This is a genomic window from Klebsiella sp. SWET4 (assembly GCF_024296565.1).
Taxonomy (GTDB): Bacteria; Pseudomonadota; Gammaproteobacteria; order Enterobacterales; family Enterobacteriaceae; genus Klebsiella; species Klebsiella variicola.
In genome coordinates this window covers 1-57,356 of record NZ_JANCOB010000015.1, presented here as the reverse complement: position 1 = coordinate 57,356, position 57,356 = coordinate 1, and the positions used below count along the sequence as shown (strand labels likewise).

55 protein-coding genes (1 of these 55 running past the window's edge) are annotated in these 57,356 nt (G+C 55.5%); 24 read left to right on the top strand and 31 right to left on the bottom strand.

Annotated features, from left to right (window positions below; translation table 11 throughout):
• Positions 1–789 carry the 5' portion of an HTH-type transcriptional activator RhaR gene (gene rhaR / locus NKJ21_RS24550; protein WP_008807878.1) on the bottom strand. The gene continues 57 nt to the left of window position 1, outside the view, so 789 of the gene's 846 nt are visible here — the first part of the coding sequence; it begins with the start codon at positions 787–789; the stop codon falls past the left edge of the window.
• 73 nt (positions 790–862) lie between these two features.
• Entirely contained in the window at positions 863–1,699 is an 837-nt protein-coding gene (gene rhaS, locus NKJ21_RS24545) for an HTH-type transcriptional activator RhaS (protein ID WP_008807880.1), read from the bottom strand.
• A 310-nt stretch (positions 1,700–2,009) separates the two neighbouring features.
• Here rhaS (NKJ21_RS24545) and rhaB point away from each other — a divergent pair, with 310 nt between their 5' ends.
• The 9 genes from rhaB to rhaM all read left to right on the top strand — a co-directional run bounded on the left by rhaB (position 2,010) and on the right by rhaM (position 12,062).
• Positions 2,010–3,476, top strand: coding sequence for a rhamnulokinase (gene rhaB, locus NKJ21_RS24540; protein WP_023323429.1), 1,467 nt, complete (start codon positions 2,010–2,012; stop codon positions 3,474–3,476).
• On the top strand, positions 3,473–4,732 hold the full coding sequence (gene rhaA, locus NKJ21_RS24535; protein WP_012543272.1) for an L-rhamnose isomerase: 1,260 nt from the start codon (positions 3,473–3,475) through the stop codon (positions 4,730–4,732). The genes rhaB and rhaA overlap by 4 nt, the downstream gene beginning before the upstream one ends.
• Before the next feature lie 151 nt (positions 4,733–4,883).
• The gene (gene rhaD / locus NKJ21_RS24530) at positions 4,884–5,714 is read left to right on the top strand and encodes a rhamnulose-1-phosphate aldolase (RefSeq protein ID WP_008807883.1); all 831 of its coding nucleotides are present in this window, start codon (positions 4,884–4,886) and stop codon (positions 5,712–5,714) included.
• Between the two features lie 81 nt (positions 5,715–5,795).
• Positions 5,796–6,782, top strand: a complete 987-nt coding sequence (rhaS, locus tag NKJ21_RS24525) for a rhamnose ABC transporter substrate-binding protein (protein WP_008807884.1) — start codon at positions 5,796–5,798, stop codon at positions 6,780–6,782.
• Positions 6,783–6,928: 146 nt separating this feature from the next.
• On the top strand, positions 6,929–8,440 hold the full coding sequence (locus tag NKJ21_RS24520) for a sugar ABC transporter ATP-binding protein (RefSeq protein WP_012543274.1): 1,512 nt from the start codon (positions 6,929–6,931) through the stop codon (positions 8,438–8,440).
• Positions 8,437–9,444: an ABC transporter permease gene (locus NKJ21_RS24515; RefSeq protein ID WP_023323427.1), complete on the top strand. Its 1,008-nt coding sequence runs from the start codon at positions 8,437–8,439 to the stop codon at positions 9,442–9,444. The genes NKJ21_RS24520 and NKJ21_RS24515 overlap by 4 nt, the downstream gene beginning before the upstream one ends.
• Entirely contained in the window at positions 9,441–10,445 is a 1,005-nt protein-coding gene (locus NKJ21_RS24510; protein WP_022064611.1) for an ABC transporter permease, read from the top strand. Before NKJ21_RS24515 ends, NKJ21_RS24510 begins: the two co-directional genes overlap by 4 nt.
• A 157-nt stretch (positions 10,446–10,602) precedes the next feature.
• Positions 10,603–11,751, top strand: coding sequence for a lactaldehyde reductase (gene fucO / locus NKJ21_RS24505; protein ID WP_239270726.1), 1,149 nt, complete (start codon positions 10,603–10,605; stop codon positions 11,749–11,751).
• Positions 11,748–12,062 carry an L-rhamnose mutarotase gene (rhaM, locus tag NKJ21_RS24500; RefSeq protein ID WP_004181618.1) on the top strand — a complete coding sequence of 105 codons (315 nt, stop codon included), beginning with the start codon at positions 11,748–11,750 and terminating at the stop codon, positions 12,060–12,062. The genes fucO and rhaM overlap by 4 nt, the downstream gene beginning before the upstream one ends.
• A gap of 90 nt (positions 12,063–12,152) precedes the next feature.
• Here the strand turns inward: rhaM and NKJ21_RS24495 are convergent, their stop codons facing one another.
• The 7 genes from NKJ21_RS24495 to NKJ21_RS24465 all read right to left on the bottom strand — a co-directional run bounded on the left by NKJ21_RS24495 (position 12,153) and on the right by NKJ21_RS24465 (position 21,657).
• The gene (locus tag NKJ21_RS24495) at positions 12,153–13,526 is read right to left on the bottom strand and encodes a NosD domain-containing protein (protein WP_004187898.1); all 1,374 of its coding nucleotides are present in this window, start codon (positions 13,524–13,526) and stop codon (positions 12,153–12,155) included.
• 104 nt (positions 13,527–13,630) lie between these two features.
• Positions 13,631–15,019 (bottom strand): glycoside-pentoside-hexuronide (GPH):cation symporter, encoded by a 1,389-nt coding sequence (locus tag NKJ21_RS24490; RefSeq protein ID WP_004187899.1) that lies wholly within the window; start codon positions 15,017–15,019, stop codon positions 13,631–13,633.
• Positions 15,020–15,089: 70 nt separating this feature from the next.
• Positions 15,090–16,100 carry a LacI family DNA-binding transcriptional regulator gene (locus NKJ21_RS24485; RefSeq protein ID WP_004187910.1) on the bottom strand — a complete coding sequence of 337 codons (1,011 nt, stop codon included), beginning with the start codon at positions 16,098–16,100 and terminating at the stop codon, positions 15,090–15,092.
• A gap of 379 nt (positions 16,101–16,479) precedes the next feature.
• Complete coding sequence (locus NKJ21_RS24480) at positions 16,480–17,745, bottom strand: MFS transporter (protein WP_023296852.1); 1,266 nt, start codon at positions 17,743–17,745, stop codon at positions 16,480–16,482.
• A 41-nt stretch (positions 17,746–17,786) separates the two neighbouring features.
• Positions 17,787–19,910: an alpha-galactosidase gene (locus NKJ21_RS24475; RefSeq protein WP_016162040.1), complete on the bottom strand. Its 2,124-nt coding sequence runs from the start codon at positions 19,908–19,910 to the stop codon at positions 17,787–17,789.
• A gap of 115 nt (positions 19,911–20,025) precedes the next feature.
• Positions 20,026–21,021 carry a substrate-binding domain-containing protein gene (locus NKJ21_RS24470; RefSeq protein ID WP_239270727.1) on the bottom strand — a complete coding sequence of 332 codons (996 nt, stop codon included), beginning with the start codon at positions 21,019–21,021 and terminating at the stop codon, positions 20,026–20,028.
• Between the two features lie 87 nt (positions 21,022–21,108).
• Entirely contained in the window at positions 21,109–21,657 is a 549-nt protein-coding gene (locus NKJ21_RS24465) for a helix-turn-helix domain-containing protein (RefSeq protein WP_002882865.1), read from the bottom strand.
• 100 nt (positions 21,658–21,757) lie between these two features.
• Here NKJ21_RS24465 and NKJ21_RS24460 point away from each other — a divergent pair, with 100 nt between their 5' ends.
• Together NKJ21_RS24460 and NKJ21_RS24455 are read left to right on the top strand one after the other, a co-directional pair.
• Positions 21,758–22,417 carry an AzlC family ABC transporter permease gene (locus tag NKJ21_RS24460; RefSeq protein ID WP_008807892.1) on the top strand — a complete coding sequence of 220 codons (660 nt, stop codon included), beginning with the start codon at positions 21,758–21,760 and terminating at the stop codon, positions 22,415–22,417.
• Positions 22,417–22,740, top strand: coding sequence for an AzlD domain-containing protein (locus NKJ21_RS24455; protein ID WP_008807893.1), 324 nt, complete (start codon positions 22,417–22,419; stop codon positions 22,738–22,740). Before NKJ21_RS24460 ends, NKJ21_RS24455 begins: the two co-directional genes overlap by 1 nt.
• On the opposite strand, the gene NKJ21_RS24450 is transcribed toward NKJ21_RS24455, so the two are convergent.
• The 9 genes from NKJ21_RS24450 to fdhD form a co-directional block, all read right to left on the bottom strand.
• Positions 22,737–23,330, bottom strand: coding sequence for an ATPase AAA (locus tag NKJ21_RS24450; protein WP_008807894.1), 594 nt, complete (start codon positions 23,328–23,330; stop codon positions 22,737–22,739). The genes NKJ21_RS24455 and NKJ21_RS24450 overlap by 4 nt on opposite strands.
• Positions 23,327–23,764: a PTS sugar transporter subunit IIA gene (locus tag NKJ21_RS24445; RefSeq protein WP_008807895.1), complete on the bottom strand. Its 438-nt coding sequence runs from the start codon at positions 23,762–23,764 to the stop codon at positions 23,327–23,329. Before NKJ21_RS24445 ends, NKJ21_RS24450 begins: the two co-directional genes overlap by 4 nt.
• A 9-nt stretch (positions 23,765–23,773) precedes the next feature.
• A complete protein-coding gene (locus tag NKJ21_RS24440) occupies positions 23,774–24,043 on the bottom strand; it encodes a hypothetical protein (RefSeq protein WP_002882858.1) in 270 nt (89 codons plus the stop codon).
• 58 nt (positions 24,044–24,101) lie between these two features.
• Positions 24,102–24,944 (bottom strand): class II fructose-bisphosphate aldolase, encoded by an 843-nt coding sequence (locus tag NKJ21_RS24435; protein ID WP_008807896.1) that lies wholly within the window; start codon positions 24,942–24,944, stop codon positions 24,102–24,104.
• Complete coding sequence (locus tag NKJ21_RS24430; RefSeq protein WP_004203642.1) at positions 24,931–26,298, bottom strand: PTS sugar transporter subunit IIC; 1,368 nt, start codon at positions 26,296–26,298, stop codon at positions 24,931–24,933. The genes NKJ21_RS24435 and NKJ21_RS24430 overlap by 14 nt, the downstream gene beginning before the upstream one ends.
• Positions 26,291–26,605: a PTS sugar transporter subunit IIB gene (locus NKJ21_RS24425; protein ID WP_004151864.1), complete on the bottom strand. Its 315-nt coding sequence runs from the start codon at positions 26,603–26,605 to the stop codon at positions 26,291–26,293. Before NKJ21_RS24425 ends, NKJ21_RS24430 begins: the two co-directional genes overlap by 8 nt.
• Positions 26,606–26,616: 11 nt before the next feature.
• Positions 26,617–27,597 (bottom strand): 6-phosphofructokinase, encoded by a 981-nt coding sequence (locus NKJ21_RS24420; RefSeq protein ID WP_008807898.1) that lies wholly within the window; start codon positions 27,595–27,597, stop codon positions 26,617–26,619.
• A gap of 394 nt (positions 27,598–27,991) precedes the next feature.
• Positions 27,992–28,204, bottom strand: coding sequence for a YdgH/BhsA/McbA-like domain containing protein (locus NKJ21_RS24415; RefSeq protein WP_004127125.1), 213 nt, complete (start codon positions 28,202–28,204; stop codon positions 27,992–27,994).
• A 128-nt stretch (positions 28,205–28,332) separates the two neighbouring features.
• Complete coding sequence (gene fdhD / locus NKJ21_RS24410; protein ID WP_012969233.1) at positions 28,333–29,169, bottom strand: formate dehydrogenase accessory sulfurtransferase FdhD; 837 nt, start codon at positions 29,167–29,169, stop codon at positions 28,333–28,335.
• A gap of 156 nt (positions 29,170–29,325) precedes the next feature.
• On the opposite strand from fdhD, the gene fdnG reads away from it, so the two are divergent.
• From fdnG to fdhE, 4 genes are read left to right on the top strand one after another with little or no spacing between them, the layout of a single operon-like run.
• Positions 29,326–32,376, top strand: a complete 3,051-nt coding sequence (fdnG, locus tag NKJ21_RS24405) for a formate dehydrogenase-N subunit alpha (protein WP_254733263.1) — start codon at positions 29,326–29,328, stop codon at positions 32,374–32,376.
• Positions 32,377–32,388: 12 nt separating this feature from the next.
• On the top strand, positions 32,389–33,291 hold the full coding sequence (gene fdxH / locus NKJ21_RS24400) for a formate dehydrogenase subunit beta (protein WP_002882822.1): 903 nt from the start codon (positions 32,389–32,391) through the stop codon (positions 33,289–33,291).
• Positions 33,288–33,923 (top strand): formate dehydrogenase cytochrome b556 subunit, encoded by a 636-nt coding sequence (gene fdoI / locus NKJ21_RS24395; protein WP_008807902.1) that lies wholly within the window; start codon positions 33,288–33,290, stop codon positions 33,921–33,923. The genes fdxH and fdoI overlap by 4 nt, the downstream gene beginning before the upstream one ends.
• Positions 33,920–34,849, top strand: coding sequence for a formate dehydrogenase accessory protein FdhE (gene fdhE, locus NKJ21_RS24390; protein WP_080783273.1), 930 nt, complete (start codon positions 33,920–33,922; stop codon positions 34,847–34,849). Before fdoI ends, fdhE begins: the two co-directional genes overlap by 4 nt.
• A gap of 173 nt (positions 34,850–35,022) precedes the next feature.
• Here the strand turns inward: fdhE and NKJ21_RS24385 are convergent, their stop codons facing one another.
• Together NKJ21_RS24385 and NKJ21_RS24380 are read right to left on the bottom strand one after the other, a co-directional pair.
• On the bottom strand, positions 35,023–35,406 hold the full coding sequence (locus NKJ21_RS24385; protein ID WP_008807903.1) for a type II toxin-antitoxin system VapC family toxin: 384 nt from the start codon (positions 35,404–35,406) through the stop codon (positions 35,023–35,025).
• On the bottom strand, positions 35,406–35,648 hold the full coding sequence (locus tag NKJ21_RS24380; RefSeq protein WP_004150355.1) for a CopG family transcriptional regulator: 243 nt from the start codon (positions 35,646–35,648) through the stop codon (positions 35,406–35,408). Before NKJ21_RS24380 ends, NKJ21_RS24385 begins: the two co-directional genes overlap by 1 nt.
• Positions 35,649–35,852: 204 nt before the next feature.
• On the opposite strand from NKJ21_RS24380, the gene NKJ21_RS24375 reads away from it, so the two are divergent.
• Positions 35,853–36,770: an alpha/beta hydrolase gene (locus NKJ21_RS24375; protein ID WP_117108959.1), complete on the top strand. Its 918-nt coding sequence runs from the start codon at positions 35,853–35,855 to the stop codon at positions 36,768–36,770.
• Between the two features lie 14 nt (positions 36,771–36,784).
• Here the strand turns inward: NKJ21_RS24375 and fabY are convergent, their stop codons facing one another.
• From fabY to typA, 5 genes are all read right to left on the bottom strand, one after another.
• On the bottom strand, positions 36,785–37,726 hold the full coding sequence (gene fabY / locus NKJ21_RS24370) for a fatty acid biosynthesis protein FabY (protein ID WP_012543287.1): 942 nt from the start codon (positions 37,724–37,726) through the stop codon (positions 36,785–36,787).
• A 44-nt stretch (positions 37,727–37,770) separates the two neighbouring features.
• Positions 37,771–38,208, bottom strand: a complete 438-nt coding sequence (gene dtd / locus NKJ21_RS24365; RefSeq protein WP_012543288.1) for a D-aminoacyl-tRNA deacylase — start codon at positions 38,206–38,208, stop codon at positions 37,771–37,773.
• The gene (locus NKJ21_RS24360; protein WP_008807907.1) at positions 38,205–39,065 is read right to left on the bottom strand and encodes a virulence factor BrkB family protein; all 861 of its coding nucleotides are present in this window, start codon (positions 39,063–39,065) and stop codon (positions 38,205–38,207) included. Before NKJ21_RS24360 ends, dtd begins: the two co-directional genes overlap by 4 nt.
• Positions 39,059–39,658: a glucose-1-phosphatase gene (yihX, locus tag NKJ21_RS24355; protein ID WP_008807908.1), complete on the bottom strand. Its 600-nt coding sequence runs from the start codon at positions 39,656–39,658 to the stop codon at positions 39,059–39,061. The genes NKJ21_RS24360 and yihX overlap by 7 nt, the downstream gene beginning before the upstream one ends.
• A gap of 134 nt (positions 39,659–39,792) precedes the next feature.
• Positions 39,793–41,616, bottom strand: coding sequence for a ribosome-dependent GTPase TypA (typA, locus tag NKJ21_RS24350; RefSeq protein ID WP_008807909.1), 1,824 nt, complete (start codon positions 41,614–41,616; stop codon positions 39,793–39,795).
• A gap of 378 nt (positions 41,617–41,994) precedes the next feature.
• On the opposite strand from typA, the gene glnA reads away from it, so the two are divergent.
• The 4 genes from glnA to NKJ21_RS24330 all read left to right on the top strand — a co-directional run bounded on the left by glnA (position 41,995) and on the right by NKJ21_RS24330 (position 46,281).
• On the top strand, positions 41,995–43,404 hold the full coding sequence (gene glnA / locus NKJ21_RS24345) for a glutamate--ammonia ligase (RefSeq protein WP_004203622.1): 1,410 nt from the start codon (positions 41,995–41,997) through the stop codon (positions 43,402–43,404).
• 188 nt (positions 43,405–43,592) lie between these two features.
• Positions 43,593–44,642, top strand: a complete 1,050-nt coding sequence (gene glnL / locus NKJ21_RS24340; protein WP_008807910.1) for a nitrogen regulation protein NR(II) — start codon at positions 43,593–43,595, stop codon at positions 44,640–44,642.
• 8 nt (positions 44,643–44,650) lie between these two features.
• Positions 44,651–46,060: a nitrogen regulation protein NR(I) gene (glnG, locus tag NKJ21_RS24335; protein ID WP_008807911.1), complete on the top strand. Its 1,410-nt coding sequence runs from the start codon at positions 44,651–44,653 to the stop codon at positions 46,058–46,060.
• A gap of 110 nt (positions 46,061–46,170) precedes the next feature.
• A complete protein-coding gene (locus tag NKJ21_RS24330; protein WP_004152951.1) occupies positions 46,171–46,281 on the top strand; it encodes a YshB family small membrane protein in 111 nt (36 codons plus the stop codon).
• 39 nt (positions 46,282–46,320) lie between these two features.
• Here the strand turns inward: NKJ21_RS24330 and hemN are convergent, their stop codons facing one another.
• Positions 46,321–47,694 carry an oxygen-independent coproporphyrinogen III oxidase gene (hemN, locus tag NKJ21_RS24325; RefSeq protein WP_022064970.1) on the bottom strand — a complete coding sequence of 458 codons (1,374 nt, stop codon included), beginning with the start codon at positions 47,692–47,694 and terminating at the stop codon, positions 46,321–46,323.
• 188 nt (positions 47,695–47,882) lie between these two features.
• Complete coding sequence (yihI, locus tag NKJ21_RS24320; protein ID WP_008807913.1) at positions 47,883–48,389, bottom strand: Der GTPase-activating protein YihI; 507 nt, start codon at positions 48,387–48,389, stop codon at positions 47,883–47,885.
• Positions 48,390–48,973: 584 nt separating this feature from the next.
• Between yihI and yihA the strand changes: the two genes are divergently transcribed.
• A complete protein-coding gene (gene yihA / locus NKJ21_RS24315) occupies positions 48,974–49,606 on the top strand; it encodes a ribosome biogenesis GTP-binding protein YihA/YsxC (RefSeq protein WP_008807914.1) in 633 nt (210 codons plus the stop codon).
• 347 nt (positions 49,607–49,953) lie between these two features.
• On the opposite strand, the gene polA is transcribed toward yihA, so the two are convergent.
• On the bottom strand, positions 49,954–52,746 hold the full coding sequence (polA, locus tag NKJ21_RS24310; protein ID WP_012543290.1) for a DNA polymerase I: 2,793 nt from the start codon (positions 52,744–52,746) through the stop codon (positions 49,954–49,956).
• A 396-nt stretch (positions 52,747–53,142) separates the two neighbouring features.
• Between polA and NKJ21_RS24305 the strand changes: the two genes are divergently transcribed.
• Positions 53,143–54,042, top strand: coding sequence for an acyltransferase (locus tag NKJ21_RS24305; RefSeq protein ID WP_008807916.1), 900 nt, complete (start codon positions 53,143–53,145; stop codon positions 54,040–54,042).
• A gap of 49 nt (positions 54,043–54,091) precedes the next feature.
• Here NKJ21_RS24305 and dsbA read toward each other — a convergent pair whose 3' ends face one another.
• The 3 genes from dsbA to NKJ21_RS24290 all read right to left on the bottom strand — a co-directional run bounded on the left by dsbA (position 54,092) and on the right by NKJ21_RS24290 (position 56,074).
• Positions 54,092–54,715: a thiol:disulfide interchange protein DsbA gene (dsbA, locus tag NKJ21_RS24300; RefSeq protein WP_008807917.1), complete on the bottom strand. Its 624-nt coding sequence runs from the start codon at positions 54,713–54,715 to the stop codon at positions 54,092–54,094.
• A 27-nt stretch (positions 54,716–54,742) separates the two neighbouring features.
• Complete coding sequence (locus NKJ21_RS24295; protein ID WP_008807918.1) at positions 54,743–55,729, bottom strand: serine/threonine protein kinase; 987 nt, start codon at positions 55,727–55,729, stop codon at positions 54,743–54,745.
• 75 nt (positions 55,730–55,804) lie between these two features.
• The gene (locus NKJ21_RS24290) at positions 55,805–56,074 is read right to left on the bottom strand and encodes a YihD family protein (RefSeq protein WP_002882612.1); all 270 of its coding nucleotides are present in this window, start codon (positions 56,072–56,074) and stop codon (positions 55,805–55,807) included.
• 71 nt (positions 56,075–56,145) lie between these two features.
• Between NKJ21_RS24290 and mobA the strand changes: the two genes are divergently transcribed.
• Both mobA and mobB read left to right on the top strand, forming a co-directional pair.
• Complete coding sequence (gene mobA / locus NKJ21_RS24285) at positions 56,146–56,727, top strand: molybdenum cofactor guanylyltransferase MobA (protein WP_254733261.1); 582 nt, start codon at positions 56,146–56,148, stop codon at positions 56,725–56,727.
• On the top strand, positions 56,724–57,230 hold the full coding sequence (mobB, locus tag NKJ21_RS24280; protein ID WP_016162031.1) for a molybdopterin-guanine dinucleotide biosynthesis protein MobB: 507 nt from the start codon (positions 56,724–56,726) through the stop codon (positions 57,228–57,230). Before mobA ends, mobB begins: the two co-directional genes overlap by 4 nt.
• Positions 57,231–57,356: the final 126 nt, after the last annotated feature.

Sequence of the window (57,356 nt, the reverse complement as noted above, 5' to 3'; positions counted from 1 at the left end):
GCTAAAAACCACCGAAAAGTAGTTACTGTCCTCAAAGCCGCACTGCATGGCGATATCGCCGATTAAGCGCTCGGTATGCTGCAGCAGATACTGCGCATGGCAGATCCGCAGCTGGCGTAAATAGTGATTGATGGTCATCCCGGTTTGCTGGCGAAACTGCTGGCGAAGCGCCCGCTCGCTGCCGCCCTCCTGCTCGCAGAAACGCTCCAGAACAAAGGGGCGGCTGAGGCTGGCCGCCAGCGCGGCCAGCAGTTTGTCCAGCAGCGCTTCGCGCTGCGTCGCCGCGGGATCATCCGTCGCGTAGCGATGGCGCTGCAACGTCAGCGCCAGCTGGGCAAAAAGCAGTTCGGCCATCGCATTTCCCTGCGCGTCGCGCCGGGCGCACTCATGCTCAAGCTGGCTAATCACCTGGCGCGCCTGCGCCATACCTGTGCTGCCCATGCGCCAGTGGGGCTTCCACGGCGTGCCAAAGAGGCCAGGGATCGTCCCCGCCCAGTCAAAATTGAGCTGCAGCCGCTCCGGGCAATAGATGATGTTCTGCAGGACTAAATCATTAACCGAAGCATAGGAGTGTTTATCTTCGGCGCGAATATAGAACAGATCGCCGCGGGTAATGCGCCAGGGGCGATCGTTAAGGACGTGCAGCCCGTTGCCGCGCCACACCAGCACCAGCTCGCAGAACTCGTGGGTATGCTCGGCAAAAACGTTTTGCGGGTAGCGGTCAGCCACCGCCACTGCCTGCGTGGCGGAAGGGAAAAACTCCTCTTTACGTAGAATCAGACCGGCCACGGCTCACACTCCAAACGCGGATAAGGGCGCATTATTCGCGTTTTTAGCCCGCAATACGTTGACTCTTCTCGCGTTACTGAAGAATGGCGTCGCGGCCCTGGCGGATATCGCGCGGCGACCAGTCAAATTCGCGGCGAAAAAGCGTCGAAAAGTGGTTACTGTCGCCGAAGCCGCAGCGAAAAGCGATATCAGTCACGCTTTCATCGCTGTGGCGCAACAGATGCCGGGCCTTCATCAGGCGCACCCGATTAAGATAGCGCTGCGGCGTCAGGCCGGTCTGCTGCTTCAGCTGGCGGTGCAGGGTACGCAGCGACAGCGAAAACTGCGCCGCCACCTCCTCCCAGCAGATCTCCTGGGCAAAATGATCTTCCAGCCAGGCCAGCAGCTGATTCAGCCGCGCATCATTGTTGGTGGCCTCTTCCGCAAGACTGCTTTTACGCAACAGCACCAGCAGCTGCATAAACAGGATCTCACGGCTGGCGACGGCATGGGTATCCGTTTCGCTCCCCATGGCCTCCATCTGCGCCACGATATGCCGAACCTGCTGCAGGACCGTCTGGTTCACCCGCCAGTGCGATGGGTAGTTCCCCTCCTGCTCCTGGGGCAGCAGTTGGCTGACCCCGGCGAGAAAACGAAACGCATCCGGCGCGCGATAGAGCACGTTGGTCAGACACAGGTTATCCGTATGCTCGTACAGATGCCGGTCGTGATCGCGAATAAAGCAGACCGAACCGCCGCCGATGGTATAGGGCTGACCATTGAAGACGTGAATACCCGTGCCCTGCTCCACGATGACAATTTCATGGAAATCATGGTGATGTTCCGGAAAGGCCGACTGAGGGAGGCGGGGTTCAATAGCCACCGTCGAGATCCCGGCCTTAAAGAAATCCGTACTGTGCAATATGGTCATGATGCCACCCTCGTAATGAGAAAAATTATCAGTCACCGGCTGATAGTAATGAAGGGTTGGCTATCCGGCCTTCAATTTTTGACCATGAAATTCGTAAATCCTGCCGCTTTTTCAAGAATCAGCCGGAAAGATACGGAACTGCGGACGCCATCACATCCCCCTCGCCACCCCCTAAAACCGCAAATTGTGATTTCCCTCACGGTCACCTTTGCTTTCTTGCCAGCGGCCAGTTTTGACTGTCCGTAGCGAGAAGGTGTCAGTAAGCGGCCTTTTTTAGACTGCGGACAATGATTTTAAGAAGGGTCTTTCCATGAGTATTCGTCATTGTGTCGCCGTCGATTTAGGCGCCTCCAGCGGGCGGGTGATGCTCGCCAGCTATCAGTCCGGGCCACGCGCCCTGACCCTGCGGGAAATCCATCGCTTCACCAACAGCCTGCAGAAGGTGGATGGCTTCGACTGCTGGGATGTGGATAGCCTGGAAGGCGAGATCCGTCGCGGGCTGGAGAAAGTGTGTGAGCAGGGCATCCTGATCGACAGTATCGGCATCGATACCTGGGGGGTGGATTATGTCCTGCTGGATAAGCAGGGCCAGCGCGTCGGACTGCCGATCTCCTATCGCGACGACCGCACCCAGGGCCTGCTACGTCACGCTGAAGAACAGCTGGGCCGGGCGGAGATCTATCGCCGCAGTGGTATTCAGTTTCTGCCGTTTAACACCCTTTACCAGCTGCGCGCCCTGGTGGAGCAGCAGCCGGAGCTGGTCAGTCAGGCCGCGCATGCCCTGCTGATCCCCGACTATTTCAGCTTCCGCCTGACCGGCAATCTGAACTGGGAATATACCAACGCCACCACCACCCAGCTGGTTAACATCAATAGCGATAGCTGGGATGAGACGCTGCTGAACTGGACCGGCGCGCCGTTGGCGTGGTTCGGAACGCCGACCCACCCCGGCAATGTGATTGGTCACTGGATCTGCCCGCAGGGCAACCGTATTCCGGTGGTCGCGGTCGCCAGCCACGACACCGCCAGCGCGGTGATCGCCTCTCCGCTGGCCGACCGTGATGCCGCCTATCTCTCCTCCGGCACCTGGTCGCTGATGGGGTTTGAAAGCCTGACCCCATACAACTGCGACGCGGCGCTGCAGGCCAATATCACCAACGAAGGCGGAGCGGAAGGCCGCTACCGGGTGCTGAAAAATATCATGGGCCTGTGGCTGCTGCAGCGGGTGCTGAAAGAACAAAACGTCAGCGACCTGCAGGGGCTGATCGCCCGCACCGCCGCGCTACCGGCGTGCCGCTTCATGATTGACTGCAACGATGACCGCTTTATCAACCCGGCCAGTATGAGCGCCGAGATCCAGGCCGCCTGTCGCGATGCCGGACAGCCCGTTCCTGAAAGCGATGCCGAGCTGGCGCGCTGCATTTTCGACAGCCTGGCGCTGCTCTACGCCCGGGTGCTTAACGAGCTGGCGGCGCTGCGCGGCCAGCCCTTCAGCCAGCTGCATATCGTCGGCGGCGGCTGCCAGAACGCGCTGCTTAACCAGCTGTGCGCTGACGCCTGCGGGATCGCCGTCGTGGCCGGCCCGGTGGAGGCCTCCACCCTCGGCAATATCGGCATCCAGTTAATGACCCTCGACGAGCTGGCCAATGTCGATGAGTTTCGTCAAGTGGTGCGCGACAACGCGGCGCTCACCGCTTTTACCCCCAATCCTGATAGTGAAATTGCCCGTTTCGTGGCGCAGTTTCAGCCACAACAGACCAAGGAGCTTTGCGCATGACCACTCAACTTGAACAAGCCTGGGAAATTGCTAAGCAGCGCTACGCCGCCGTCGGCGTGGATGTCGAGGAGGCCCTGCGCCAGCTGGACCGTCTGCCCGTCTCCATGCACTGCTGGCAGGGTGACGACGTCGCCGGTTTCGAAAACCCGGCGGGAAGCCTGACCGGCGGCATCCAGGCGACCGGCAACTACCCGGGCAAAGCGCGCAATGCTGAAGAGCTACGCGCCGACCTTGAGCAGGCGCTGAGCCTGATCCCGGGACCAAAGCGTCTCAACCTGCACGCTATTTACCTGGAATCCGACGCGCCGGTAGCGCGCAATGAGATTAAGCCGGAGCACTTTAAAAACTGGGTTACGTGGGCGAAAGCCAACAAACTGGGGCTGGATTTCAACCCCTCCTGCTTCTCGCATCCGCTGAGCGCCGACGGCTTTACCCTGTCGCACGCCAACGATGAGATCCGCCAGTTCTGGATCGACCACTGCAAAGCCAGCCGTCGCGTATCCGCTTATTTTGGCGAACAGCTGGGTACCCCATCGGTGATGAATATCTGGGTGCCGGACGGCATGAAAGATATTACCGTTGACCGCTTCGCGCCGCGCCAGCGGTTGCTGAATGCCCTTGATGAAGTGATCAGCGAGAAGCTCGACCCGGCGCACCATATTGACGCCGTGGAGAGCAAGCTGTTCGGCATCGGCGCCGAAAGCTACACCGTCGGCTCCAACGAGTTCTATATGGGCTACGCCACCAGCCGCCAGACGGCGCTGTGCCTCGATGCCGGCCACTTCCACCCGACGGAAGTGATCTCCGACAAAATCTCTGCCGCCATGCTCTACATCCCGCGCCTGCTGCTGCACGTCAGCCGCCCGGTACGTTGGGACAGCGACCACGTGGTGCTGCTGGATGATGAAACCCAGGCCATCGCCAGTGAAATCATTCGCCACAACCTGTTTGACCGCGTGCACATCGGCCTCGACTTCTTCGATGCCTCCATCAACCGCATCGCGGCCTGGGTAATTGGTACCCGCAATATGAAAAAAGCGCTGCTGCGCGCCCTGCTGGAACCGACCGCTCAGCTTCGTCAGCTGGAGAACGACGGCGATTACACCGCCCGCCTGGCGCTGCTCGAAGAGCAAAAATCGCTGCCATGGCAGGCCATCTGGGAGATGTACTGTCAGCGTCACGACACGCCGGCGGGCAGTCAGTGGCTGGACAACGTACGGGCTTATGAGAATGCGGTTCTGAGCCAGCGCGGGTAATGCACGGGCTTTCCCGGGTCGCGGCTGACGCCTTACCCGGGCTACGAACTGCGCGATGTTGCCAGAGCGCACCGAACAGTTCCCTCTCCCCTGTGGGGAGAGGGTTAGGGTGAGGGGCTACCCCCACCGAATCAACAGGAAAGACAAGACTATGCAGACCATTATCGACGCCTGGTTCGTCCAGGGCATGATCAAAGCCACCTCCGACGCCTGGCTGAAAGGCTGGGACGAACGCAACGGCGGCAACCTGACGCTGCGTCTGGATGAAGCGGATATCGAACCTTATGCGGCGGATTTCCACGCCAAACCGCGTTACATCGCCCTCAGCCAGCCGATGCCAATCCTGGCCAACCAGCCATTTATCGTCACCGGCTCCGGCAAATTCTTCCGTAACGTCCAGCTCGACCCGGCCGCTAACCTCGGCGTGGTAAAGGTCGACAGCGATGGCGCGGGATACCATATCCTGTGGGGCCTCACCGAGGATGCCGTACCGACCTCCGAGCTGCCGGCACACTTCCTGTCGCATAGCGAGCGCATCAAACTGACCGGCGGCAAAGACCGGGTGATCATGCACTGCCATGCCACCAACCTGATCGCCCTGACCTATGTTCTGGAGAACCACAGCGATCTGTTCACCCGCAAGCTGTGGGAAGGTAGCACCGAATGTCTGGTGGTCTTCCCGGACGGCGTCGGCATTCTGCCGTGGATGGTGCCGGGCACCGATGAAATCGGCCAGGCGACCGCCGAAACCATGCAAAAACACTCGCTGGTGCTGTGGCCATTCCACGGCGTCTTCGGCAGCGGCCCCACGCTGGATGAGACCTTCGGCCTGATCGACACCGCCGAGAAGTCCGCCGAAGTGCTGGTGAAAGTCTTGTCCATGGGCGGGATGAAGCAGACCATCACCCGCGAAGAGCTTATCGCCCTTGGCAAACGCTTCAACGTGCAGCCGCTGCAGTCCGCTTTAGATCTTTATCCATAACAACATCGCGCCCCGCTCACCGAGACGGGGCGAAACATCACCTGCAAACCCTACAAAACTAACTCATGTGGAGTAAAAGCAATGAAAACAAAGACAAGCTTGATCCTCACCGTTGCCGCCCTGGCGTTGTCCGGTTCCGCCTTAGCAGAAGTTAAGATCGCCCTTGTGGCGAAATCGCTGGGAAATGGCTTCTTCGAAGCCGCCAACGTTGGCGCCCAACAGGCAGCCAAAGAGTTAGGTGATGTCAAAGTGATCTACACCGGCCCGACCACTACCACCGCCGAAGCGCAGATCGATGTGCTGAACGGGTTGATCGCCCAGGGCGTGGATGCGATCGCCATTTCCGCCAACGATCCGGACGCCGTGGTACCGGTGCTGAAAAAAGCGATGCAGCGCGGCATCAAGGTGGTCTCGTGGGACTCCGGCGTGGCGCCGGCAGGCCGCCAGATCCATCTTAACCCCTCGAATAACGCCTTAATTGGCGAAACCAACGTCAAGCTCGCCGCCGATGCGCTGAAGGCGCTGAACGTTGAGAAAGGCGAGGTGGCCGTGTTAAGCGCCACCCCAACCTCCACTAACCAGAACATCTGGATTGAGGAGATGAAAAAGGTGCTGCCGCAGTATCCGTCCGTACAGCTGGTCACCGTCGCCTACGGGGACGATCTGTCGGATAAAAGCTACCGCGAAGCGGTGGGCCTGCTGAAATCATATCCGGACCTGAAAGTCATTGTTTCGCCGTCGTCGGTGGGCATTGTTGCCGCCGCGCAGGCGGTGAAGGATCAGGGCAAAATCGGCAAAGTCTATGTCACCGGGCTGGGGCTGCCGTCGGAAATGGCCGGCGCGATCAAGTCCGGCGCCAGCAAAAGCTTCGCCATCTGGAACCCGATTGACCTGGGCTACGCCGCCACCTATCTGGCCGACGATTTAGTCAAAGGCACGGCGACCAAAACCGAAGCCAGTATGGGCAAGCTGGGCAAAGTGAAGCTGGATGCTGAGGGGAATGGCGCGATGGCCGAGCCGTTCGTCTACGATGCGAGCAACATCGATAAGTTCTCGAAAATTTTCTAACCCTTGTTCCCTCACCCCGGCCCTCTCCCGGAGGGAGAGGGGGAAAGGCTGGTCCTCTGCACGATGTGGCCAGCGGACGCCGGACCGTTCCCACGCCCCTTTGGGGAGAGGGTTAGGGTGAGGGGTGATTTTTGTGGAGAACTATCATGTCAGCATCAACGCCACTGCTGTCGCTGAAGGGGATCACCAAGATTTTTCCCGGTGTGCGCGCCCTTGAGAACGTGCAGCTTGATCTCTGGCCCGGCAAAGTGACCGCCTTAATCGGCGAAAACGGCGCGGGGAAATCCACGCTGGTCAAAGTGATGACCGGTATTTATCAGCCCGAAGAGGGCGAGATCCTCTATAAAGCGATCCCTATTCATCTGCCAACGCCGGAATCGGCGCATAAGGTAGGGATCACCGCCATTCACCAGGAAACCGTGCTGTTTGACGAACTCTCGGTCAGTGAAAATATTTTCGTCGGCCAGTATCTGTATAAGGGACTGTTAAAAACGCTCGACTGGCCGGCGATGCACCGCAGAGCCAGCGAGATCCTCACCCGGCTGGAAGTCCAGATCGACCCGCGGGCCACGCTGAAAACCCTCAGCATCGCCCAGCGGCACATGGTGGCGATTGCCCGGGCGCTGGCTTTCGACGCCCAGGTGGTGATCCTCGATGAGCCGACCGCCGCCCTCTCCCAGCATGAAATCCTGGAGTTTTATCACATCGTTGAGCGTCTGAAGCAGGACGGCAAAGCGATCCTGTTTATCTCGCATAAGTTCGATGAAATTTTCGAGCTGGCCGATTATTACACCATCCTGCGCGATGGGGTGTACGTCAGCTCCGGGGCGATAAGCGACATCACCGAAGAGCGAATGGTGTCGATGATGGTGGGCCGGGCGATCACCCAAACCTACCCGAAAGTCGGCTGCACGCCCGGAGAAACGGTGCTGGAGGTGACCGATCTCTGTCATCCTACCGAGTTTGCCCATATCAGCTTCCGCCTGCGCAAGGGCGAAATTCTCGGCTTTTACGGCCTGGTGGGCGCCGGACGCACCGAGCTGATGCAGGCGCTCTCCGGTGTCTCGCGTCCCTCCTCCGGCGAGATCCGCCTGAACGGCAGCCCCATGCGCTTTCGCCAGCCCGCCGACGCCATCCGCGCGGGCATCGTCTGCGTGCCGGAAGAGCGGCAGAAACAGGGGGCGATCATCGCCCTGTCCATCGCCCAGAACATCAGTCTGCCGCAGCTCAGCAAGCTCAATCCTAACGGCGTCCTGAACGACGCCCGGGAATGGCGGCTGGCGGACGAGTACGCCTCGCGCCTGCAGGTTAAAGCCTTCAGCTGGCGGCAGCCGGTGGAGACCCTCTCTGGCGGCAATCAGCAGAAAGTGGTGATCGGCAAATGGCTGGCGACCCATCCCGAGGTGATTATCCTCGACGAGCCGACCAAAGGCATTGATATCGGCTCAAAAGCCGCCGTGCATCAGTTTATGTCCGAGCTGGTCAGCCAGGGACTGGCGGTGATTATGGTCTCGTCAGAGCTGCCGGAAGTGATGGGCATGGCCGACCGGATTATCGTGATGCACGAAGGGCTGATGGTCGCCGAATACCAGGCCGGTGAAGCGACAGCGGAAACCATCGTTAGCGCGGCCAGCGGCATCGGCCAGGAGGCGGCATGATGGGACACGCATGGCTTAAACATCGCGAAGCGCTGCTGGCTTTGGTCATCATTTTGATGATCGGCGCCATCGGCAGCCGGGCGCCGTCGTTCGTTTCACCGGGCAATCTGGTGGAGATGTTTAACGATACCGCCATCCTTATCATTCTCGCCCTCGGCCAGATGATGGTGTTGCTCACCAAAGGCATCGATCTGTCGATGGCCGCCAACCTGGCGCTGACCGGGATGATCGTCGCCCTGCTTAACGCCCACTATCCGGGTATTCCGGTGGTGGCGCTGCTGGCACTGGCAACCCTGCTGGGCCTGCTGATGGGGATGATTAACGGCCTGCTGGTCTGGCGCCTCGGCATTCCCGCCATCGTGGTGACCCTGGGCACCATGAGCATTTATCGCGGCATTATCTTCCTGCTGACTGACGGCGGCTGGGTTAACTCACATCAGATGAGCGCTGATTTTCTCAGTCTGCCGCGCAGCACGCTCATGGGATTACCGCTTCTGAGCTGGTGCGCCATCGCCGCGCTGCTGCTGGTGGGTTATTTCCTGCGCTACAGCCGCACCGGCCGGGCCTTATACACCGCAGGCGGCAACGCGACGGCGGCGTACTACACCGGCATTAACGCCGGAAAAATGCAGTTCGTCAGTTTCTGTCTCTCCGGCGCGCTGGCCGGCTTCTGCGGCTATCTGTGGATCTCGCGCTTCGCCGTCGCCTATGTCGACGTGGCGAACGGCTTTGAACTGCAGGTGGTCGCGGCCTGCGTGATCGGCGGTATCAGTACCATGGGCGGAAGCGGACGGGTGCTGGGCTGCCTGTGCGGCGCGCTGTTCCTCGGGGTCATCAATAACGCCCTGCCGGTGATCGGCATCTCGCCCTTCTGGCAAATGGCGATTTCCGGGGCGGTGATCGTCATGGCGGTGCTGCTCAACGAGCGCGGCAATCGCGGTCACGGGCGGTTAATCCTGCGCAACGCGGCGTTAGCCCGACAGAAACAGGCGGTGAAATCATGAGCAAAATGATGGTATCTGAAGAGATGAAAAACGCCCCGGCCGCGCCGTCGCCGCTGCGCCGCCTGCTGTGCTGGGAAGGGTTTTTACTGGCGGTCACCCTGGCGGTATTTATCGGCAACGCGGTGGCTTCCCCGTACTTCCTCAATATCTGGAACCTCTCGGACGCGACCTTTACCTTTACCGAGAAGGCGATCGTCGTCCTGCCGATGGCGATGCTGATTATCGCCCGGGAAATCGATCTGTCGGTGGCCTCGACGATGGCGCTCAGCTCAACGGTGATGGGCTTCTGCGCGGCAGCGGGGGTGGACACGCCGCTGCTGGTGATCATCGGCCTGGGCGTAGGTCTGCTGTGCGGCCTGTTCAACGGCTTGCTGGTGACTCGCTTTAACCTGTCGTCCATTGTGATCACCATCGGCACCATGAGCCTGTATCGCGGCATCACCTATATCCTGCTGGGCGATCAGGCGCTCAATCACTATCCGGAGAGCTTTGCCTGGTTCGGCCAGGGCTACGTGTGGGGGGCGCTCTCTTTTGAGTTTGCGCTGTTTATCCTCCTCGCGGCCGCCTTCACCTTCCTGCTGCATAAAACCAACTTTGGTCGCCGGACCTACGCCATCGGCAATAACCCGACCGGCGCCTGGTTTTCGGGGATCAATGTTAAGCGTCATAACCTGGTGCTGTTCGCGCTGGTCGGGCTGATGGCCGGGCTGGCGGCGGTCCTGCTGACCTCACGGCTCGGCAGTACCCGTCCCACCCTGGCGATGGGCTGGGAGCTGGCGGTTGTCACCATGGCGGTGCTCGGCGGCGTCAATATTCTCGGCGGCTCCGGCAGCATGCCCGGGGTGATCATTGCCGCCTTTCTGATGGGGCTGGTGACCTTCGGCCTGAGCCTGCTGAACGTCCCCGGCATCGTGATGTCGGTGATTATCGGCGCCATGCTGATCGTGGTGATCTCCCTGCCGATTATGACCCGGCGGATGATGCAGCGAAGACGATGTTAATTTCCCCCTCACCCTGGCCCTCTCCCCAAGGGAGAGGGGACTGCCCGGCGCACGCAGGCAGCCTGTAGTCCGGGACCGGTTTTCCCCCTCTCCCTGCGGGAGAGGGCTGGGGTGAGGGGAAACGGATTTTCCAAAATCAACATTAAGGAGAATTATCATGAGTTTTATGTTGGCACTACCTAAAATCAGCCTCCACGGCGCAGGCGCTATCGGTGATATGGTCAAGCTGGTAGCGGGCAAACAATGGGGCAAGGCGCTGATCGTCACCGACGGTCAGCTGGTGAAGCTGGGCCTGCTAGACAGCCTGTTTTCCGCGCTGGATGAACAGCAGATGGCTTACCAGCTGTTTGACGACGTGTTCCCCAACCCCACCGAAGCGCTGGTGCAGCAAGGCTATGCGGCGTACCAGGCGGCCCGCTGCGATTACCTGATCGCCTTCGGCGGCGGCAGCCCGATTGATACCGCCAAGGCGATAAAAATCCTCACCGCCAACCCTGGTGCCTCCACCGCCTACTCCGGCGTCGGCAAAGTGAAAAACGCTGGCGTGCCGCTGGTGGCCATCAACACCACCGCCGGCACGGCGGCGGAGATGACCAGCAACGCCGTGATTATCGATAGCGAGCGGCAGGTAAAAGAGGTGATTATCGACCCGAACCTGATCCCGGATATCGCCGTCGACGACGCCAGCGTGATGCTCGACATCCCGCCAGCCGTTACTGCCGCCACCGGCATGGACGCCCTGACCCACGCCATCGAGGCCTTTGTCTCCGTTGGCGCCCATCCCCTGACCAACGCCAACGCCCTCGAGGCCATTCGCCTGATTAACCTGTGGCTGCCGAAAGCGGTAGACGATGGGCACGATCTGCAGGCCCGCGAGCAGATGGCGTTTGGCCAATACCTGGCGGGCATGGCGTTCAACAGCGCCGGTCTCGGGCTGGTACACGCCCTGGCCCATCAGCCTGGCGCCACCCACAACCTGCCGCACGGGGTGTGCAACGCCATTCTACTGCCGATCATCGAAAACTTTAACCGCCCGAACGCGGTGGCGCGCTTCGCCCGCGTGGCGCAGGCGATGGGCGTCGATACCCGCGGCATGAACGATGAGGCTGCCAGCATGGAGGCCATCAACGCCATCCGCGCGCTGAGCAAACGCGTAGGGATCCCCCAGGGTTTCAGCCAGCTTGGCGTCAGCAAAGCCGATATCGAAGGCTGGCTGGATAAAGCGCTGGCCGACCCGTGCGCGCCGTGTAACCCGCGCCCCGCCAGTCGCGATGAGGTTCGCGAGCTCTATCTGGAGGCCTTATGATCCGTAAAGCCTTCGTCATGCAGGTGAACCCCGACGCGCACGAGGAGTACCAGCGCCGCCATAACCCCATCTGGCCAGAGCTGGAAGCAGTGCTGAAAGCGCACGGCGCGCACCATTACGCCATTTATCTCGATAAAGAACGCCATCTGCTGTTCGCGACGGTGGAGATTGAGTCGGAAGCCCGCTGGGAGGCGGTCGCCAGCACGGAAGTGTGCCAGCGCTGGTGGAAATACATGCGCGAAGTGATGCCCAGCAACCCGGATAACAGCCCGCTGAGCGCGGAGCTCAAAGAAGTGTTTTATCTGGCGTGAAATCATGGCTGCCTCGCTGTGCTGAGTGGGGCAGCCGTTTTCAGCGCTGAGTAGGACGACTTACTCTGCGCCGTCGCGTCTCCTGCCGGTTTATTCCATCTCTATATTGCCGGGAGCTGGCGTAGCCCTGAAGGCATTCGTCGCTCTGTCCATCATCACCTGTTGGCTATTGCCGCAATCAAGTATCGTGTTTTGAGACGACGCTTTTTCTACCAGCACCGCGACCGCATCAAGGGCTTTTAATCTATCCGTCGTCAGCAAAGCGCTGACCTGAGCCGCAAAGCAAGCGTCCTCTTCGGAAGGGTGCGCCTGCTGCACTGACGCTTCCGTGGTCGCAACAATATGATTATTCGCAAGGTAGTTTCCTTTACCGGCAACCAGCCGGATGATGACCGGCTTTATTCCCTGTGGCCGAAGATACTGGATATCAATAGTTTCGGAAATATGATTGGCAATAACCGAGTTATTACTACCATTGATATGCAGCAGACCATAGGCATCATCCAGGCCATTGTCATAGGTCTGCATCGGCGGCCAGGGTTCGCGATCGCGGAAAAAATGATTTGCAGCGATGAGATTCTCCGCACAGTTATTTTCAAGAACCAACATTCCTGGATAAAATGAGTGCAATCGATTACTAGTAACGCTAGAACGAACAACGCCAGATAAATGAACGCTGCTGGCGCCACGCGGAAAGATATTGTTACCGGAAATCAATAACCCACCGAAGTTTTGGGCATAAATCGAATAACCTTTATAGCCTGCGCCAATCAGATTATCGGTTATTTTAGAAGCCTGTCCGGCGCCACGAAGCTCGATGCAGTTGCCGCATTCGGCGATGAAGTTATTATGGATAGCCATAGCATCACTATTGTACATCGTGAGACCATGCTCAAGATAGATAAATCCCATGCCTGTAATCCGGAAAGCATCCTGAGCGCTGGCGATATAAATCCCTGTTTTGCCGTTAATATAGCTATTTTCCGGATCGTTGTTTCCCAATCCATCATCAATAAAGTGCAGGCCATCAATACAGAAGTTTTCAAACGCCACCGAACTAATTCGCGGCGCTCCGCTGCGTTTCACGTAAAATGCAGCGCCAGCATGTTCTTCATCGCCGGGATGCACACAAATATCGACCAGAATACGGCTACCACCCGGCCAAATATCATGCAAATACGCCCACTCGACAGCCGGCGTATTGAAACGAATACTTGAGGAGACAAAACCGTGTCCGGCACCCATAATTTTTAAATAACTGATATCGATAAAAACCTGTGTCTTGAGATGATAATCGCCGGGCGGAATATAGATAACGGCGCCAGGTTTCCCGCCGTTATTAACATCAGTTGCGGTTTGTCGTTTTTTAATATCGAGGATAATACTGTTAATAACCTCCCCAATATCCTTATAAGGATTACCGATATGCCACTGCGTCACGTCATAATAATTATTATGCGTCATAAAGAACCTCCTCTGATATGAACAGAAAATCACTTAAAATATTCTAGTTTCATTAAGACTGATATTGAATGATAAATAATACGGATAGACTGCTCCCCTACCCATTAACCGCGTCCTTTTTCCAGTTCACGTTTTGCAAGATCGGCTTTGATTTTTTCAAGGAAGGCGTTATTCAGCTTGAAGTAGCGCACCAGATACGCGCTAATGAAATAACTCACCATCGGCAGCAGTGAGAACATCATGATAATGCCTTGAATGGTCTGGGAATTTTGCTGTGGTTCATTAGCGATATAGCCGGTAAACGCCAGAATCCAGGCGACGATTGCGCCAGCCACCGCCAGCCCCATTTTGAGCATAAAAAGGTTACCCGCGAAAGAGATACCGGTCAGGCGTTTACCGAACTTCCAGTCACCGTAGTCATCGACATCGGACATCATCGCCCACAGAATGGGGCCAGATTGAATTAAATGCAGAACGTTAATGACGATAAATAGCGCCATCAGCGGGGTCAACGATTGCGGATCGATAAACCACAGCGCCAATGACAGAAACCCGAGAATAATATTAATAATACGGAACAGCGCCAGCTTATCAAAGCGATCGGTAAGCGGTTTGGCAAGCACGCTGCCCAGCATATTACAGGCCACGCCCAGCGCCATAAAGAAGGTAATAAATCCGACAGACGCCTTCATGACATAAGTCGCATAATAAATAGTGACGCCACCGCGGATAAATGCCGGAAAAACGTTCAGGAAAGTAATAGAGATCATTAAGAGCCACTGATCGTTTTTGATAATATCCCGCAGGTCTTTCTTCAACGACTCGTTTTGCTTAACCGATACCACCCGCTCTTTAATGCTGGAAAAGCAGAACAGGAACATCAGCGTTGCCGCCCCGCCCATAATGACCATGGTCAGCTGGAAACCGGAGGCGCGGTCGCCGTTACCCAGCCAGTCGGTTAACGGCAGAATAGAGGAGGAGATAATTAATGTTGCCAGGCCATTCAGGAAAAAGCGCCATGACAGACAACCCATGCGCTCTTTTTGATTGAGGGTAATGACGCCGCCGACGGAGCAATAGGGAATATTAATCGCGGTATAAATCAGCGACATGACCAGATAAGTAACCCAGGCATAGATAATCTTTCCGTTCATGCTGAGTTCTGGGGTAGTGAACATCAGTACCGCGCCTAGACCAAACGGAAGCGCCATCCATAATAGCCATGGACGGAATTTTCCCCAGCGTGACACCGTGCGGTCGCAGATTGCCCCCATCAGCGGATCGCTAAACGCGTCAAAGATGCGAATAACGAGGAATAATGTGCCCACCACCCCGGCATTGAGGCCATAGACATCGGTATAAAACCACGTCAGATAGAGCGCCAGTACACTCCATATCATTCCTGAACCAGCGTCCCCCATCCCGTAGCCGATCTTCTCCCTCAACCCCAGCTTTTCATAAGCACTTGGCTTTTCCATTGCGGTAGCAGACATAAATATACCTATTTTTTGTTAAAAGGAGCCCATGGCGCAAATTGTCGCGCCATTTCTAAACATATATCCCTTACAGGGAAGTAATATTAATTTTTACGCTGCTCTCACGAACAATTAACCGAGAGACAATTTCGTGCATTTCAATACTGTCCGGCTGCTGTTGATGCTTCACCATCTGAAACGCGAGGTGAGCAATTTCATTTACCGGCTGTGCAACGCTAGTTATTTTTTTAGTTTGTGCCAGCAAGGTATTGTCAAAACTGGCAATCGCAACATCTTCAGGAATGGAGATGCCTTTTTCTTTTAGCCCATCGATAATATAATTTGCCGCAATATCGTTATACACTAGCAGACATGTACAGATTCGCTTCGGATCGCTGAGTTTCGCAATAATATCATCAAGAATGCTAATATGGCCTGATATCTTTTCCCCCTCTCCTTTGGCTATCCAGAACGAATTATCTTTAGCAAGTTTTAAACCATGACTCGCTATTTTTTTGGTATACGATGAAACCTTACGATTATCAACCCCTTCCTGGGCAACAAAGCCAAACGAAAGATGGCCTGTATGAATAAAATGTTCCGCAATACTTTCTGCCCCCCGGTCCTGGTTAATCGATACGGAGTTAAAGAACCGGGACACCTGGGTGACGACGGCGACCGGGATCCGGGTAATGCTTAACCATTCTGAAAGTTCGGCTTCTGCTTCTGTCGGCACCCATAGCAAACTGTCAATGCCCATCCCCACTAAGGTCAGAATAATATGTTTATCCTGCTGCGGCTGATTCTGATGCGTTTTAACGATCACCGATTTGCCGATATACCGGGCCTCTTCTTCCACCGTCGCCAGCAGTTCACAGAAATGAGGATTCACCAGGTTAGGCAAAACCACACCAATCAACCCTGAACATTTACCGCTAAGCTGAAACGAACTTTTGCTGGGGACATAGCAGAGATAATCCATCGCATCACGCACAGCCTGCCGCGTTTCCGGCACGACGCTGGGATGATTGTTGAGCACTCGCGATACGGTTGCCGTCGAGACCCCAGCTCTTTTCGCTACGTCTTTAATAGATGCCATGATGATTGAACATACCCTCTAACAATGGTGTTCACTATAAATTGTGATCTCTGCCAAGAATGTAATCCAGTTCACATGTTGCTGCGTTACATAGATCCATACTCTGGCCTCGCATTTTTATTTTACTGGCCATCGTTATTCATTTACGTTCCTTGAGAGAAATTAATGAACTCAAAAGATATCAATATTTTTAGGCAGGAAAACAGAGGAGTGATTATATCATTACCCCTCATCACGGGGATGAGGGGGTTAGCTATACAAGTATTAATACTTCTTTACTGAAGAAAAATAACCCATAGCCCTTTCATGTGTTTCTCATATTTAACATGTCAACTTTCTTATCTTTCAGGCACATTCCTGTGCCATGAAATTTCGGAGATTAAACAATCATCGCATTATCCCGAAGCGGCTCGGTTTTCGCCTTACCCGCTAACGTAAACGCTGAGATTAAGGTAACCGTCAGGGCAATACCGCCGAGGATCATATAGGTATCCTGAAAGCCGATCCGATCGTACATATTGCCGGCGAAGGCGGAGAGGAAGATCGCCGCCACCTGCTTGGCGAACTGGAAGCCCACCAGGTAAATGGTCGCCGACAGCCGGACATCAAACACACCGGTAATGTATTTAAAGGCGCCCACCAGCAGGAACGGCACCTCCAGCGCATGGAGCATTTTCAACGCTATGACTTCCGCGGCCGTAGTGGCGAAGGAAGAGCCAATCATTCTTGCCGCCATCACCATCCCGGCGATCAGCAGGGTATTCTTCGCCCCGATGCGGTTAATAATCCACGGCGAGCTGAACATAATGATGGCGTTACATATTTCTCCCGCGGTGGTGGCGAAACCAAAGGCGCGGGTGCCCGCTTCCGGGGTCGCGAAGAACGATTTAAAAAAGGTGGCGAACTGCTGATCAAAAACGTCATACACGCAGGCCACGCCGATGACATACAGAATAAACATCCACATCTTACGCTGGCGGAACATGCGCACCGCCGTTTTTAAATCGATCGCCGGGCGATTGGCGCCGAGCGAATCCATCACCTGCGCGGACTGACTGGCCTGCGGTTTGGCGATGGCCACCAGTACCACCAGCAGCAGCGCGGCGGCCGACCCCATCCAGAATACCCATTCGGGATTAATGCTGAACAGCATTCCGGCGGTGGTCGCGCACAGCGCCCATCCCAGACAGCCAAAGGTGCGCGCCTTGCCGTATTCAAAACCGCTGTTGCGGCTTACCCGTTCGATATAGGCCTCCATCGCGCCGGCGCCTGCGGAGAATACAAAGCCGATATAGGCGCCGCCGCTCAGCGCCCCGAGCCAGATGTTGGTTTTCAGCAGCGGAGCGAAAACATAGAGGAAGAAGGGAGCAATCAGCACCAGCAGAACGGTCACGATCCACATCAGGTGTTTTTTCAGCCCCAGCTTGTCAGAGATCACCCCGAGGACCGGCTGGAAACAGATGGCAAACAGCGACAGGCTGGAGAAAACGAGGCCGGTTTCGGTTTTATTCAGGCCGATGACGTCCGACAGCCAGATCGGCAGAAACGGAAAGCAGGTGGCCATGATGAAGAAGTAGAGAAAGAAGAACAGCCCGAAAATCCAGAAGTTGGGGTTGTTTTTGTGGGTACAGACGGTCGGGTTCATTATATTTTCCTCAAGAAGGGCCGCGACGCGGCCCGATACCATCACACGCGTTGCAGGCCAATCAGAATGGCGCTTTCCGGGTCGAGGATGGGCAGCGCCAGCCCCGCCTGCTGTAGCCACTCACCGCTCACCGTCTGCGGCGTCGTCATCCATGCCGGCAGCTTCCGCATGGTGTGGCCGCCCTCGCCGGTGATCTGAATGTTCGGATGATCGAGGAGCGTCACCTGATAGCGGGCGTTCGCCTCCAGCCCCGCCAGGCGCAGCGGCGCCATCAGGGTGTAGTCCGGCATCGCCAGCTGGCTGACGAGGAAAATTGCCTGCGCTTTATCCGGACTGACGACGCCATGGGCAAGGGTGGTAGCGTCCGGCATATCCATCCGCCACTGCACGCCGTGATGGATCACGTCGCGCCACTGTTTATGCAAGGCCGCATATTTCCGGTATCCGGCGCGCTCTTCTTCATCAGCGCTCACCGGGTCCAGCTCAAGTCCCATATGACCAAACAGCGCCGTCAGGCCGCGGAAGGCAATACTGTGCTGGCGGAAGGTGGCATGACAGTGGCGATTACCGATGTGCGCGCCCATCACCTCCGGCGGGAAGAAGTAGCTCATGCCGCGCTGGATAGTGTTGCGCTCAAGGGCGTCATTGTTGTCAGACGCCCAGAAGCGATGGCTGCGCTTGAGGACTTCATAATCGATGCGTCCGCCCCCGGAGGAGCAGGATTCAAATTCAATGTGCGGGAAACGGGCCACCAGTGTATCCAGCAGGCGGTAGAACTGGCGCGTTTGCGCGTCCGCGGCGGCGCGTCCCTGATGCCCAGGCTGCACCAGCTCGCGGTTCATATCCCACTTCACGTAGTCCACCGCGTGCTCGCCCAGCAGCCAGCTCATCCGCTCCAGCAGATAATCAAACGCTTCCGGAATGTTGAGGTTCAGGACAAACTGATGGCGGCCGGTCAGCGGGGTATAGCCCGGCAGCGCCAGCACCCAGTCCGGGTGCGCCCGGTACAGATCGGAATCCGGGTTAATCATTTCCGGCTCCACCCAGATACCGAATTCCATCCCCAGCGATTTCACATGATCGATAACCGGCGTCAGGCCGTAGGGGTATTTTTTCTCATCAAGATACCAGTCCCCAAGCGCCGCCCAGTCGTCGTTGCGCCCTTTAAACCAGCCGTCATCGATAATAAAGCGCTCGACGCCCAGCGCCGCCGCTTCATCCGCCATGCGCATGATGTAGTCCGGGTCGTGGTCGAAATAGATCCCCTCCCAGGTGTTGAGATGCACCGGGCGCGGCTTGTTGCCCGGGAAGCGAATAATCCGTTCGCGCAGATAACGATGGAACTGCTGGCTCATGCCGTTCAGCCCGTTCGCCGAGTAGCTGGCATACAGGTACGGCGTCCACAAGGTTTCCCCTTCCGCCAGCGCCATTTCGCCCGGCAGATAGAGCGCCTCGGCCTGCAGATAGCGGCGGCCATCGGTTTTCACCTCTGCCCGCAGGCGATGGTTACCGCTCCAGGCCAGATGTACGCCCCAGACTTCACCCTGCATCTCGCTAAAGGCGCGGCTGCCGGTGATCAGGGCCGGGAAATGTTCGTGAGAGGTGCGCCCGCGGCGGTTCTCCAGCACAAAGCTGTCGTGCTCCAGCGTCAGGCGGTGAGGCTGGAACTCGCGGATCCAGCGGCCATGGAAAGCCATCACCTCGCGAGCGCGTTCGGCGACCGGCAATGTGACCGCCAGGCGATCCACCTGCCATGGGCTGGCGCGCAGATTGGTCACGCCATGGCGCACGATCAGCACGCCGCTGGCATCCAGCGCGATCTCGCTGTGCAGACGCAGGCCGGCCTGTGGATCTTCGCTGACCAGGGTCAGCGTCTGGCCCTCGTGCCGCACTTCGCTGGTGGTGAACAGCGGAGAGGCATCCAGACCCTGACGATGGCCTTCAATGCCCGGCGCGCCAAACAGGCCATGGCCCAGCTCCGCCATTAAGGTCACTGGCGAATCGACATCCAGTCTGCCGTTGGCGACCGGGCGCGTCAGGCTGTCGGCATCCTGCGGTGAAAAGTGGCTTAAATGTGGCCCCCAGTAGACAATTTCGGCGAAAGGGCGAGTTTTAATGACAACATCGGCACCGGCGCTTTGCAGGTGAATCAGCGAATCAGACATCAGACATCTCCATAACAAGGAATGTCTTACTGTTGATCCGAAACGTTTCGGATGCCAACCAAAACGTTTCGGATCCGTGATCGGCTTCAGAATTACGGGTTAAAAAGGGGTCAGGTCAGGCAGTTTCACCCGGGAAAAATTCCGGCTGCCATAGCACCTGCAGCGAGGCCAGATCCTCGCCAGCAATTAAGCGGCGGACCATATCGGCAATCTGCCGCCCCACGCCCTGGCGCGTGGACTGGATCACCGCGGCGACATCGGTCTCTATGATGCTGTCCTGCGGCAGCCCGTCATACACCACCAGGGCGACGCGGTTGTCGCCGGTTAAACGGCCCAGATGGGCGAGCGCCATGGCGGCGCCATCGCCATGGGTGTTGCAGTCGGTGATGATCGCGGTGGGCGGCTCCGGCAGACGCAGCAGCTCCAGCGTGGCCTGATAGCCGCCGCGGCGCGTCGCCGGCACGCTACGCAGCCACGCATCGGATAACCCCGCCTCGCGCAGAGCATCGAGGTAGCCGTTACGCCGTTGCAAAATAAACGCCTGATTGTTGTTCTCGCCCAACAGCGCGATACGCTGGTGGCCCTGTTGAATTAGATGGCGGGTGGCGCGGCAGGTGCCGGCATAGTTATCGAAATCAAACCAGGCGTAGGGCTGCGCCAGGCGGCTACGGCCGAGCGCCAGAAACGGAAAGCCAGAGTCCTGCAGCTGCGCCAACCGCGGATCGTCATCCAGGGTATGGGCCACGATTAAAGCGTCGACGCGACGGCCCTGCACCATGCGCATATAGCCATGTTTATCCGCCTGTTCATCATCGGCGATCAGCAACAAATCAATGTCATGGCGCGCCAGCTCATGGCTGATCTCCCCAACCATCTCGAGAAAAACGTTATTGTTGAGCGGCGCGGGGCGGACAGGGAAGACAAGACCAACGGCATCAATGGTGCCCATTTTCAGACGGCGGGCGAAAGTGTTGGGGCGATAGCCCCGGCGCTGCGCTTCAGCCTCAACCCGGGCGCGGGTCTCCTGTGACACATCGTCATAGCCGTTCAACGCCCGGCTGACGGTCGTGACGGAGATCCCAAGTTGTTTGGCAATGGCTTTCAGCGACATAAAAATCCCTGTTTTCGCATAGGAAAGCTAGTTTCCCGCAATATGGCTATGACGTCCAGCGAGCGCGCGTCCCCCGCCGACGCGATGTCAGTTTTGCTCAGCGATCAGCAGAGCCTGCGTATCCGGCTCCAGCGCCTGAAAAACATGCTCCTGATCCGCCGGGTAGCAGATATAGTCGCCCTCGCCGAGCTCTTCCGGCGCCGACGTCAGCCCTACCCGCGCCCGCCCCTGGGTGACGATAATATGTTCCACCGAGCCTGGCGGATGCGGATGCGAAATACGATCGGCACCGGGCTGGGTTAACAGTAAATAGATGTCCCGACGCGCGCCGGGTGGACAAGCGGCCAGCAAAATGGCCTGATAGTTCGCCTGCTCCGCCACCACCTTTGTCCCCTCTCCGCGGCGGATCACCTGCGTTTTGTTCACCTGCGGCTCAAGCAGGCGGGCAAACGGGATATCCAGCGCCACGCAGAGCGACCACAGCGTTTCCAGACTCGGATTGCCGTTGCCGGACTCCAGTTGCGATAGCGTGGATTTTGCGATACCCGCCCGACGCGCGACTTCCGCCAGCGAGAGACCGGTCCGCGCCCGCTCCCGCACCAGGCTTTTGGCAATAACGCTGATTGGCTGTGTCATACCCGCCCCTTTGTTTTTTATATCGAACGATTCGTTCGCCTTGAAAAACGATTATTATGTGTTCATTATAATGGAAATTCGTTCGATATGGCTAAATGATATGAAACAAACTCTCTCCAGTCTCAGCGGAGACACGATAAAAGCGATCGTTTTGGTCTGCCTTGCCGTCGGGGTGGTGGGCATGTCCTATGGGTCGCTGGCGGTGGCTTACGGCTTCCCTTTATGGGTGCCGCTCTTGCTTTCGGTGTCCGTGCTGGCAGGCGCTTCTGAATTCATGTTTATCGGCATTATCGCCAGCGGCGGTAGCCCACTGGCCGCCGCTGCCGCTGGCCTGTTAGTCAACGCGCGCCATATCCCGTTCGGAGTGACCGTGCGCGAACTGGTTGGTCGGCGCGCCTTAAGCTTTATCGGGTGCCACATTATGAACGACGAGAGCGTGGTCTTTGGCTTGTCGCAGCCCACCCCTGCGCAGCGCAAAGCGGCCTACTGGCTGTGCGGCGCCGGCGTCGCGCTGATCTGGCCCCTCGGCACGCTAACCGGCGCGGCCGTCGGCAAACTGCTGCCAGCGCCGGAAACCATCGGGCTTGATGCGGTCTTCCCGGCGATCCTGCTGGCGCTGGTGATCCCGGCCTTTAAAAACCGCACTACGCTGATCCGCGCCGCCAGCGGCGCCGCACTGGCGCTTGCCGCCGTACCGTTTGTGCCCACCGGGCTGCCGGTGCTGCTTTCGCTGTTTGGTTTACTGTCGAGGAAAAAATAATGGGCAATATGACGCTGTTTATCGCCGGTATCGCCATCCTGTCGCTGGGAACCTATCTGATGCGCCTCGGCGGCGCGAAGCTCGGCAATCGGCTGGCATTTTCCGAGCGCTCGCAGGCGCTGCTTTCCGATGCGGCGACGGTGCTGCTTTTTTCCGTCGCCCTGGCCACCACCTTCTATGAAGGGGCGCATTTCGCCGGCATGGCGCGCGTTCTGGGTGTGGCTGTCGCCGTGTTCCTCGCCTGGCGCAAGGTCCCGCTGATCGGCGTGATTATCGCCGCCGCCGTGGTGACCGCGCTGCTGCGCCTGGCGGGTATGCCTTAGGGCGGGTAAGCGTAATCCGCCAAACCGGCGTGCTTTCCAGCGATCGTGCCTTCAAGCCAGTGAATAATCGGTTTTATCTCCAGCGGATACCGCTGGTCTATCGTCAATACGGGCCCTAAAGACATGGGCTGCGCCCGCCCGGCCAGCTGGGCCAGCTCCGGCAGATACTCCTCGCCGGGGTGGCCCGGCGGCCGCGTCGCCAGCCGCGAGGCATAGCGTGCGACGGCCAGCTCCGGGGTAATATGGTTCCAGATCTCAATTACCTGCTCCACGCCCGCCTGCTGTAGCAGTCTCTGCAAGGTCTCCCGCGGCTGAAAACCGAACCAGGCGTCGATCAACCAAACCATGCTGGCAGGCGACGCGCCGACAATCGACCAAATCACCTCATACGCCGCACAGCCCAGCTGGCGATTCATCGGCCGGTCGACAGGGGCCAGGCGCGCCATAAACGGCTCTTTGATGCCGTCGATCGTCAACACTGGCAGGCTAAAGGTCTCCGCCAGCAAACGGGTGATGGTGCTCTTCCCCGACGCCGGAATGCCGTTGATTAATATGGCCGTTTTGCAGCCTGGGGTCAGATGTCTGTTCATAGTAATGCGACGACCTCCTCCCGGCTGCGGGCCGTCCGCAGTTTGGCCATGGTGTCATTGTTATCCAGCAGCGCGACGATGGAACGGATGCCCTCCTCGATATGCGCATTGCTGTCCCGGGCACCAAACATAATAACAATGTCCGCCTTTTCACTGTCCGCAAACGGGATGGGCTTTTTCAGCACCACCAGGCTAAAGCAGTTGCGTCTGACGCCGCACTCGGGGCGGGCATGGGGGATGGCAATCCCTTCATCAAAAACGTAATAAGCGCCATGATTCAAGGTATTATCGATCACCGCCTGGCTATATTCCGCCGAAATAAAGCCTTTCGCCTCCAGCGGGCGGGCAGCCAACTTTATTACCCGCTGCCAGTCGGATTCCACAACGCCAACCTGAATGGCATCGGCCTCAATAAGCAGTTCTTTTATGGTCATTCTCTGTTCCTAGATATTGCGACGAATAATATTGCGTAAATTATCAATCTGCAGAAACAGCGCATCGATATCCTGCCGGTGGCTCTTACTCTTGGCATATACCGATAATGCCCGGTTGTAAGTCAACATCAATGTTTTTTGCACGTCGCTATTATCGGGCTGGCGCTGTAATTCGCCTTCCAGTCTGGCGATCTCTTCCGCCAGCTGACGGGACTGTTGATCATAATCCTGTAGCGGGTTTTGCTCTTTTTTCCACAGCGTTTTCAATGATTCAAACATAGCAAGCTCCCTCCCTGGCGGAAGACAGGGCAACAAAAGATATGTGTCGGTAAAAACGCTATTTAAATAGCGCCATTTTTTCCATTAATACGGCAGTCACTGCCTGGTTGGCGGGAATTAAAAATTTCCGTACGCTGTCATTTACTTTTCCTTTCTCGAACGTTGATTTACAGCGGTCGACCCACTGCACGTTCATTTCCGTTCCGACGTTCACTTTATTAATCCCTTCAGTGACGGCCAGCCGCATATCGTCGTCACTAACGCCTGTGCCGCCATGCAGCACCAGCGGCACGCCAGTCGCTTCGCTTATCGCCTTCAGCCGCGCATGCTGTATCTGCGCTTTACCGGTGTACAGGCCATGCACAGTGCCCACCGAGACGGCCAGCATATCGACCTGCGTCTCCTCCACAAAACGTTTCGCGTCGTCGACGGTAGTAAAACAGATATCTTCGGCAGCCACCGCTTTTCCATCCTCTGACCCGCCGATCGCCCCCAGCTCACCTTCTACCGTAATATTCCGCGGCCGAGCCATTTCCACCACAATCCGCGTGTTACCGATATTTTCCTCGAGGCTTAAGTGAGACCCGTCGTACATCACCGAAGAAAAGCCCGCATTCATTGCCGTCTCGATGGCTTTAATATCGGAGCAGTGATCGAGGTGCAGGCAGGTCGGGATATTTTCACTGTCTGCTAATGAACGCACGGCATCGACCAGTAACCGATACCCCAGATACTCTGCGGTACCGGTTGATATTTGGATCATTAATGGGCTGTGGCTGTTTTGCGCGGCTTTGAAAAAAGCCGGTAACATCTCAATACAGTGCAAGTTAAACGAGCCAATCGCTTTAAAATTTCTTTCCTGAGCGATGTTTAAAATCTCATTAAAATTATACAGACTCATGAACATTTTCCCCTTTCGGCTTAGCGGATTTACCGTTTACAAACCATGCCAGTGCGGCGACAAACACAATAAACAAGGCGACAAAGAGCCAGTTATTCTGGAAGGCGTGGCCTAATACCAGACCGGAGCTGATGACGTCAGAATCGCTGAAGGTGACGCCCGTAAAGCCGTAGCTCTCCAGCATGGGCACCAGAATAGCCGGCAGAAAAGTGATAAACAGTCCGTGGATAACCCCGCCGATCATCGCCCCGCGACGTCCGCCCAGCGCATTACCAAATACCCCTGCCGTACCGCCGGCGAAAAAGTTGGTTAACAGCCCGGGGAGGATCATCGCCAGACCGAACATCGGGAAAACCAGCATGCCGATAATCGAGCCGACAGTCGTCGCCAGAAATCCGACAATCACCGCATTTGGCGCATAGGGAAACAGCACCGGGCAATCGAGAGCAGGCTTTGCATCCGGGACAATACGCATCGCGATACCGCGAAAAGCCGGCACCAGCTCATTGAGTAATAAACGCACACCGCTATAGAGGACAAAGACCCCGGCGACAAACTGAATGGACTGCATGAAGGCATACATCAGGTAATTAATGCCGCCGGAGAATTGCGCGATGTACTGCGGCCCCGCCGCAATAGCCGGGATGAGATACATCGGCACCATCACCACCGCCATGGCCAGATAGGTATCCTGCAGAAACTTAAAGTTATCAGGCAGTTCGAGATCTTCCGTGGAGCGAGAGCCTTTTCCGACAACTTTAGCGACCGCAGCCTGCACCAGATAGCCGATGGTACAGAAGTGCCCCAGGGCCACATCGTCAGACCCGGTAATGCGCCTGACCACCGGCTGAGCCAGGGCCGGCATTAAGACCGCCATCACACCGCCGAAGATACCCCCGGTTAAAATCAGCGGTACGCCAGTGAGCCCGGACTTATAGCCAATCACAGCCCCAATTGTCGCCATCCACAGCAGCGCCTGGCCGGTCAGGAAAATATATTTTAGCGGCGTCAGACGGGCGATAATAATGTTGACAGCAAAGATCACCAGCAGCGTCAGCGCCACTTCCGAACCTAATTCCCGATTCGCTAACCCGGCGATGGCGGCCACATCGGTAATATAGCCTTTCATGCCAAACCCCTGGGTGAAGATATCATTCAGGAAGGTCAGGGTGGCGACAATGATGTTTATCCCGGCCATCATAATTAAGAAACCGAGCAGCGTTTTAAATGTCCCTTCCGCGGTTTTGCCTGGCGATTTCTTTTGCAGGATCAGGCCAAGCATGGCAATAAAAGCAATAAGGATGGATGCCTGGCCGAGTAAATCCTTAACGATAAACGCAACGAAGCTATTCATAATCAGCCACCTTCAGATGACGTTCTTTTAAGAATGCGACGATCTTGGTTTCAATCTCCTCTTTATCAGTAAGTTTATTCAATACCACGACACGTTTAATTTCTTCTTCACTGGCATCGGCGGTTAAGATGTCGGCAAAGGTTTTTTGCGTCAGAATCATATCCGATTTAAAGGCCCCAGCTTCGGAAACGGTGGTGTGTTCAATATGAGCGGGAATTTCCAGCTTCTTTAAAACTGCCTTCGCCGTCATTTCAATGGCAAAGCTTGAACCGAGGCCGCAGCCACATACGCATAAAATTTTCAGCATGGAGGGTCTCCTCAAATAATATTGAGTTGCTTGGCAAGTTTATAATGATGTCCTTCAGTATCGACCAGACGTTTTTTCATACTGACTAGATCAATCGGAATTGGTTTGTTACTGGAATTAATTATTATGGCTTTATTTTTCATACCTGACTGAATACAGCGAACCACTTCACTGGCCATAATGGTACCCTGATAAATCTCTTCACAGGTTGGATCACCGCTGCGTAAACCATAGCCGACGATCGTTTTACGGATACGGACACCTATTTGTGGTTCCAGCTGTTTAATCATGGTATCAATCGCCCCCTGAAAGCCGGGAGAGTACTCTTTGGTATAGCCTTCTGAGCAGAGGATCACGACGCTATTTTGCATGCTCAGCTTCCGGGTAATCCGTTCCGCAAGCATGGTCAGCGGCATCTGTGCCTCCGGGATCAGGGCAATATCAGCATTACATTTAATGGCGGACTGTAACGTTAGTTCTCCACAATAGCCTCCTAATATCTCAACCATAAAAACCCGACCCGGCAGCGCTCTTCCGGTATTTCTTAAACGGGAGACTTCTTTAATAATTTGCTCGCAGGCCGTGGAAAAACCAATCGTATAATCACTGCCATACACATCATTATCGATAGTCATCCCGACACCAAAGCAATTAATCTCAAATTCACTAAGGGTATTCAGAAACTGCAGGCTGCCATCCCCCCCGGCCATAATGAGCACATCAATACGCAGAGATTTAAGTTTTTTAGCAATGCTTTCATATTCACTGCGCTGCAGTTTGCGACTGGTTCGCCCCGAGGTAATGATCGGCACCGCGGTAATGGAGAAATCAACCAGATCGCGCCACGCCATATCCTGATGACTTTTCTCCAGTAGCCCTGGAATACCGCCATTAAACAGCGTGATATCGGCATTAGCCTGCCTGGCTACCTGGAATATAAAATTATTCATTCCCGAAACATCCCCGCCGCTAATAACGATGCCAATTTTCATGACGCTTCCTCGCTCATTTGCCTGACAACATTTTTCCCTGAGTACAAGCCTTCTATTTGCAATAAAGATCACATAATGCGTATTAAATTACGTCAGTGAATGGTTGACAGTAGCAGTGACATGCTTATTTATGTGATAAACATCTCATTTAAAGAGGGTGATCGCCATCGCTTTCTGTTTTTAATATCTTTATATTTCATAGCGTTAAAATATCGAGATATTCAGGCGTGCAGACCTTTCCTTTGCCGTTAATATAGGGATTTAAGAAAAGAACGGAAACGTGATTACTGCCACATTTTTTTCGTAGCAGAGGGGAATATCGGGTAATTTCGCCGATGCGGGAAGCGAAACAAAAAAAGCGCCCTAAGGCGCTCTTTCGACAGTAACTTTATGCTTATTTGTTCAGTTCCGCAGTCATATGCACGCGGTTGCCGGTAAAGGCTTCGGTAATTTTGTAAGACGAAGCGCCAGCAGCCTGCGCCTGAGCAGCGATTTTCGCTTCCGCACCATCCATCGTGGCAGCGGTTGCAGTCACGGTTTCAGCAGCGAATGAACCAAAAGAAGCGGCCAGTGCGATTACTGCGACAAAAGTTTTGATGCTTTTCATGATATAAACCCTTTCATTTAGTTGTTTAGATAAGGCGCCGTGCCTTGATGTGTTAAATAGTAGCCCGCACATCGCTAAACAAAAAGCGGAAGGATTTGCTGTCATTGTTCAAATTTATTGATCGATATTTAACCCGCAATTAAACGCTGCGGATGGGTGTAGACTGTCGCCCTGCCCGGCTTGCAAAAGCCCACCAGCGTCAGATTGCAGCGCTCGGCCACTTCCACCGCTAAGGTGGTGGCCGCCGAGACCGCGAACAGGATCTCGACGCCGCACATCGCGGCCTTCTGCACCATTTCATAGCTGGCGCGGCTGGAGACCAGCGCGGCGCCATGCTGCCAGTCCTCGCCAATTTCCGCGCGCTGGCCCAGCAGTTTATCCAGGGCGACATGCCGGCCAACGTCTTCAAAACCGCCCGCCAGCTCGCCAGTCGTCCTGACCCAGGCAGCCGCATGGGTACAGCCGGTGAGCCGGCCGACCGGTTGAAAGTCGTTAAGATGCGCCAGGGCGTGGTCGAGGTTGGCTAGATCGAACGTCTGAGTGAACGGTAGCGGCTGAACTGGCTTACCAATATCATTGAGCTGCTCGACGCCGCATACCCCGCAGCCGGTGCGCCCGGCCAGCGCGCGACGCCGGGCTTTGAGCCCCATAAAACGTCGGCTGGAGAGCTCAATCTGTACCTCAAGGCCATTGCACACCGACACCACGTCCATGCCGAAAATCTCCCGCCGATGCTCGATAATCCCTTCGGATAAGGAAAAGCCGACGGCGAATTGCTCCAGGTCTTTCGGCGTGGCCATCATCACCACATGGGAGATACCGTTGTAGACCAGCGCGACGGGAATTTCTTCGGCTAACTCGTCTGGCTGAGGGTGTTGCAGATCCTCGCGTTTCCAGAGGGAGACCTGGCGATATCCTGTGACATTCGTCACATTTTTGATTTGTTCGAGAGGCTTCTTGTTCACTTTGCTTTAACCGTATTGGAACAGGCATACACACAATGTGGTATTCTGTTTTTATCCCTTCAGGAATGAGGGAAATTAGCCCTAATTCTGAACCTTTGCGGCCTTCACCGCAAAGCAAATAACTACATGTGACAATGTCGAAACAAGGAGCGAACCATGCAGGTCAGCAGAAGGCAGTTCTTTAAGATCTGCGCTGGCGGTATGGCGGGAACCACGGCAGCAGCGCTGGGCTTTGCCCCGGCGACTGCGCTCGCGGAGACACGGCAGTACAAATTGCTGCGCACGCGCGAAACCCGTAACACCTGTACATACTGTTCTGTCGGCTGTGGGCTGTTGATGTATAGCCTCGGCGACGGCGCAAAAAACGCCAAAGCATCCATTTTCCATATCGAAGGCGATCCGGATCATCCGGTTAACCGTGGTGCGCTCTGCCCGAAAGGGGCCGGTCTGGTGGACTTTATCCATTCTGAAAGCCGCCTGAAATTCCCGGAATATCGCGCGCCAGGTTCCGATAAATGGCAGCAAATCAGCTGGGACGAAGCGTTTGATCGCATCGCCAAGCTGATGAAAGAGGACCGCGACGCCAACTTTATCGCGCAAAACGACGCCGGCACCACCGTCAACCGCTGGTTGACCACCGGGATGCTGTGCGCCTCCGCCTCCAGTAACGAAACCGGCTATTTAACGCAAAAATTCACCCGCGCCCTCGGGATGCTGGCGGTAGATAACCAGGCGCGTGTCTGACACGGACCAACGGTAGCAAGTCTTGCTCCAACATTTGGTCGCGGTGCGATGACCAACCACTGGGTGGATATTAAGAACGCCAACCTGATCGTGGTGATGGGCGGTAACGCCGCAGAAGCGCATCCGGTGGGGTTCCGCTGGGCGATGGAAGCCAAAATTCATAATGGCGCCAAGCTCATCGTTATCGATCCGCGCTTTACGCGTACGGCGTCGGTGGCAGATTTCTATACCCCTATTCGTTCCGGTACCGACATTACCTTCCTGTCGGGCGTGATCCTGTACCTGCTGAATAACGAAAAATTCAACCGCGAATACACCGAAGCCTACACCAACGCCAGCCTGATCGTGCGTGAGGACTATAGCTTCGACGACGGGCTGTTCAGCGGCTATAACGCAGAAAAACGCCAGTACGACAAAACCAGCTGGAACTATGAGCTGGATGAGAACGGCTTCGCCAAACGCGATACCACGCTGCAACATCCGCGCTGCGTCTGGAACCTGCTGAAGCAGCACGTTTCTCGTTATACCCCGGATGTAGTCGAAAACATCTGTGGTACGCCGAAGGCCGACTTCCTTAAAGTTTGCGAATACATTGCCGAAACCAGCGCGCCGGATAAGACCGCGTCGTTCCTGTATGCTCTCGGCTGGACCCAGCACTCCATCGGCGCACAGAACATCCGCACCATGGCGATGATCCAGCTGCTGCTCGGCAACATGGGGATGGCGGGCGGCGGCGTCAACGCCCTGCGCGGTCACTCCAATATCCAGGGTCTGACCGACCTCGGCCTGCTCTCCACCAGCCTGCCGGGCTACATGTCGCTGCCGAATGAAAAACAGACCGACCTGCAGACCTACCTGACAGCTAACACGCCGAAGCCGCTGCTGAAAGACCAGGTCAACTACTGGGGCAACTATCCGAAGTTCTTCGTCTCCATGATGAAAGCCTTCTTCGGCGACAAAGCTACGGCAGAAAACAGCTGGGGTTTTGACTGGCTGCCGAAGTGGGATAAGAGCTACGACGTTCTGCAGTATTTCGAGATGATGAATCAGGGCAAAGTGAATGGCTATATTTGCCAGGGCTTTAACCCGGTCGCTTCGTTCCCGAACAAAAACAAGGTGGTGGCTTCTCTGTCGAAGCTGAAGTTCCTTGTGACCATCGACCCATTGAACACCGAAACGTCCACCTTCTGGCAAAACCACGGTGAGTCGAACGATGTTGACCCGTCGAAAATCCAGACCGAAGTGTTCCGCCTGCCCTCCACCTGTTTCGCTGAAGAGAACGGGTCGATCGTCAACTCCGGCCGCTGGCTGCAGTGGCACTGGAAAGGCGCGGACGCCCCGGGGATCGCTGTCACCGATGGTGAAATCCTCGCCGGTATCTTCACTCGCCTGCGTAAGATGTATGCCGAAGAGGGCGGACCAGCGCCGGAGCCGGTGCTCAACATGACGTGGAACTACTCCACTCCGCACGAGCCGGCATCTGAAGAAGTGGCGATGGAAAGCAATGGTAAAGCGCTGGCGGATATCACCGACCCGGCGACCGGCGCGGTGATCGTTAAGAAAGGGCAGCAGTTGAGCTCCTTTGCCCAGCTGCGCGATGATGGCACCACCTCCAGCGGCTGCTGGATCTTCGCCGGTAGCTGGACGCCGGACGGCAACCAGATGGCGCGCCGCGATAACGCCGACCCGTCAGGCCTCGGCAACACGCTGGGCTGGGCCTGGGCCTGGCCGCTCAACCGCCGCATCCTGTATAACCGCGCCTCCGCGGACCCGCAGGGTAAACCGTGGGATGCGAAGCGTCAGTTGCTGAAGTGGGACGGCGCGAAATGGGGCGGCGTGGATATTCCGGACTACAGCGCCGCCGCCCCTGGCAGCGACGTCGGTCCGTTTATCATGCAGCCGGAAGGGATGGGCCGTCTGTTCGCTATTGATAAAATGGCGGAAGGGCCGTTCCCGGAACACTACGAACCGTTTGAAACGCCGCTGGGGACTAACCCGCTGCATCCAAACGTGGTCTCTAACCCGGCCGCTCGCGTCTTCAAAGGCGATCTCGAGCAGATGGGTAAGGCCGATAAGTTCCCTTACGTCGGCACCACTTACCGCCTGACCGAGCACTTCCACTACTGGACCAAACACGCGCTACTTAACGCCATCGCGCAGCCGGAGCAGTTTGTGGAGATTGGTGAAAAACTGGCGAATAAGCTTGGCATCGGCCACGGCGATACCGTGAAAGTTTCCTCTAACCGCGGCTATATCAAAGCCAAGGCAGTGGTGACCAAGCGTATTCGCACGCTGAAAGTTGACGGTAAGGATATCGATACCATCGGCATTCCTATTCACTGGGGCTATGAGGGCGTAGCGAAAAAAGGCTTTATTGCTAATACCCTGACGCCGTTCGTCGGTGATGCGAATACGCAGACACCGGAGTTCAAAGCTTTCCTCGTGAACGTGGAAAAGGTGTAACGGAGACGACTTATGGCTTATCAATCGCAAGATATTATTCGTCGTTCCGCGACTAACGGTTTCACCCCCGCGCCTCAGGCGCGGGACCACCAGCAGGAGGTGGCGAAGCTTATCGACGTCACCACCTGTATCGGCTGCAAAGCCTGTCAGGTGGCCTGCTCCGAATGGAACGATATTCGTGATGAAGTCGGTCACAACGTCGGGGTGTATGACAACCCGGCGGATCTGACCGCCAAGTCATGGACGGTCATGCGCTTCTCGGAGGTGGAACAAAACGACAAGCTGGAATGGCTCATCCGTAAGGATGGCTGCATGCACTGCGCGGACCCGGGCTGCCTGAAGGCCTGCCCGTCAGAAGGCGCAATCATTCAGTACGCCAACGGTATCGTCGACTTCCAGTCCGAGCAGTGTATCGGCTGCGGCTACTGCATCGCCGGCTGTCCGTTCGATGTACCGCGTCTGAACCCGGAAGACAACCGCGTCTACAAATGTACCCTGTGCGTAGACCGCGTGACCGTCGGCCAGGAGCCTGCCTGCGTGAAAACCTGTCCGACCGGCGCAATCCACTTTGGCTCCAAAGAGGATATGAAAACGCTGGCCGGTGAACGCGTGGCTGAGCTGAAAACCCGCGGTTATGACAATGCGGGCCTGTACGATCCGGCCGGCGTCGGCGGCACCCACGTCATGTACGTGCTGCACCATGCCGACAAGCCGAATCTGTACCATGGCCTGCCGGAAAACCCGGAGATCAGCCAGACCGTGAAGTTCTGGAAAGGCATCTGGAAACCGCTGGCGGCCGTCGGCTTCGCCGCGACCTTCGCAGCCAGTATCTTCCACTACGTCGGCGTCGGTCCGAACCGCGCGGAAGAGGAAGAGGACAACCTGCATGAAGAGAAAGACGAGGTGCGCAAATGAAAAGACGTGACACCATCGTGCGCTACACGGCGCCGGAACGCATCAACCACTGGGTCACCGCCTTCTGCTTCGTCCTGGCGGCAGTGAGCGGGTTAGGCTTTTTCTTCCCGTCCTTTAACTGGCTGATGCATATTCTCGGTACGCCGCAGCTAGCGCGTATTCTCCACCCGTTCGTCGGGGTGGTGATGTTCGCGTCGTTTATCATCATGTTTTTCCGTTACTGGCACCACAACCTAATCAATCGGGATGATATCTTTTGGGCGAAGAATATTCGTAAGATCGTCGTCAACGAGGAGGTGGGCGATACCGGGCGCTATAACTTCGGCCAGAAATGCGTGTTCTGGGCGGCGATTATTTTGCTGGTACTGCTGCTGGTGAGCGGTGTGATCATCTGGCGTCCGTATTTTGCGCCGGCTTTCTCAATCCCGGTGATCCGATTTGCGCTGATGCTGCATTCATTTGCCGCAGTGGCGTTAATTGTGGTTATCATGGTGCATATCTACGCCGCCCTCTGGGTGAAAGGCACCATTACCGCGATGGTGGAAGGCTGGGTTACCAAAACGTGGGCGAAGAAACATCACCCGCGCTGGTACCGAGAGGTCCGCCAGAAACAGGAAAAGTCATCTGAATGAGTATTCGCATAATCCCGCAAGACGAGCTGGGTTCGAGCGAGAAACGCACGGCGGAAGCAATTCCGCCGTTACTGTTCCCCAGGCTGAAAAATCTGTATAACCGCCGCGCTGAACGCCTGCGTGAGCTGGCCGCCAACAACCCGCTGGGCGATTACCTGCGCTTTGCCGCGCTGATCGCCCATGCCCAGGAAGTGGTGCTGTACGACCATCCGCTGCAGATGGATCTGACGGCTCGCATTAAAGCGGCCAGCGAACAGGGTAAACCGCCGCTGGATATCCACGTTCTGCCGCGCGACAAGCACTGGCACAAGCTGTTGCACTCGCTGATTGCCGAGCTGAAGCCGGAAATGAGCGGCCCGGCGCTGGCGGTCATTGAGAATCTGGAAAAAGCCTCTGAGCAGGAGCTGGAGCAGATGGCCTGCGCGCTGTTTGTTTCCGACTTCGCCTCCGTCAGCAGTGATAAAGCGCCGTTCATCTGGGCCGCGCTGTCGCTCTACTGGGCGCAGATGGCCAGCCTGATCCCGGGGAAAGCGCGCGCCGAATACGGCGAACAGCGTCAGTTCTGCCCGGTATGCGGCTCGATGCCGGTCTCCAGCATCGTGCAGATCGGCACCACTCAGGGGCTGCGCTATCTGCACTGCAACCTGTGCGAAACCGAGTGGCACGTGGTGCGCGTCAAGTGCAGCAACTGTGAACAGAGCCGCGACCTGCACTACTGGTCGCTGGACAACGAGCAGGCAGCGGTGAAAGCCGAAAGCTGTGGCGACTGCGGAACCTACCTGAAGATTATGTATCAGGAGAAGGATCCGAAAGTCGAAGCCGTCGCCGACGATTTGGCGTCCCTGGTGCTCGACGCCCGTATGGAACAGGAAGGCTTCGCCAGGAGCTCAATTAACCCGTTCATGTTCCCCGGCGAAGGGGAGTAAGTTCTGCAGTGTGATTTCGGGCGGCTCTTGCCGCCCGCTTTCCTTCTTGCGATACGAGCGTAGTCAGGAATGACTCACCCGCGTCACTGACTGTCATCAGAGACCAGCCTTTGGCTCGACACACTCGTTTCAGACGAGTTTGTCGCTCCCTTGTCGTCCTCCTGCCACTCGAATTATTCAGGGTGTAGTTCGTACGGCGTGACTACGCCAGGAATACCGGCAAAATCCTTCGTATTCCGCGTAATCAGTTCCAGACGATGGAGTTGCGCCGTCGCCAGAATGATGGCATCCGGCAGCTTAAGCTTATACTCCTGCCGCAGCGCAACGCTTCGCTCTGCAATATCCTGTGAGATGTTAATGATATTAAAGGTGCTTAGCGCCATTCGCGTACGCTGCTCCTGGTGATATTTTTTAGCGCCAACCATCACCTCCATCCAGGTAATCAGACTGATCGCATTCTGCGGTGGCCAGGCCTCCAGCGCCTGTTTGGCTTCGCGACGCCCGCTAAATAAATCAATAAGAATATTGGTATCAAAAAGCGCAGATCCGGAGGTCATTACCACTCCTTGCGTAGCTGACGTTGATATTCCATGCCGTCTTCTTCGCAGTCTTGCCACAGACCCAGCGCACTGGAGATGGTATCTTTAGCTCGATCTTGTTTCTCCAGATATTGTTCAACCGCTTCACGTAACAGTTCCGCTCGCGGAATGTTACGCTGCACTTTGAGGTCATCGAGACGTTGAATGACATCGTCTGATAAATCGAGAAGAATTCTGCCCATATCCCTTTCAGCCATCATGCTCATATATACCTCAAGTATATCACCAGTGATGAAGTTATGAGCAATCTACAGCTTTTGAAATCGGAAACAAAAAGGATTTTGCCAGGTAAACGCTTTTTTGCGAGCCGCTTTCCATAATGCACAGGCGACCTCAACAGGCCTGTATTTTCGCCATAATCCAGGCTATAACACTGGATATTAAAACAGTACAAGGAACTACATATGGCGCTGGAGAAAGGGATTGCTTCGCTGGTTGAGGCATTTATTGCGGCAGGTCGTCCGTCATCGCGCGATCAACATATTGATGATCGGAGGGCCGGCTATATCGCCAGTGCGGTACTCGCCGGGGAGACGGAAACGCGAGTGCGGGTGGAGGATATCACCCTGGAGGGGATGCACTTCCGCGTCGTTTCACCGCCCACAGCCGACGGCCTGCTACCCACGCTTATCTACTACCACGGCGGCTGTTTTGTCAGCGGCGGCTTTACCACCCACGATAACCAACTCCGTCAGTTAGCCATGTTCAGCGGTTGCCGGGTGATCGCTGTACAGTACCGCCTGGCGCCGGAGCATACCTTTCCGGCGGCGCACGATGATGCAGAACGAGGTGCTACGATTATTCACCAGCACGCAAAGCAGCTTGGCATTGATGCCTCGCGTATCACGCTGGCCGGCGACAGCGCCGGAGGTCATCTCGCCCTGGTCACGGCTCTGCGCCTGAAAGCGAAAGCGGCGTGGCATCCTGCACAACTGATTCTGATTTATCCGATGCTTGACCCCACCGCCAGCATGGCGAGCTACCTCAGCAATGGCGATGACTATGTGATTACCCGGGACACGCTACTGAGCGGCTACGAAATGTACCTCGCCTCGACGCCGGCAAACCATCCGGATGCCAGTCCACTCTGGCGAGAAGATTTTAACGGGCTGCCACCGGTGCATATTCTGACAGCTGAGTTCGATCCTTTACGCGATGAGGGCGAAGTGCTGTACCGAAGGCTGACGGAGCAAGGGGTGGAGAGTTCCTGTCAGCGTTATCTGGGGGTGATCCACGGCTTCTTTCAGCTGGGGGGCGTCAGCCACGCCGCGCGTGATGCTATGCGGGATATCGCCTGGCGTGTGGCATCGCCAGGACGATAACGGCCAGAGGGCGCTTACTCTTCCTCGTTACCGCCCTCTTCGTACGAACCAAAAGGCTTCGCCGGCAGCACGATGTAGATCCCCTCGAAAACCGCACCCTGTTTATCATCGCCAAAAAGCTCCACCTGCATTTGCACGCGGGCTTTACGCCCACGCGCCAGGCGGTCGAGGTCGCCGCTCAGCGATCCCAGGTCGGCGATGGCGCTGGGGCGGCCGCTAATGGGCTGACTGTATCGAATATGCGCATCCGCCAAAATGATGGTGCCCCCCAGATGCCGCTCGCGCAGCATCAGCCAGATAAGTCCCCATCCGGTCAGGGTCGCTAACGAAAACAGGCTACCGGCAAACAGCGTATGGTGCGGATTCTGGTTCCCCGCTTCCGGCATGGTGGTTATAAATTTCTGCCCGGTGTACTGCTGAATGCGTACGCCCATTTTTTCACTCAGCGGGATATGCTGATACCACGCCTGCTGGAGCTGCGCGCACCAGTCGCCACGGTGCAAAATATCGTCCAGCGACGCGATCGGTTTAATCATCAGAAAATGACGGATCGGCGTGGTGGTCGGGGTAGTGATCTCCCCCTGATTGACAAAGCCAAGCTTGGCGAAAAACTCCACCGCATCTTCGCGGGCGCTACAGGTGACCCGCTTCACCCCTTCCTGACGCGCTACCGACTCCAGGGTCATCGCCATCAGCGTCCCCAGCCCTTTATCCTGTACGGAGGGATGAACGGCCATAAAGCGAATGGAGGCTTCATTTTCCGCATTGATATACAGTCGGCCGACGGCAACCAGATTGCCCTCTTCATCCACCACCATCTGATGATGCGCCATCGCATCCCAGGCGTCGCGTTCCGATCCTTTTGGCTGATGCAGCGGCTTACGCAGCATCTCCCAGCGGAACTGGTAGTAGCTCTCTAACTCTTCTGCTGTTTGCGGTACACGAAGGTGATACATAGTCGTACTCTCTTTTGTTACCCGCAGCCTGCCCGGAAGCTGGGTCATACCTGCAACCAAAAGGTCACGGGACCATCATTGACCAAAGAAACCTGCATATCCGCAGCGAATCTTCCGGTCTGGGTGTTCATTTCCTGCTGACGACAGCGGGCGACGAAATACTCATACAGTGCCTCGGCACGGTCCGGTGCTGCACCTTTCGAGAAACTCGGACGCATCCCCCGCTCGGTATCGGCCGCCAGCGTAAATTGCGAAACCACCAGCACGCTGCCGCCCGCCTGCTGGACATTCAGATTCATTTTTCCCTCCGCATCGCTAAAGATGCGGTAGCCCAGCACACGTTCACAAAGGCGATTCGCTTTTTGTTCATCATCGTCTTTCTCGACGCCCAGCAGCACCAGAAGCCCCGGACCAATTTCGCCCGTCACTTCATCCTCCACGGTAACGCTTGCACGGGATACGCGTTGAATTAATGCAATCATGGTTGTTCTGTTTCTTCTGTTTTAAGTTTGCGGTATTCACCGAGAGTGACAGTAATTTCAGCGCCAAGCAAGACGATACACCAGGTCCAGTACACCCAGACGAACAAAATCGGCACCACCGAAATCACGCCATAAATTAACTGATAGGACGGAAAGGTGGTGATATAGAGGGCAAACGCTTTTTTACCTGCCTCGAACAGCAGCGCCGCCACCAGCGCCCCGATCACTGCATCGCGGTTACGCACCTGGGTGGTCGGTACAATACTGTAGAGCAGCCAGAATGCCGCCCATGAAAGGATCAGCGGGAAGAGGCGGAGTAGATTATCAATCACGCCGTCCAGATCGCTCGCCCAGCGCAGCGACAGCAGATACGAACTGATCGCCAGGCTGGCGCCTGCCAGCAGCGGGCCAAGAGTCAGGATCATCCAGTAAACGGCAAAGGAGTAAACTTTGGGACGGCTGCGCGTGCTGCGCCAGATGGTGTTTAGCGCGCTGTCGATCGAGTACATCAGCAGCAGCGAGGTGACGATCAGGCCAAACGCGCCTACGGCGGTCATACGGCTGGAGTTAGCCACGAACTGTTCGATATACCCCTGAATCACATCCCCGGTCGCCGGAATAAAATTGGCGAAGATAAAATGGCGAATCTGCACGCTGACTTCGGAAAACATGGGAAAGGCCGCAAACAGCGCGAACACGACGGCTATCAGCGGCACCAGGGAAAGTAATGACACATAGGCGAGGTTCCCCGCCAGGGTCGTCATATGGTCTTCATCAATGCGCCGCCACAGCAGCTTAAGCCAAGCCAGCAGCGGCCGGGTATGGTGGTGTAATTTTTGCTGAACGGTTTTTAGCATAGCTGATTCGCGAAATAGTCAGGGATGGTCTTCTTCCCGGTCACCAGAATACTGGTGATCCCTAACCGGTTGGCCCCTGCTATATTATCGACGTTATCATCAAAAAAGACCGTATCTGCGGCGGAAAATCCCTCTTCTTCCAGTACTCGCAGATAAATTTCCGCTTCAGGCTTACGCAATCCCATCTCCTGTGACAGATAAATGCGATCGGCGGCAGCGCGCACTTCCGGGTATTCATCGGGCCAGAATGTGGTGTGAAGACGATTGGTATTGGAGAGCACCACCACCCGATGCCCCTGGGCACGAAGTTTATGCATGATGGTAATTACCTCCGGGCGCAGCGCGACAAATACCGCCTGCCAGCCGTGAGCAAACTGCTCATAGCTGAGGGACATATTCATTTCATGACACATGGCGGCGGCAAAGTCTTCATCGCTAATCTCGCCACGCTCATGCTGGTGGAAAGCCTCTCCCATGGTGAAATGCTGCTTCAGCGTCGCCAGCGGGATGCGGGTTAAATCACTCCAGGCTCCCAATACCCGGTTGAAGTCAATGTCGACAATCACATTACCTAAATCAAAGATATAGAGCATTTTTGTCTCCTTCCGCGCCGTGGAAAATTAACTTTAGCGGGAAAGGCAGGATTTGACTATTGGCGTATGATGCAGGAATGAAAAAAAGAAACCCCGCCGGAGAGGCGGGGTTTAGCGAACAACAAGAAGAAAAATTACTCTTCTTTTGCACCGCGCATTGCGCGTTTACGGTCGTTCTCAGTCAGGTGACGTTTACGGATACGGATAGACGTAGGGGTCACTTCTACCAGTTCGTCGTCATCGATGAACTCCAGAGCCTGCTCCAGGGTCATCTTAATCGGCGGAACCAGAACCGTTGCTTCGTCAGTACCGGACGCACGCATGTTGGTCAGTTTCTTACCGGTCAGGCAGTTTACCGTCAGGTCGTTAGAACGACTGTGAATACCGATGATCTGGCCTTCGTAAACTTCAGCGCCGTGGCCGAGGAACAGCTTACCGCGATCCTGCAGACCGAACAGGGCGAACGCAACCGCTTTACCCTGACCGTTAGAGATCAGTACGCCATTGTTACGCTGACCCACTTCGCCCGGACGAACGTCGTCGTAGTGGCTGAAGGTGGAGTACAGCAGACCGGTACCAGAAGTCATGGTCATGAACTCTGAACGGAAGCCGATCAGACCACGGCTTGGGATCACGTAGTCGAGACGTACGCGGCCTTTACCGTCTGGATTCATGTTTTTCAGGTCGCCTTTACGCTCGCCCAGCGCCTGCATGACAGAACCCTGGTGCTGCTCTTCGACGTCCAGCGTCACGTTTTCGAACGGCTCTTGTTTACGGCCATCGATTTCGCGGAAGATAACTTTCGGACGGGAAACCGCCATCTCGAAACCTTCACGACGCATGTTTTCAATCAGAACGGACAGGTGCAGTTCACCACGGCCGGAAACGCGGAACGCATCAGCGTCTTCGGTTTCTTCAACGCGCAGCGCCACGTTGTGCACCAGCTCTTTGTTCAGACGGTCCAGGATCTGGCGAGAGGTAACGAACTTACCTTCTTTACCGCAGAACGGCGAGGTGTTGACGTTGAAGAACATGGTTACGGTCGGCTCATCAACGGACAGTGCCGGCAGCGCTTCGACATTCTGCGGATCGCAGATGGTGTCGGAGATGTTCAGCTCGCCCAGACCGGTGATCGCGATGATGTCGCCAGCTTCGGCTACGTCGCTCTCGATACGCTCCAGACCCAGGTGAGTCAGCACTTTACCGACTTTACCGTTACGGGTTTTGCCTTCGCTATCGATGATAGTGACCTGCTGGTTCGGCTTCACTTTACCGCGTTTGATGCGGCCGATACCGATGACGCCAACGTAGTTGTTGTAGTCCAGCTGAGAGATCTGCATCTGCAGCGGACCGTCAAGGTCAACGTCCGGCGCCGGCACGCGATCAACAATCGCCTGGTACAGCGGGGTCATGTCGTCAGCCATGTCTTCGTGGTCCAGACCCGCGATACCGTTCAGCGCGGACGCGTAAACGATCGGGAAGTCCAGCTGTTCGTCGGTCGCATCAAGGTTAACGAACAGGTCGAAGACCTGATCGACAACCCAGTCCGGACGGGCGCCCGGGCGGTCAACTTTGTTGATGACCACGATCGGCTTCAGGCCGTGGGCAAAAGCTTTTTTGGTCACGAAGCGCGTTTGCGGCATCGGGCCATCAAAGGCATCGACCACCAGCAGCACAGAGTCAACCATGGACATAACACGCTCAACCTCACCTCCGAAGTCGGCGTGCCCTGGGGTATCAACGATGTTGATACGGTAATCATTCCATTTGATTGCGGTGTTTTTCGCGAGGATGGTAATCCCACGCTCTTTCTCCAAATCGTTGGAGTCCATCACACGTTCTTGTGCTTCAGTACGTGCGTCGAACGTACCGGATTGCTGTAGCAGCTTGTCAACCAGGGTAGTTTTACCATGGTCAACGTGCGCGATGATGGCGATATTACGCAGATTTTCGATCACAACTTTGCCTCAGGCATTAGAAATAGCGCGTTATTGTACACGTATTAAGCGAAGGACTGAACAGGATCACAAACATCCTCCGCAAACAAGTATTGCAGAGTTTCTTTGTGACCGCTTTCACGGAGCGATAAAAGGGCACCGTAACAAAAATTGCACCAAAATGGTGCTCAATGTTCACACTGAGGCACTACTTTGGTGCATTATCTCCATCATGGTGCAGTCCTTTTGCACTATGGTGCGCATGATACAGCGTTTTATAGGGCATTTAAAAGTTGGCACAGATTTCGCTTTATATTTTTTAAGGCAACAACGCCACTTTTAAGCAGTATGAAGTTTTCGTTACCACGACGACAATGACCAATCCGGGAGAGTTTAAGTATGTCCGCTGAACACGTTTTGACGATGCTGAACGAGCACGAAGTGAAGTTTGTCGATCTGCGCTTCACCGATACCAAAGGTAAAGAACAGCACGTCACGATTCCGTCTCATCAGGTAAATGCCGAATTCTTCGAAGAAGGCAAAATGTTTGATGGCTCCTCGATCGGTGGCTGGAAAGGTATCAACGAATCTGACATGGTCCTGATGCCGGACGCTTCCACCGCGGTCATTGACCCGTTCTACGAAGAACCGACCCTGATCATCCGCTGCGATATCCTCGAGCCAGGCACCCTGCAGGGCTATGACCGTGACCCGCGCTCCATCGCGAAACGCGCTGAAGAGTACCTGCGCGCCACTGGCATCGCTGACACCGTCCTGTTCGGGCCAGAACCAGAATTCTTCCTGTTCGACGACATCCGTTTTGGCGCCTCTATCTCCGGCTCCCATGTCGCGATCGATGACATCGAAGGTGCGTGGAACTCCTCCACCAAATACGAAGGCGGTAACAAAGGTCACCGTCCGGGCGTGAAAGGGGGTTACTTCCCGGTTCCGCCAGTAGACTCTTCTCAGGATATCCGTTCCACCATGTGTATGATCATGGAAGAGATGGGCCTGGTTGTTGAAGCTCACCACCACGAAGTGGCTACCGCAGGTCAGAACGAAGTGGCAACCCGCTTCAACACCATGACCAAAAAAGCGGACGAAATTCAGATTTACAAATACGTTGTTCACAACGTCGCTCACCGCTTCGGTAAAACCGCAACCTTTATGCCGAAACCAATGTTCGGCGATAACGGCTCCGGCATGCACTGCCATATGTCTCTGGCGAAAAACGGGACTAACCTGTTCTCCGGCGACAAATACGCAGGTCTGTCTGAGCAGGCGCTGTTCTACATCGGCGGCGTAATCAAACACGCTAAAGCTATCAACGCCCTGGCGAACCCGACCACCAACTCCTACAAGCGTCTGGTCCCGGGTTACGAAGCGCCGGTTATGCTGGCTTACTCTGCGCGTAACCGCTCTGCCTCCATCCGTATTCCGGTGGTGACCTCTCCGAAAGCGCGTCGTATCGAAGTGCGCTTCCCGGACCCGGCTGCCAACCCGTACCTGTGCTTTGCGGCGCTGCTGATGGCTGGCCTTGATGGTATCAAGAACAAAATCCATCCGGGCGAAGCAATGGACAAAAACCTGTATGACCTGCCGCCGGAAGAAGCGAAAGAGATCCCGCAGGTTGCAGGCTCTCTGGAAGAAGCCCTGCAGGCCCTGGATGCTGACCGCGAGTTCCTGACGGCTGGCGGCGTGTTCACCAATGACGCTATCGATGCTTACATCGCCCTGCGTCTGGAAGAGAACGACCGCGTACGCATGACTCCGCATCCGGTTGAGTTCGAACTGTACTACAGCGTCTAATTTTGCTGTAAATCCAGGGTATGTCGTGTTGTGGCGCGGGATGCCCGGGATATTTTGTTGCCGTGGAAACTTTCAGCCCATCTCAGGATGGGCTTTTTTCTCCACCAACACGCTGATCTCGCGAGCTTTTTACCGATAAAAAGCTATACTGCACTAAATTGGTGCACTCTTTTTCAGGAGACTGTCGAATGGCAACAGGCACACTGCCCGATGCTGGGCAGATCCTTAACTCTCTAATCAACAGTATTTTACTGGTCGATGATGACCTGGCGGTGCATTTTGCCAACCCTGCGGCGCAGCAGCTGCTGGCGCAAAGTTCACGCAAGCTGTTTGGCACCCCGTTACCTGAGCTGTTGAGCTATTTCTCATTGAATATTGGGCTGATGCAGGAGAGTCTGCAGGCGGGCCAGGGGTTTACCGATAACGAAGTGACGCTGGTTATTGATGGCCGCTCGCACATCCTGTCGCTGACCGCCCAGCGGCTGCCGGAAGGCTTTATTCTGCTGGAAATGGCGCCGATGGATAACCAGCGCCGCCTGAGCCAGGAGCAGCTGCAGCACGCGCAGCAGGTCGCCGCCCGCGATCTGGTCCGCGGCCTGGCACATGAGATAAAAAATCCGTTAGGCGGCCTGCGCGGCGCGGCACAGCTGCTCAGCAAAGCCCTGCCCGACCCGGCGCTAACGGAATATACCAAAGTGATCATCGAGCAGGCTGACCGGCTGAGAAATCTGGTCGATCGCCTGCTTGGGCCACAGCATCCGGGCATGCACGTTACTGAAAGTATCCATAAAGTCGCCGAGCGGGTAGTGAAACTGGTCTCCATGGAGTTACCGGACAACGTGAAGTTAATCCGTGATTACGACCCCAGCCTACCAGAGCTACCCCACGACCCGGATCAAATTGAACAGGTGTTGCTGAACATCGTCCGTAATGCGCTGCAGGCGCTGGGGCCGGAAGGGGGTGAAATTGTTCTCCGCACCCGCACCGCTTTCCAGCTGACGCTGCACGGGGTGCGTTATCGCCTCGCCGCACGTATTGACGTTGAAGATAATGGCCCGGGTATTCCGCCCCATCTCCAGGATACGCTGTTTTATCCGATGGTCAGCGGCCGCGAAGGCGGTACCGGCCTGGGCTTATCTATCGCCCGCAGCCTTATCGATCAGCACTCCGGCAAAATTGAATTCACCAGCTGGCCGGGTCATACCGAATTTTCGGTATACCTGCCTATTCGGAAGTAGAGGTGTTTATGCAACGAGGGATAGCCTGGATCGTTGATGACGATAGCTCCATCCGCTGGGTGCTTGAACGCGCGCTCACCGGAGCCGGCTTGAGCTGCACAACGTTCGAAAGCGGCAATGAGGTGCTAGATGCCCTCACCACCAAAACCCCGGATGTACTGCTGTCAGATATCCGTATGCCGGGAATGGATGGTCTGGCGCTGCTCAAACAGATTAAGCAGCGTCATCCAATGCTTCCGGTCATCATAATGACCGCGCATTCCGATCTGGACGCTGCGGTTAGCGCTTATCAGCAAGGCGCGTTTGATTATCTGCCCAAACCTTTTGATATTGATGAAGCCGTCGCCCTGGTCGACCGGGCGATAAGCCACTATCAGGAGCAGCAACAGCCGCGAAATGCGCCAATAAGCAGCCCAACTGCCGACATCATCGGCGAAGCGCCGGCTATGCAGGATGTCTTTCGCATTATTGGCCGCTTGTCGCGCTCATCCATCAGCGTGCTGATTAATGGCGAATCCGGTACCGGTAAAGAGCTCGTCGCTCACGCACTGCATCGTCATAGCCCACGTTCAAAAGCGCCGTTTATCGCACTGAATATGGCGGCAATACCCAAAGACCTGATTGAGTCCGAGCTGTTCGGGCATGAAAAAGGGGCCTTTACCGGCGCCAATACCGTCCGCCAGGGACGCTTCGAACAGGCTGACGGCGGCACGCTATTCCTGGATGAAATTGGCGATATGCCGCTTGATGTCCAGACTCGTCTGCTGCGCGTGCTGGCGGATGGCCAGTTTTATCGCGTGGGCGGTTACGCGCCAGTGAAGGTCGATGTGCGGATCATCGCCGCCACCCACCAGAACCTGGAACAGCGCGTACAGGAGGGGAAATTTCGAGAAGATTTGTTCCACCGCCTGAACGTGATCCGGGTGCATTTACCGCCGCTGCGCGAGCGCCGGGAAGATATTCCACGCCTGGCCCGCCATTTTCTGCAGATAGCCGCCCGCGAGCTCGGTGTTGAAGCCAAACAGTTGCATCCGGAAACGGAGACAGCGCTGACACGCCTGGCGTGGCCTGGCAACGTCCGTCAGCTGGAAAACACCTGTCGCTGGCTCACCGTCATGGCCGCCGGCCAGGAGGTACTGACGCAGGATCTGCCGAGCGAACTGTTTGAGACCACGGTTCCGGACAGCCCGACGCAGATGCAGCCCGACAGCTGGGCGACGCTGCTGGGTCAGTGGGCCGATCGGGCGTTGCGATCCGGTCATCAAAACCTGCTCTCAGAAGCGCAACCCGAAATGGAGCGCACGCTGCTGACGACCGCCCTGCGCCATACCCAGGGGCACAAGCAGGAGGCTGCGCGTCTGCTGGGATGGGGTCGTAATACACTGACGCGTAAGCTAAAAGAGCTGGGAATGGAGTAGTGATTAACGGCATGATGAAAATTAGCCGTTCAGCGCAAAGTGCTGCTATTTTGTACTTTACTGTTCCGATGAGTTGAGTATGATCGTGCCCGGCATTAGGGGAGAGCATCATGTTTGAATCACTGGTGAGTATGATATCGAGCGGCGCCGCAGCCAGTCACACGCCACAAACGGCAGTCGCTGCCGTGCTGTGCGCTGCGCTGGTCGGGCTGTTCAGCTAATGGTTCCCCTCTCCCGCGGCCGCAGGAGAGGGGAAAACATTAAATGACCCGGGAGAACTGTTGCATCCGAGCTTTTTGCCGTAGATAGGCATCAAAGCACATGCAGATATTGCGGATCAGCAGTCGGCCTTTCGCCGTCACCTGAATGGCCTTATCATCCACAGCCACCAGCCCGTCATGCGCCAGCGGCGCCAGCAGCTTCAGGTCTTCAGCAAAATAAGACTGAAAATCCACATCCCACTGCGCCTCTACGGCCCCAATATCCAGACGGAAATTACAGATCAACGCCTTAATCACGTCGCGACGTAAACAGTCATCGCGGGTTAACGCGATCCCGCGCCATAGAGCGTCCCCTTGCTCTGCCACCTGCTGGTAGTACAGCTTCAGCTCTTTTTGGTTCTGGGCGTAGCTGTCGCCAATCATGCTGATCGCGGACACGCCCATCCCCAGCAGATCGGTATCCCCCTGGGTGGTGTAACCCTGGAAATTGCGGTGCAGTATGCCATGACGTTGCGCGACCGCTAATTCATCGTCTGGGCGAGCAAAGTGGTCCATGCCGATAAACTGATAGCCTGCCGCCGTCAGTGAACCGATGGTCTCCTGGAGGATCTCCAGCTTCTGTTCAGCGGTGGGCAGATCGGCATCTTTAATTTTGCGCTGTGCGGCAAAGAGCGTGGGCAGATGCGCATAGTTAAACACGCTCAGGCGGTCAGGATTGAGCTCGGCGACCTTTTGCAGGGTAAAGGCGAAGCTCTCCGGCGTTTGCTTCGGCAGGCCGTAGATGAGGTCGATATTGGTCGAGGTAAAACCAATCTCCCGCGCATGGTGGAGCAAATCAAAGATGAACGCTTCGTCCTGCTCACGGTTAACCAGGCGCTGAACCTCTTTATTGAAGTCCTGCACGCCCATACTCAGGCGGTTGAACCCCTCGGTGCGTAAATGATCGAGGACATCCAGCTCGATCTCACGTGGATCGACCTCAATGGAAATCTCGGCTTCCGCGCTGAAATGGAAGTGGCTGCGCAACAGATCCATCAGGCGACTGATTTGCGCCTTATTGAGATAGGTTGGCGTGCCGCCACCCCAGTGCAGTTGCTTAACCTGGCGACTGGCAAACAGCGGCGCGCGGTGGATGATCTCCTGTTCAAGGACATCGAGATATTGATCGGCCTTATGCTGCTGGCGGGTGACTATCTTATTGCAGCCGCAGAAATAACACAGCTTATGGCAAAACGGGATATGCACGTACAGCGACAGGGGACGCTGTGGGTAACGGGCCACAGCGGCATCGAATTCCGCCGCGCCAAATTGCGGTGAAAACTCCAGCGCGGTGGGATACGAGGTATAGCGCGGCCCGGAATAGTTATATTTCTGGATCAGGGCCAGATCCCAGTCGATTATCTGCTCAGACATGCTCACTCCTTCCGATGGTGCCGCCGACGGGTACGCCGTCCCGGCCCCACCGCACCGCGGGTCATGAGCCGGTTGCGCAGCCATTTCTGACGCCGCGACAACCGTCGTAGTTTAACGAATAACCACAGCAGATAACATATAACCAGAAGGGTTATAAGCAGTACCGGGAATCCGATGGGATGCAAATGTTAGTTTCCACCCTTCAGCAGACGCATCATATCTTCCTGACGCTCTTCCTCTTCTTCATCTTCGTCATCGTAAGAGAGGCCGAGCTGCTGCATCAGCTCATCAATGCGATCCAGTTTGGCGTCCACCCAGCTCTGCTCTTCAGCATTCAGGGTGCCGCCCTCTTCCAGACGTTCCAGCAGCGCGTCCAGGCGCTCATCATTCTCCAGCAACTCCAGCTCAGCCTGCGGTGAAAGCATAGGTTTCTCGCTCTTTGGTTTATGCTGCTTGGGGGCTGGGGTGCTGCTTTCGCTCACGCCCAGCGGGATCGGTTTTTTACTGCCGACGCGCGGGTCTTGCGTCTGGCTCTGTTTTTTGCCCGCTGAAGCCGCATCGCCGCCGTTCGCGCGACTGCCTGCCGCGTGACCACGATGTTTCTTCTGCCGTTTGCGATCGCGAGCTTCCTGATTTAACTCTTCACGCGACTTGCGGCCGGATTTGCCACGGGTGGCGGATGTCGGTTTTTTCATGGTGTGTAATCTTCAGACAGTATTATTCAGTATAGAATTGAGGCGGAATCTAGCAGAAAGCAAGCAAAGAAAAAAGGCGACAGATTACTCTGTCGCCTTTTTCCTCACTGACCACCCTTAACGGGCTTCTTCTTTCCCTGTTCGCTAACGACTTACCCTGTCTTTCCCTTAGCGTCCAACGGTCCCTGTTTCTTCCTTTTCCCTTTGAAACGTCTCCAAGACGCGCGTCATCCTGACTATCCTGTGGTCTTCGCCTCCTGGCGCTTCCTGACCCCTCGTCCTGAGTCTTAATCCTTTCAGCATCCCCGCCGTTGTGTATTACTTTACCCTGTTGACAAAAATCGACAACCAGCCAGGCCGTTAAAAAAACATTTTCAGATTTCTCTATTTTTATAACTTGTTTTTTTTCAGTTAATTACATCTGTATCGTCTTATTTTTCTCAGGTATGTCCTATACGAAGAATAGTCAATGTCTCACAAACCATATGGTTTTTACTTACAGGAACGGCGTGCGGTAAAAACAGCCTTTTTCTGCTGTTCAGGTATAATCCCTGCCATAGCCTGTTTTAACGGAGACGACCGTCTTGACCAACTGGAATTATCAACTGACGCACTTTGTCACTAGCGCGCCAGATATCCGCCATCTTCCTGCCGATACCGGCATTGAAGTGGCGTTCGCCGGCCGCTCCAACGCGGGAAAATCCAGCGCGCTAAATACGCTGACCAACCAGAAGAGCCTGGCGCGTACCTCCAAGACTCCTGGACGTACGCAGCTGATTAACCTGTTCGAAGTCGCCGAGGGCAAACGCCTGGTTGACCTGCCCGGCTATGGTTATGCGCAAGTACCTGAAGAGATGAAGATCAAGTGGCAGCGCGCTCTGGGAGAGTACCTGGAAAAACGTCTGTGCCTGAAGGGCCTGGTGGTGCTAATGGATATTCGCCACCCGCTTAAAGATCTCGATCAGCAAATGATCGAGTGGGCGGTAGAAAGCGATATTCAGGTGCTGGTGCTGTTGACCAAAGCCGATAAGCTCGCCAGCGGCGCGCGTAAAGCGCAAGTGAATATGGTGCGTGAAGCGGTACTGGCCTTCAATGGCGATATTCAGGTTGAACCTTTCTCTTCGCTGAAAAAATCCGGCGTGGATAAGCTACGACAGAAGCTGGATAGCTGGTTTAACGAAATCCCGCCGCAAGAAGCCGTTGAAGACGCCGAGTAACCCCCGCTTTTTCCGGATAACGGCGCGTAGCGCCCTATCCGGACGTTCATATTACGCGCTTTTAACTACATCAAACTTTTCTTTCGCGCAATAAAAAACGCCCCGGTCATAAATGACCGGGGCGGCTAAAATATTCAGCCAAATCCGATTACGTGAAGTAAAAGGTCTGAAAGATAGAACATCTTACCTCTGTACCCTACGCGATTAACTCTACTCTTCTTTCGCTCACGGATAAAGCATTTTTTGTAGTTTTTTTTCACTATTTACATAGCAAATTCAAATGATCCTCACAAAACGCTATAAGTTATGTTGCTTACTTACAGAAAATCGCTTTGCGCTTTGTATACTTAGTGCGCTTGATCCCAGTTTTCGCCACTACCGACTTCCACCAGCAGCGGCACCGCCAGCGTAGTGCTGTTCTCCATCAGTTCATGGATTTTTTTCGACACGGCATCGAGCTCATCTTTATGCACTTCAAAGACCAGTTCATCGTGAACCTGCATGATCATCCGCACGCGAGGTTGCTCCTTCCGCAGCCATTCATCAACAGCAATCATCGCCCGCTTGATAATGTCTGCCGCTGTCCCCTGCATCGGGGCGTTGATCGCCGCACGTTCCGCGCCGGCGCGACGGGCACCATTGCTGGATTTAATATCCGGCAGATAGAGTCGACGGCCATCCAGCGTTTCAACATACCCTTGCTCTTTCGCCTGAGCGCGGGTGCGCTCCATATACTCCAGGACGCCCGGGTAACGCTCGAAATAAAGATCCATATACTTCTGTGCTTCTTTACGCGGGATGTTCAGCTGGCGGGCCAGGCCGAAGGCGCTCATGCCGTAGATCAGACCGAAGTTGATGGCTTTTGCACTGCGGCGTTGTTCGCTGCTGACGCTGTCCAGTGGTAAGCCAAACACTTCAGCCGCCGTCGCCCGGTGAATATCCTTCCCTTCTGCGAAAGCGGTCAGCAGGCCTTTATCCCGCGACAGGTGCGCCATAATACGCAGTTCGATTTGCGAGTAGTCCGCTGAGACAATGACGTAATCTTCCGGCGCGATAAACGCCTGGCGAATGCGCCGTCCTTCTTCGTTACGCACTGGAATATTTTGCAGGTTTGGATCGGTAGACGACAAACGGCCAGTGGCAGTGACCGCCTGATGATAGGAGGTATGCACGCGCCCCGTTTTAGGGTTAATCATCAGCGGCAGTTTATCGGTATAGGTCGACTTCAGTTTCGCCAGCCCGCGATACTCCAGAATCACTTTTGGCAACGGATAATCCAGCGCCAGCTCCTCCAGGACCTCTTCAGACGTGGATGGCGCACCACCCGGCGTTTTCTTCAGCGGCTTGATACCCTGTTTCTCAAACAGGATCGTTTGCAGCTGTTTAGTGGAGGAGAGATTAAACGCTTCCCCGGCAATCTCATGTGCGCGCTGCTCCAGCTCAACCAGACGCTGGGCGATCTCCTGTGAATGCGCATGCAGCACGGCAGGGTCGATTTTCACGCCATTGCGCTCAACCCGAGACAGCACCGGCACCAGCGGCATTTCGATATGCTTAAAGATATTCAGCGGACCTTCATGCTGCTGCAGCTTCGGCCACATCTTCAGATGCAGCTGGAGCGTGACGTCGGCATCTTCCGCCGCGTAGCGGCCAGCCTCCTCCAGTGCAATCTGGTTAAAGGTGAGCTGGTTCTTACCTTTACCAGCGATCTCTTCAAAGGTAATGGTTTTATGCTTCAGCCAGCGGTCGGAAAGACTGTCCATATCGTGGCGGCCCGCCACGCTGTCGAGAATGTAGGATTCCAGCATGGTATCGAACGCAATCCCGCGCAGCTCAATGTCATAGTTGGCCAAAATACCGCGATCGTATTTAAGATTTTGCCCGACCTTGAGCAGCTTCTCATCCTCCAGCAGCGGTTTAAGTAACGCCAGTACGCGCTCGCGGGGGATCTGATCCGGCGCATCAAGATAATCATGCGCCACAGGGACATAGGCGGCCACGCCAGGCTCAACCGCGAATGAAAGACCGACCATATTGGCAGAGATATTATCCAGGCTGTCGGTTTCCGTATCAAAGGCAAAGAGCGGCGCTTGCTTCAGCTTATCGATCCAGGTGACCAGCGTGGCCTCATCAAGGATAGTGACGTAGTGCTCTGCTGAAAGGGCGGAGGCCGGTTCATCCTCTGCTTCTGCCTGTGCCGCTGCCGCAGGCTCTGCAGGTTTAGCGGCCGGTTTGCCGCCCTTCGCTTGCAGCCATTTCCCGGCCTCGACGTCGGTTGTCCAGCGCTTAAACTCATACTGCCTGAACAGCGCCAGCAGATCGTCAGCCGCCGGGGGCTGCACCTCCAGCTCTTCGCACGTGAGCTCCAGCTCGACGTCGGTTTTAATGGTCGCCAGCTGATAAGAGAGATAAGCCACGTCCTTGTTCTGCTCCAGCTTCGCCGCCATCGTTTTCGCGCCGCGGAAGCTCAGTGCAGCAATTTTCTCCGGTTCCGCATACAGCGTATCAAGGCCGCCAAGGCCTTGCAGTAGCGCCTGGGCGGTCTTCTCGCCCACGCCCGGCACGCCAGGAATGTTATCCGAAGAGTCGCCCATCAGTGCCAGGAAATCGATAATCAGCTCCGGCGGGACGCCATACTTGGAGACCACCTCATCCGGTCCAAGGATGGTGTTAGTCATGGTATTGATTAGGGTGATCCCCGGCGTCACCAGCTGAGCCATGTCTTTATCACCGGTGCTGATCAGCACCGGACGACCCGCCCTTTCCGCTTCCCGCGCCAGGGTGCCAATCACATCGTCGGCTTCAACACCCGGAACCGCCATTAGCGGCAGCCCCATCGCTTTCACCATCTTATGCAACGGCTCAATCTGCGCGCGCAGATCGTCCGGCATCGGCGGGCGGTGGGACTTGTAATGTTCGAACAATTCATCACGGAAGGTTTTCCCTTTCGCATCAAAGACCACGACGGCGTGAGTCGGTTGATACTGCAGGATCAAACTGCGCAGCATATTCAGTACGCCGTACATAGCCCCGGTCGGCTCCCCTGCGCTGTTAGTCAGCGGCGGAAACGCATGATACGCCCGATAAAGATAGGATGAGCCGTCAACGAGGATGAGAGGGTTTTCTGGGATCTGAACCATAATTTCCGTGCCTGTTTATCAGATTATGGGTAAAGGATGCCACAGACGGGCATGAAATCCTGAATTTTTCCCGCATTTCGCGGAAAAGATTCAACGATCGTCGCGATCGCATGACAACTTTTCTTGTGGATAACTTTGTGTATAGTTTTACAGCGTCAGCTTTACCGCCCCTGAAAATAAATGAACAAATACTATTACTCTTTATATATCAGTTAATTAAAAACAGATCGACGATCCTGGCATCAATTTGATGACCCAATGTTCCATGTGGATAGAAGATCCTTGTTTTTTTCTGTTCTCGTAAGACCCGTCATTTGCCGCGTTTTCTGGTAAAATCAGCCCCTTGCGCAGCTTAAAGGCGCTCTTTGTCAGCCTAACTTTCTGAATAAACTAACTATGTCGAGATTACTCGCTGCGATAACACTTCCGCTGAGTATCGCCTTAACCATCTTAGTCACCATTATCTGCTCTGTACCGATCATCGTCGCCGGGCTGATTAAACTGCTGGTCCCCATTCCAGCGGTATGGCGCTCTATATCTGTTTTTTGCAATTTTATGATGTATTGCTGGTGCGAAGGGCTGGCGCTGCTGTTGCATCTCAATCCCTGGCTTAAATGGGACGTCGAGGGTCTGGAAGGCTTAAATAAAAAGAACTGGTATCTGCTGATCAGTAACCACCATAGCTGGGCAGATATCGTGGTGCTGTGCGTGCTGTTCCGCAAGCATATTCCGATGAATAAGTACTTCCTTAAACAACAGCTGGCGTGGGTACCCTTCATCGGCCTCGCCTGCTGGGCGTTGGATATGCCCTTTATGCGCCGCTATTCACGCAGTTACCTTATTAGACACCCGGAACGCCGCGGTAAAGATGTCGAAACCACCCGCCGTTCATGTGAAAAATTTCGCGCGCATCCGACGACTATCGTCAATTTTGTGGAAGGCTCGCGTTTTACCGAAGCCAAAAAGCACGAGACGCGCTCGCCTTACGATAACCTGCTACCGCCTAAAGCGGCAGGTATCGCCATGGCGTTAAACGTGCTCGGTTCGCAGTTCGATAAACTACTGAATGTCACGCTGTGCTACCCGGAGAATAATACAAAGCCGTTTTACGATATGTTAAGCGGCCGCCTGACGCGCATTGTAGTACGTATCAATCTGGTTCCTATTGGTGAAGAGCTGCACGGCGATTACGTTAACGATAAGAACTTTAAGCGCGGCTTCCAGCGCTGGCTCAATGGGCTATGGGAAGAGAAAGACCGTCAGTTGACTGACATCATGCGGGACAAAGAAAGGTAGTCACTGCCAGAATAGCTAAGGTAACGCCGGTCAGTGACCGGCGTTTTTTTTATTTCTTCTCTACCAGTTGCTTCACGGTATCCGCATACTGAGCGACGAAGACATCCATATTGCTGGTGTCCATCCCCTGCGGGTTCAGCTGGTATTTACCATTAACATACATAGCCGGTACCCCCTGCAGCTGCAGATCGGCTGCCGCTTTCTCTTGCTGAGCGACCAGAGATTTCACCACGAAGCTATTCCATGCGGCATCGTAGTCTTCCCCTTTCACGCCAGCGTCGACAAACACTTTACGAATGTCAGCCACGCTCTGCACGGTCTGGGTTTTCTGCACGGCTTCGAACATCGGCGCAGTAATTTTATCTTCAACACCCAGCGCGATGGCCACCGCCCACGCCTGCGTCAGATCCTTGCCCAGAGGGCCCAGGAACTCAACGTGGTATTTGGTCATTTTGGTGCCTTCCGGCAGTTTCTGACGCACATTGTCAGAAACATGCAGCACTTCTTCAAACTGGTAGCAGTGCGGGCAGTAGAATGAGAAGAACTCGAGCACCTGCGGCTCGCCAGCAATCGGCTTATCAAGGGTAATGTACTGCTTGCCATCGGTGATCTGGGCAGCGGATGCACTAAAAGCCAGAATCATACCAGCCAGCGCCAGCCAAACTTTTTTCATGATTTACTCTCTCCTGGATATATCACATTAATACATTGGCGTTAACTGAAGCGGGGGTTCCTGTAGAACCTTCACCTGCTCAAGAAAAGTCGACGTCTGCCCCCGCCAGTAATCCTCCCCGGTTAACCAGGGGAAATTGACCGGGAAAGCGGGATCGTCCCAGCGTCTGAGCAACCACGCCAGATAATAAACCAGTCGCATAGCGCGTAAAGGTTCAATTAGCGCGATTTCATCGCTGTTAAAGGGGCTGAATTCCTCATAGGCCTCGACAATGGTCTCCAGCTGCATACGCTGTTCAGCCTTATCACCGTTGAGCAGCATCCACAGATCCTGAATCGCCGGGCCGGTTCGCGCATCGTCTAAGTCGACAAACAGTGGCCCGTCGCGCCAGAGGATATTACCCGCATGGCAGTCACCGTGCAGGCGTAACGTGTTCCCGCGGCCGTGCCATTGCTCCATGACGGCAGCAATGAGTTTATCGGTCGCCTTCAGGAAATCGGCCTTCAGGCCAGAGGGGATCAGCGTCGCCTGTTCAAATACCTGGCGCGGTTCCAGCAGGTACTCCTGGACGCCAATTTCCGGGCGGGCAGTAAAGCGCTGTTTGCGGCCCGTCTGGTGCAGGCGCCCCAGATAGCGGCCAACCCATTCCATCTGATCAAGGTTATCCGCTTCAAACTGACGACCGCCAAGGCTTGGGAAAACGGCAAAGTAGAATCCCTGATGCTGATGAAGCGTGCTGTCGTTAAAGAAGAGCGGCGCAGCAACGGGCACTTCATCTTCTACAAGCTGAAGTGCAAACTGGTGTTCTTCAAGGATCTGTTCTGCGGACCAGCGCTCAGGACGATAGAACTTTACCACATAGCGATGGCGCTCTTCGTCCTGGAACTGATAAACGCGGTTCTCATAGCTGTTTAGCGGGGTGAGACCGGAGTCCACCCGCATACCCAGATCGAATAACCCATCGATAATGGTATCCGGGCGAAGCGTCTGAAAAGTAAAAGCCTTATCGTGCATCCTGACATCCGATAATCGTACGAATAGTTCAGGATATCATCTCATTGCACTTTACGCGGCAGCGCTTACAACCTTTTACTCTTTTATTACCCCGCGGGCGCGCAGCAGCGCGGTTTTAAAGTCCTCTTCATAATCCTTCTGAATACCAGGAATGACGGCATCTTTAGAAGAGTCACGCATCTTCAGGTGATAGATCAGAATATCGTCGGAAAGATCGCTCAGTTCGCCATCATAGCCAGCCTCTTTCGCCAGTTTCTGCAAAAATTGCATCAGATTCAGTTCAGGCTCTTTCTGCCAGGCAGGCTGAAGGAGTTCAATTACTTCATTCAGACGTTTACATTTCATGGTCATGCTCCTTACTCTTGATAGGGACAAGTTAACAGGGTCAATCCCACAATGAAAGAGGCGATATTCAGATGCAAAGCGAGGCGATAACCGGCGTCGTGCTGGCAGGCGGCAAAGCCACGCGAATGGGCGGCATTGATAAAGGATTACAGGCGCTAAATGGTCGCCCTCTCTGGCGTCACGTCGCGGAGACATTAGCCCCGCAGGTAGATGAGTTAGTCATTAGCGCCAATCGTCATCTTGAACAGTGGCGTGCCAGCGGATATCCGGTCTTTCGAGACATACAGGAGGATTATCAGGGGCCGCTGGCCGGAATGCTTGCTGTGATGCAGCAGGTCGCGAGCCCATGGTTTGTTTTTTGCCCCTGCGACACGCCGTTCATTCCATCCTTTTTGGTGGAGCGCTTTATCCAGCAGAAAGGGGCCGCACCGGTCGTTTGGGCCCATGACGGCGAACGGGATCATCCCGCCGTTGCATTAGTTCATCGTCAAATCATTCCGGAACTGGAGGCTTATCTGGCTCATGGAGAGCGCAGGGTGATGGTCTTTATGCGACAAGTGGGTGGGCGCCCGGTGAATTTCAGCGATGTGAAATCAGCGTTCATCAATGTAAATACGCTTGAAGATTTGCAGCAGATGCAGGAGCCATCATGACCCCATTACTGGCGATCGCCGCATGGAGCGGTACCGGAAAAACAACATTATTAAAGCGTCTTATCCCTGAGCTTTGCGTCAGAGGTCTGCGTCCCGGGCTGATAAAACATACCCATCATGATATGGACGTCGATAAGCCCGGCAAAGATAGCTATGAATTACGTAAGGCGGGCGCTGCGCAGACTATTGTCGCCAGCGAACAGCGCTGGGCGTTGATGACGGAGACGCCAGAGACGCCGGGATTAGATCTCACGTGGCTTGTCAGTCGAATGGATGTCAGCAAACTGGACCTGGTTTTAGTGGAGGGGTTCAAACATGAACCCGTGCCGAAGATCCTACTTTTTCGGCAAAACAGCGGCCATCGTGTAGAAGAGCTGATAATTGATGAACATACCATCGCCGTGGCCAGCGATATGCCCATCGCGACCTCGCTTCCGCAGTTGGATTTAAATGATATTCAACAGATCGCGACATTTATTGCGAATTGGTTAGAGAGGCATTAGCAGTTTATCGGTAGGGTTGCTTCTTAACACAGACGTTAATGAATGGCATCGGCAGACAGGGGCCTCCCCGAAGGCGGTGCTGCGCACCTTGTCCGGGCTACAGGTCGTGCAGGGCGGGTGCGAATC

Coding starts and splice junctions, on each gene's coding strand:
- NKJ21_RS24295 (WP_008807918.1), bottom strand. CDS start 55,729: ATGCACGATAAGGCTTTTACTTTTCAGACGCTTCGCCCGGATACCATT.
- mobA (WP_254733261.1), top strand. CDS start 56,146: ATGCAAAGCGAGGCGATAACCGGCGTCGTGCTGGCAGGCGGCAAAGCC.
- NKJ21_RS24380 (WP_004150355.1), bottom strand. CDS start 35,648: ATGATGGCTGAAAGGGATATGGGCAGAATTCTTCTCGATTTATCAGAC.
- NKJ21_RS24375 (WP_117108959.1), top strand. CDS start 35,853: ATGGCGCTGGAGAAAGGGATTGCTTCGCTGGTTGAGGCATTTATTGCG.
- NKJ21_RS24470 (WP_239270727.1), bottom strand. CDS start 21,021: ATGTCGCTGAAAGCCATTGCCAAACAACTTGGGATCTCCGTCACGACC.
- fdhE (WP_080783273.1), top strand. CDS start 33,920: ATGAGTATTCGCATAATCCCGCAAGACGAGCTGGGTTCGAGCGAGAAA.
- NKJ21_RS24510 (WP_022064611.1), top strand. CDS start 9,441: ATGAGCAAAATGATGGTATCTGAAGAGATGAAAAACGCCCCGGCCGCG.
- NKJ21_RS24360 (WP_008807907.1), bottom strand. CDS start 39,065: ATGCTAAAAACCGTTCAGCAAAAATTACACCACCATACCCGGCCGCTG.
- rhaS (WP_008807880.1), bottom strand. CDS start 1,699: ATGACCATATTGCACAGTACGGATTTCTTTAAGGCCGGGATCTCGACG.
- NKJ21_RS24420 (WP_008807898.1), bottom strand. CDS start 27,597: ATGAAAATTGGCATCGTTATTAGCGGCGGGGATGTTTCGGGAATGAAT.
- NKJ21_RS24490 (WP_004187899.1), bottom strand. CDS start 15,019: ATGTCTGCTACCGCAATGGAAAAGCCAAGTGCTTATGAAAAGCTGGGG.
- rhaA (WP_012543272.1), top strand. CDS start 3,473: ATGACCACTCAACTTGAACAAGCCTGGGAAATTGCTAAGCAGCGCTAC.
- yihI (WP_008807913.1), bottom strand. CDS start 48,389: ATGAAAAAACCGACATCCGCCACCCGTGGCAAATCCGGCCGCAAGTCG.
- NKJ21_RS24495 (WP_004187898.1), bottom strand. CDS start 13,526: ATGACGCATAATAATTATTATGACGTGACGCAGTGGCATATCGGTAAT.
- NKJ21_RS24435 (WP_008807896.1), bottom strand. CDS start 24,944: ATGAGTCTGTATAATTTTAATGAGATTTTAAACATCGCTCAGGAAAGA.
- fdxH (WP_002882822.1), top strand. CDS start 32,389: ATGGCTTATCAATCGCAAGATATTATTCGTCGTTCCGCGACTAACGGT.
- dtd (WP_012543288.1), bottom strand. CDS start 38,208: ATGATTGCATTAATTCAACGCGTATCCCGTGCAAGCGTTACCGTGGAG.
- yihX (WP_008807908.1), bottom strand. CDS start 39,658: ATGCTCTATATCTTTGATTTAGGTAATGTGATTGTCGACATTGACTTC.
- NKJ21_RS24475 (WP_016162040.1), bottom strand. CDS start 19,910: ATGTCTGATTCGCTGATTCACCTGCAAAGCGCCGGTGCCGATGTTGTC.
- NKJ21_RS24430 (WP_004203642.1), bottom strand. CDS start 26,298: ATGAATAGCTTCGTTGCGTTTATCGTTAAGGATTTACTCGGCCAGGCA.
- NKJ21_RS24415 (WP_004127125.1), bottom strand. CDS start 28,204: ATGAAAAGCATCAAAACTTTTGTCGCAGTAATCGCACTGGCCGCTTCT.
- polA (WP_012543290.1), bottom strand. CDS start 52,746: ATGGTTCAGATCCCAGAAAACCCTCTCATCCTCGTTGACGGCTCATCC.
- glnG (WP_008807911.1), top strand. CDS start 44,651: ATGCAACGAGGGATAGCCTGGATCGTTGATGACGATAGCTCCATCCGC.
- hemN (WP_022064970.1), bottom strand. CDS start 47,694: ATGTCTGAGCAGATAATCGACTGGGATCTGGCCCTGATCCAGAAATAT.
- NKJ21_RS24305 (WP_008807916.1), top strand. CDS start 53,143: ATGTCGAGATTACTCGCTGCGATAACACTTCCGCTGAGTATCGCCTTA.
- rhaS (WP_008807884.1), top strand. CDS start 5,796: ATGAAAACAAAGACAAGCTTGATCCTCACCGTTGCCGCCCTGGCGTTG.
- NKJ21_RS24450 (WP_008807894.1), bottom strand. CDS start 23,330: ATGAACAGACATCTGACCCCAGGCTGCAAAACGGCCATATTAATCAAC.
- glnA (WP_004203622.1), top strand. CDS start 41,995: ATGTCCGCTGAACACGTTTTGACGATGCTGAACGAGCACGAAGTGAAG.
- glnL (WP_008807910.1), top strand. CDS start 43,593: ATGGCAACAGGCACACTGCCCGATGCTGGGCAGATCCTTAACTCTCTA.
- NKJ21_RS24445 (WP_008807895.1), bottom strand. CDS start 23,764: ATGACCATAAAAGAACTGCTTATTGAGGCCGATGCCATTCAGGTTGGC.
- NKJ21_RS24330 (WP_004152951.1), top strand. CDS start 46,171: ATGTTTGAATCACTGGTGAGTATGATATCGAGCGGCGCCGCAGCCAGT.
- NKJ21_RS24425 (WP_004151864.1), bottom strand. CDS start 26,605: ATGCTGAAAATTTTATGCGTATGTGGCTGCGGCCTCGGTTCAAGCTTT.
- dsbA (WP_008807917.1), bottom strand. CDS start 54,715: ATGAAAAAAGTTTGGCTGGCGCTGGCTGGTATGATTCTGGCTTTTAGT.
- fdoI (WP_008807902.1), top strand. CDS start 33,288: ATGAAAAGACGTGACACCATCGTGCGCTACACGGCGCCGGAACGCATC.
- NKJ21_RS24455 (WP_008807893.1), top strand. CDS start 22,417: ATGGGCAATATGACGCTGTTTATCGCCGGTATCGCCATCCTGTCGCTG.
- NKJ21_RS24460 (WP_008807892.1), top strand. CDS start 21,758: ATGAAACAAACTCTCTCCAGTCTCAGCGGAGACACGATAAAAGCGATC.
- NKJ21_RS24485 (WP_004187910.1), bottom strand. CDS start 16,100: ATGGCATCTATTAAAGACGTAGCGAAAAGAGCTGGGGTCTCGACGGCA.
- mobB (WP_016162031.1), top strand. CDS start 56,724: ATGACCCCATTACTGGCGATCGCCGCATGGAGCGGTACCGGAAAAACA.
- rhaB (WP_023323429.1), top strand. CDS start 2,010: ATGAGTATTCGTCATTGTGTCGCCGTCGATTTAGGCGCCTCCAGCGGG.
- NKJ21_RS24385 (WP_008807903.1), bottom strand. CDS start 35,406: ATGACCTCCGGATCTGCGCTTTTTGATACCAATATTCTTATTGATTTA.
- NKJ21_RS24520 (WP_012543274.1), top strand. CDS start 6,929: ATGTCAGCATCAACGCCACTGCTGTCGCTGAAGGGGATCACCAAGATT.
- NKJ21_RS24515 (WP_023323427.1), top strand. CDS start 8,437: ATGATGGGACACGCATGGCTTAAACATCGCGAAGCGCTGCTGGCTTTG.
- NKJ21_RS24480 (WP_023296852.1), bottom strand. CDS start 17,745: ATGAACCCGACCGTCTGTACCCACAAAAACAACCCCAACTTCTGGATT.
- rhaM (WP_004181618.1), top strand. CDS start 11,748: ATGATCCGTAAAGCCTTCGTCATGCAGGTGAACCCCGACGCGCACGAG.
- rhaD (WP_008807883.1), top strand. CDS start 4,884: ATGCAGACCATTATCGACGCCTGGTTCGTCCAGGGCATGATCAAAGCC.
- NKJ21_RS24440 (WP_002882858.1), bottom strand. CDS start 24,043: ATGTTTGAATCATTGAAAACGCTGTGGAAAAAAGAGCAAAACCCGCTA.
- fucO (WP_239270726.1), top strand. CDS start 10,603: ATGAGTTTTATGTTGGCACTACCTAAAATCAGCCTCCACGGCGCAGGC.
- NKJ21_RS24465 (WP_002882865.1), bottom strand. CDS start 21,657: ATGACACAGCCAATCAGCGTTATTGCCAAAAGCCTGGTGCGGGAGCGG.
- NKJ21_RS24290 (WP_002882612.1), bottom strand. CDS start 56,074: ATGAAATGTAAACGTCTGAATGAAGTAATTGAACTCCTTCAGCCTGCC.
- fabY (WP_012543287.1), bottom strand. CDS start 37,726: ATGTATCACCTTCGTGTACCGCAAACAGCAGAAGAGTTAGAGAGCTAC.